The organism is Saccharibacillus sacchari DSM 19268 (assembly GCF_000585395.1).
Classification (GTDB): Bacteria; Bacillota; Bacilli; order Paenibacillales; family Paenibacillaceae; genus Saccharibacillus; species Saccharibacillus sacchari.
Window position 1 is genome coordinate 2,768,374 of record NZ_KK073875.1, and the last position, 57,671, is coordinate 2,826,044.

Annotated in this window: 52 protein-coding genes (2 of these 52 only partly in view); 30 read left to right on the forward strand and 22 right to left on the reverse strand. The window is 54.7% G+C overall.

Features of this window, described 5'->3' with window-relative positions; translation table 11 throughout:
- A protein-coding gene (locus SACSAC_RS27070; protein WP_051507062.1) for a TetR/AcrR family transcriptional regulator crosses the window boundary here: on the reverse strand, positions 1-148 show its 5' end (the start). 452 nt of this gene lie to the left of the window's left edge; the window shows 148 of its 600 coding nt (coding positions 1-148); the start codon lies at positions 146-148; its stop codon lies off the left edge, out of view.
- A 161-nt stretch (positions 149-309) separates the two neighbouring features.
- Here SACSAC_RS27070 and SACSAC_RS11905 point away from each other — a divergent pair, with 161 nt between their 5' ends.
- Complete coding sequence (locus SACSAC_RS11905; protein ID WP_051507063.1) at positions 310-1,191, forward strand: NmrA family NAD(P)-binding protein; 882 nt, start codon at positions 310-312, stop codon at positions 1,189-1,191.
- Positions 1,192-1,298: 107 nt separating this feature from the next.
- Here the strand turns inward: SACSAC_RS11905 and SACSAC_RS11910 are convergent, their stop codons facing one another.
- The 5 genes from SACSAC_RS11910 to SACSAC_RS11930 form a co-directional block, all read right to left on the reverse strand.
- Positions 1,299-2,291, reverse strand: a complete 993-nt coding sequence (locus tag SACSAC_RS11910) for a catalase family peroxidase (RefSeq protein WP_051507064.1) — start codon at positions 2,289-2,291, stop codon at positions 1,299-1,301.
- Positions 2,292-2,580: 289 nt separating this feature from the next.
- Positions 2,581-3,369 (reverse strand): PHP domain-containing protein, encoded by a 789-nt coding sequence (locus SACSAC_RS11915; protein ID WP_037286588.1) that lies wholly within the window; start codon positions 3,367-3,369, stop codon positions 2,581-2,583.
- Positions 3,370-3,408: 39 nt separating this feature from the next.
- Positions 3,409-4,239 carry an energy-coupling factor transporter transmembrane component T family protein gene (locus tag SACSAC_RS11920; protein ID WP_037286591.1) on the reverse strand — a complete coding sequence of 277 codons (831 nt, stop codon included), beginning with the start codon at positions 4,237-4,239 and terminating at the stop codon, positions 3,409-3,411.
- Entirely contained in the window at positions 4,214-6,121 is a 1,908-nt protein-coding gene (locus SACSAC_RS11925; RefSeq protein WP_084778025.1) for an ABC transporter ATP-binding protein, read from the reverse strand. The genes SACSAC_RS11920 and SACSAC_RS11925 overlap by 26 nt, the downstream gene beginning before the upstream one ends.
- Positions 6,114-7,001: a DUF8171 family membrane protein gene (locus SACSAC_RS11930; protein WP_037286594.1), complete on the reverse strand. Its 888-nt coding sequence runs from the start codon at positions 6,999-7,001 to the stop codon at positions 6,114-6,116. Before SACSAC_RS11930 ends, SACSAC_RS11925 begins: the two co-directional genes overlap by 8 nt.
- 190 nt (positions 7,002-7,191) lie before the next feature.
- Between SACSAC_RS11930 and SACSAC_RS11935 the strand changes: the two genes are divergently transcribed.
- Complete coding sequence (locus tag SACSAC_RS11935; protein ID WP_037286597.1) at positions 7,192-8,031, forward strand: MurR/RpiR family transcriptional regulator; 840 nt, start codon at positions 7,192-7,194, stop codon at positions 8,029-8,031.
- A 90-nt stretch (positions 8,032-8,121) separates the two neighbouring features.
- Here the strand turns inward: SACSAC_RS11935 and SACSAC_RS11940 are convergent, their stop codons facing one another.
- Positions 8,122-8,418 (reverse strand): putative quinol monooxygenase, encoded by a 297-nt coding sequence (locus tag SACSAC_RS11940; protein ID WP_037286600.1) that lies wholly within the window; start codon positions 8,416-8,418, stop codon positions 8,122-8,124.
- A 239-nt stretch (positions 8,419-8,657) separates the two neighbouring features.
- Positions 8,658-9,281 (reverse strand): DedA family protein, encoded by a 624-nt coding sequence (locus tag SACSAC_RS11945; protein WP_037286603.1) that lies wholly within the window; start codon positions 9,279-9,281, stop codon positions 8,658-8,660.
- Positions 9,282-9,787: 506 nt separating this feature from the next.
- On the opposite strand from SACSAC_RS11945, the gene SACSAC_RS11950 reads away from it, so the two are divergent.
- Together SACSAC_RS11950 and SACSAC_RS11955 are read left to right on the forward strand one after the other, a co-directional pair.
- The gene (locus SACSAC_RS11950) at positions 9,788-10,801 is read left to right on the forward strand and encodes a helix-turn-helix transcriptional regulator (protein ID WP_084778026.1); all 1,014 of its coding nucleotides are present in this window, start codon (positions 9,788-9,790) and stop codon (positions 10,799-10,801) included.
- Between the two features lie 43 nt (positions 10,802-10,844).
- Positions 10,845-11,387: a GyrI-like domain-containing protein gene (locus tag SACSAC_RS11955; protein ID WP_342666460.1), complete on the forward strand. Its 543-nt coding sequence runs from the start codon at positions 10,845-10,847 to the stop codon at positions 11,385-11,387.
- 466 nt (positions 11,388-11,853) lie between these two features.
- On the opposite strand, the gene SACSAC_RS11960 is transcribed toward SACSAC_RS11955, so the two are convergent.
- Positions 11,854-14,526 (reverse strand): DUF4084 domain-containing protein, encoded by a 2,673-nt coding sequence (locus SACSAC_RS11960; RefSeq protein ID WP_037286604.1) that lies wholly within the window; start codon positions 14,524-14,526, stop codon positions 11,854-11,856.
- Positions 14,527-14,709: 183 nt separating this feature from the next.
- Between SACSAC_RS11960 and SACSAC_RS11965 the strand changes: the two genes are divergently transcribed.
- The 3 genes from SACSAC_RS11965 (at position 14,710) to ypfJ (ending at position 18,358) form a co-directional block, all read left to right on the forward strand.
- Positions 14,710-16,284, forward strand: a complete 1,575-nt coding sequence (locus tag SACSAC_RS11965) for a sigma-70 family RNA polymerase sigma factor (protein ID WP_037286607.1) — start codon at positions 14,710-14,712, stop codon at positions 16,282-16,284.
- Positions 16,285-16,461: 177 nt separating this feature from the next.
- Positions 16,462-17,334 (forward strand): EcsC family protein, encoded by an 873-nt coding sequence (locus tag SACSAC_RS11970; RefSeq protein WP_051507065.1) that lies wholly within the window; start codon positions 16,462-16,464, stop codon positions 17,332-17,334.
- 157 nt (positions 17,335-17,491) lie between these two features.
- Positions 17,492-18,358, forward strand: coding sequence for a KPN_02809 family neutral zinc metallopeptidase (ypfJ, locus tag SACSAC_RS11975; RefSeq protein WP_037286611.1), 867 nt, complete (start codon positions 17,492-17,494; stop codon positions 18,356-18,358).
- A gap of 113 nt (positions 18,359-18,471) precedes the next feature.
- On the opposite strand, the gene SACSAC_RS11980 is transcribed toward ypfJ, so the two are convergent.
- Positions 18,472-19,590 (reverse strand): IS4 family transposase, encoded by a 1,119-nt coding sequence (locus SACSAC_RS11980; RefSeq protein ID WP_051506859.1) that lies wholly within the window; start codon positions 19,588-19,590, stop codon positions 18,472-18,474.
- Positions 19,591-20,066: 476 nt separating this feature from the next.
- A complete protein-coding gene (locus SACSAC_RS11985; protein WP_245608628.1) occupies positions 20,067-21,647 on the reverse strand; it encodes a DUF2252 domain-containing protein in 1,581 nt (526 codons plus the stop codon).
- A gap of 287 nt (positions 21,648-21,934) precedes the next feature.
- Here SACSAC_RS11985 and SACSAC_RS11990 point away from each other — a divergent pair, with 287 nt between their 5' ends.
- The gene (locus SACSAC_RS11990) at positions 21,935-22,291 is read left to right on the forward strand and encodes a nucleotide excision repair endonuclease (protein ID WP_037286612.1); all 357 of its coding nucleotides are present in this window, start codon (positions 21,935-21,937) and stop codon (positions 22,289-22,291) included.
- 82 nt (positions 22,292-22,373) lie between these two features.
- On the opposite strand, the gene udk is transcribed toward SACSAC_RS11990, so the two are convergent.
- Positions 22,374-23,009, reverse strand: a complete 636-nt coding sequence (gene udk / locus SACSAC_RS11995; RefSeq protein ID WP_037286615.1) for a uridine kinase — start codon at positions 23,007-23,009, stop codon at positions 22,374-22,376.
- Between the two features lie 267 nt (positions 23,010-23,276).
- On the opposite strand from udk, the gene SACSAC_RS27075 reads away from it, so the two are divergent.
- From SACSAC_RS27075 to SACSAC_RS12020, 5 genes are all read left to right on the forward strand, one after another.
- The gene (locus SACSAC_RS27075) at positions 23,277-24,671 is read left to right on the forward strand and encodes a GGDEF domain-containing protein (protein WP_051507066.1); all 1,395 of its coding nucleotides are present in this window, start codon (positions 23,277-23,279) and stop codon (positions 24,669-24,671) included.
- Positions 24,672-24,870: 199 nt separating this feature from the next.
- A complete protein-coding gene (locus SACSAC_RS12005; RefSeq protein ID WP_037286618.1) occupies positions 24,871-25,779 on the forward strand; it encodes a methyl-accepting chemotaxis protein in 909 nt (302 codons plus the stop codon).
- Between the two features lie 210 nt (positions 25,780-25,989).
- Positions 25,990-26,910, forward strand: a complete 921-nt coding sequence (locus tag SACSAC_RS12010; protein ID WP_037286621.1) for a methyl-accepting chemotaxis protein — start codon at positions 25,990-25,992, stop codon at positions 26,908-26,910.
- Between the two features lie 196 nt (positions 26,911-27,106).
- Complete coding sequence (locus SACSAC_RS12015) at positions 27,107-28,015, forward strand: methyl-accepting chemotaxis protein (protein WP_037286624.1); 909 nt, start codon at positions 27,107-27,109, stop codon at positions 28,013-28,015.
- Between the two features lie 134 nt (positions 28,016-28,149).
- Positions 28,150-29,139 carry an LLM class flavin-dependent oxidoreductase gene (locus SACSAC_RS12020; protein WP_037286627.1) on the forward strand — a complete coding sequence of 330 codons (990 nt, stop codon included), beginning with the start codon at positions 28,150-28,152 and terminating at the stop codon, positions 29,137-29,139.
- A 49-nt stretch (positions 29,140-29,188) separates the two neighbouring features.
- On the opposite strand, the gene SACSAC_RS12025 is transcribed toward SACSAC_RS12020, so the two are convergent.
- Together SACSAC_RS12025 and SACSAC_RS12030 are read right to left on the reverse strand one after the other, a co-directional pair.
- Positions 29,189-29,965: a sporulation protein gene (locus tag SACSAC_RS12025; protein WP_037286630.1), complete on the reverse strand. Its 777-nt coding sequence runs from the start codon at positions 29,963-29,965 to the stop codon at positions 29,189-29,191.
- A 95-nt stretch (positions 29,966-30,060) separates the two neighbouring features.
- Positions 30,061-30,975 carry a TIGR01777 family oxidoreductase gene (locus SACSAC_RS12030; protein WP_037286633.1) on the reverse strand — a complete coding sequence of 305 codons (915 nt, stop codon included), beginning with the start codon at positions 30,973-30,975 and terminating at the stop codon, positions 30,061-30,063.
- Positions 30,976-31,198: 223 nt separating this feature from the next.
- Between SACSAC_RS12030 and SACSAC_RS28430 the strand changes: the two genes are divergently transcribed.
- The 9 genes from SACSAC_RS28430 (at position 31,199) to SACSAC_RS12075 (ending at position 39,929) form a co-directional block, all read left to right on the forward strand.
- On the forward strand, positions 31,199-32,707 hold the full coding sequence (locus SACSAC_RS28430) for an HD domain-containing phosphohydrolase (RefSeq protein WP_051507067.1): 1,509 nt from the start codon (positions 31,199-31,201) through the stop codon (positions 32,705-32,707).
- 167 nt (positions 32,708-32,874) lie between these two features.
- A complete protein-coding gene (rlmN, locus tag SACSAC_RS12040) occupies positions 32,875-33,948 on the forward strand; it encodes a dual-specificity RNA methyltransferase RlmN (RefSeq protein WP_037286637.1) in 1,074 nt (357 codons plus the stop codon).
- Between the two features lie 309 nt (positions 33,949-34,257).
- Positions 34,258-34,575: an L-rhamnose mutarotase gene (gene rhaM / locus SACSAC_RS12045; protein WP_037286640.1), complete on the forward strand. Its 318-nt coding sequence runs from the start codon at positions 34,258-34,260 to the stop codon at positions 34,573-34,575.
- Between the two features lie 270 nt (positions 34,576-34,845).
- The gene (putP, locus tag SACSAC_RS12050) at positions 34,846-36,297 is read left to right on the forward strand and encodes a sodium/proline symporter PutP (protein ID WP_037286643.1); all 1,452 of its coding nucleotides are present in this window, start codon (positions 34,846-34,848) and stop codon (positions 36,295-36,297) included.
- A gap of 357 nt (positions 36,298-36,654) precedes the next feature.
- A complete protein-coding gene (locus SACSAC_RS12055; protein ID WP_037286645.1) occupies positions 36,655-36,867 on the forward strand; it encodes a hypothetical protein in 213 nt (70 codons plus the stop codon).
- Positions 36,868-36,922: 55 nt separating this feature from the next.
- Positions 36,923-37,660 (forward strand): hypothetical protein, encoded by a 738-nt coding sequence (locus SACSAC_RS12060; protein ID WP_342666461.1) that lies wholly within the window; start codon positions 36,923-36,925, stop codon positions 37,658-37,660.
- On the forward strand, positions 37,657-38,874 hold the full coding sequence (locus SACSAC_RS12065) for a glutathionylspermidine synthase family protein (RefSeq protein WP_037286647.1): 1,218 nt from the start codon (positions 37,657-37,659) through the stop codon (positions 38,872-38,874). The genes SACSAC_RS12060 and SACSAC_RS12065 overlap by 4 nt, the downstream gene beginning before the upstream one ends.
- The gene (locus SACSAC_RS12070; protein ID WP_037286650.1) at positions 38,875-39,516 is read left to right on the forward strand and encodes a hypothetical protein; all 642 of its coding nucleotides are present in this window, start codon (positions 38,875-38,877) and stop codon (positions 39,514-39,516) included.
- Positions 39,516-39,929, forward strand: a complete 414-nt coding sequence (locus SACSAC_RS12075) for a DUF350 domain-containing protein (RefSeq protein ID WP_245608629.1) — start codon at positions 39,516-39,518, stop codon at positions 39,927-39,929. Before SACSAC_RS12070 ends, SACSAC_RS12075 begins: the two co-directional genes overlap by 1 nt.
- A 286-nt stretch (positions 39,930-40,215) precedes the next feature.
- Here the strand turns inward: SACSAC_RS12075 and SACSAC_RS12080 are convergent, their stop codons facing one another.
- Positions 40,216-40,728: a DUF4178 domain-containing protein gene (locus SACSAC_RS12080; RefSeq protein WP_037286653.1), complete on the reverse strand. Its 513-nt coding sequence runs from the start codon at positions 40,726-40,728 to the stop codon at positions 40,216-40,218.
- 246 nt (positions 40,729-40,974) lie between these two features.
- On the opposite strand from SACSAC_RS12080, the gene SACSAC_RS12085 reads away from it, so the two are divergent.
- Positions 40,975-41,997 carry a potassium channel family protein gene (locus SACSAC_RS12085; protein WP_037286655.1) on the forward strand — a complete coding sequence of 341 codons (1,023 nt, stop codon included), beginning with the start codon at positions 40,975-40,977 and terminating at the stop codon, positions 41,995-41,997.
- 376 nt (positions 41,998-42,373) lie between these two features.
- Here SACSAC_RS12085 and SACSAC_RS12095 read toward each other — a convergent pair whose 3' ends face one another.
- The gene (locus SACSAC_RS12095) at positions 42,374-42,769 is read right to left on the reverse strand and encodes a RidA family protein (RefSeq protein WP_037286661.1); all 396 of its coding nucleotides are present in this window, start codon (positions 42,767-42,769) and stop codon (positions 42,374-42,376) included.
- Between the two features lie 233 nt (positions 42,770-43,002).
- Positions 43,003-44,808, reverse strand: coding sequence for an ABC transporter substrate-binding protein (locus SACSAC_RS12100; RefSeq protein WP_037286665.1), 1,806 nt, complete (start codon positions 44,806-44,808; stop codon positions 43,003-43,005).
- Between the two features lie 140 nt (positions 44,809-44,948).
- Here SACSAC_RS12100 and SACSAC_RS12105 point away from each other — a divergent pair, with 140 nt between their 5' ends.
- The 3 genes from SACSAC_RS12105 (at position 44,949) to SACSAC_RS12115 (ending at position 50,585) form a co-directional block, all read left to right on the forward strand.
- Entirely contained in the window at positions 44,949-46,442 is a 1,494-nt protein-coding gene (locus SACSAC_RS12105; RefSeq protein ID WP_037286668.1) for a DUF4153 domain-containing protein, read from the forward strand.
- Positions 46,443-46,682: 240 nt separating this feature from the next.
- On the forward strand, positions 46,683-49,337 hold the full coding sequence (locus tag SACSAC_RS12110) for a cation-translocating P-type ATPase (RefSeq protein ID WP_037286671.1): 2,655 nt from the start codon (positions 46,683-46,685) through the stop codon (positions 49,335-49,337).
- 204 nt (positions 49,338-49,541) lie between these two features.
- A complete protein-coding gene (locus SACSAC_RS12115; protein WP_037286674.1) occupies positions 49,542-50,585 on the forward strand; it encodes an ABC transporter substrate-binding protein in 1,044 nt (347 codons plus the stop codon).
- Between the two features lie 227 nt (positions 50,586-50,812).
- Here the strand turns inward: SACSAC_RS12115 and SACSAC_RS12120 are convergent, their stop codons facing one another.
- Positions 50,813-51,235: an Rrf2 family transcriptional regulator gene (locus tag SACSAC_RS12120; RefSeq protein WP_037286676.1), complete on the reverse strand. Its 423-nt coding sequence runs from the start codon at positions 51,233-51,235 to the stop codon at positions 50,813-50,815.
- 225 nt (positions 51,236-51,460) lie between these two features.
- Between SACSAC_RS12120 and SACSAC_RS12125 the strand changes: the two genes are divergently transcribed.
- From SACSAC_RS12125 to SACSAC_RS12135, 3 genes are all read left to right on the forward strand, one after another.
- Positions 51,461-51,832: an IDEAL domain-containing protein gene (locus tag SACSAC_RS12125; protein ID WP_037286679.1), complete on the forward strand. Its 372-nt coding sequence runs from the start codon at positions 51,461-51,463 to the stop codon at positions 51,830-51,832.
- A 136-nt stretch (positions 51,833-51,968) separates the two neighbouring features.
- Complete coding sequence (locus SACSAC_RS12130; RefSeq protein ID WP_037286682.1) at positions 51,969-53,015, forward strand: glycosyl hydrolase family 18 protein; 1,047 nt, start codon at positions 51,969-51,971, stop codon at positions 53,013-53,015.
- A 184-nt stretch (positions 53,016-53,199) separates the two neighbouring features.
- Complete coding sequence (locus SACSAC_RS12135) at positions 53,200-53,709, forward strand: hypothetical protein (protein WP_037286684.1); 510 nt, start codon at positions 53,200-53,202, stop codon at positions 53,707-53,709.
- A 95-nt stretch (positions 53,710-53,804) separates the two neighbouring features.
- Here the strand turns inward: SACSAC_RS12135 and SACSAC_RS12140 are convergent, their stop codons facing one another.
- The 4 genes from SACSAC_RS12140 to SACSAC_RS12160 form a co-directional block, all read right to left on the reverse strand.
- The gene (locus SACSAC_RS12140; protein WP_037286687.1) at positions 53,805-54,203 is read right to left on the reverse strand and encodes a hypothetical protein; all 399 of its coding nucleotides are present in this window, start codon (positions 54,201-54,203) and stop codon (positions 53,805-53,807) included.
- Positions 54,204-54,428: 225 nt separating this feature from the next.
- The gene (locus SACSAC_RS12145) at positions 54,429-54,968 is read right to left on the reverse strand and encodes a DoxX family protein (protein ID WP_037286690.1); all 540 of its coding nucleotides are present in this window, start codon (positions 54,966-54,968) and stop codon (positions 54,429-54,431) included.
- A gap of 491 nt (positions 54,969-55,459) precedes the next feature.
- Positions 55,460-56,173 carry a TetR/AcrR family transcriptional regulator gene (locus tag SACSAC_RS12155; RefSeq protein ID WP_051507068.1) on the reverse strand — a complete coding sequence of 238 codons (714 nt, stop codon included), beginning with the start codon at positions 56,171-56,173 and terminating at the stop codon, positions 55,460-55,462.
- On the reverse strand, positions 56,130-57,386 hold the full coding sequence (locus tag SACSAC_RS12160) for an MFS transporter (protein ID WP_051507069.1): 1,257 nt from the start codon (positions 57,384-57,386) through the stop codon (positions 56,130-56,132). The genes SACSAC_RS12155 and SACSAC_RS12160 overlap by 44 nt, the downstream gene beginning before the upstream one ends.
- A gap of 219 nt (positions 57,387-57,605) precedes the next feature.
- On the opposite strand from SACSAC_RS12160, the gene SACSAC_RS12165 reads away from it, so the two are divergent.
- On the forward strand, positions 57,606-57,671 hold the beginning of the coding sequence (locus SACSAC_RS12165) for a DUF2339 domain-containing protein (protein WP_037286696.1). 2,553 nt of this gene lie beyond the right edge of the window; the window shows 66 of its 2,619 coding nt (coding positions 1-66); its start codon is at positions 57,606-57,608; its stop codon lies beyond the right edge, outside the window.

Sequence of the window (57,671 nt, forward strand, 5' to 3'; positions counted from 1 at the left end):
CTTGAAGTGCGACCGCATCTATGGTTAACGCATCGTAGCCTTTTTCCGCCAATAAATCCAAAGTCGCTTCAAGAATGACCTTATTGCGCGACAAATCGAGGGGACGTCCTCTTTTTTCTTCGATTTGGTGCTGTTTTTCTTTCGGCATATCGTTCTACCTGCCTTTCTTGTGCAATGACTTTTCGTTCGCTGATCAAAGTATACCATTTTGGTTGTTTTAATACGGAACTATTGAGTTCTGTAAATAGATTTGATAGACTTCAATTACGGAACTTAATCGTTCTATAAATAAGAGTAGGGGGCCAAATGATGACGACAGCAAAAGTATTAGTTATTGGCGCAACCGGAACCGTAGGTTCGCAAGTGGTAAAAGAATTTGATCGCAATAAAGAAGGCATTACGATTCGTCTTGCGACAAGCCGTGCGAAAGCTGCGGAGAAATGGCGGATAGAAGGACGCGAAGCCGTCGTGCTTGATCTCAATCGTCCGGAGACTTTCGCAAAAGCGTTGGAAGACGTCGACCGGGTGTTTTTGTTGACCGGCTACACGTCGGATATGCTATTCCAAAGCAAAAAATTGGTTGATGCGGCAGTCGATGCGGGCGTGGGTCATATCGTTCATCTGGGCGTATTCACCTCGGGACGCGATCTGATGCCCCATTTTGCTTGGCATGATCTGATCGAAACCTATATCAGGGCCAGCGGAGTTGCCTGGACGCATCTGCATCCGAATGTCATTGCGGACACGAGTTTGAAAACGGATCCTCCGATCTCGGAGACCGGTTTTTTTACGGCTTTCACAAAAGATCTGCCGCAAGGATGGGTGTGTGCCGCGGACATTGCCGCCGTTGCCGCAGCCGTATTGCGGGAAGGGCCGGAGAAACACGGCGGCGCCGATTACTGGTTAAGTACGGAAGTGCTGACAGGTACGGAGGTCGCCGACATTTTGACGTCGGCGTCGGGAAAAGAAATCCGTTGCGAGGTGATCGATCCTTCGAATTTCGAAGATCAGGTTGCCGGAATTACGGATGCAGGACAGCGCGCTTACATGGAAAGTGCCCTCATAACGATGAAATTGACCGCGGCCGGCCAAATGACCGCGCAGACGACAGTCGTTCGCGATGACGTTTTGACGGTTCTGGGGCGTCCGGGAACGAAGATGGCGGAGTGGGCCCGGCTGAATTTGATTTGAGGCCCGGTAAGCAAACCGGCGCCAAAAGCAAAAAAGAGACGGGTTTCGGCCCGCCTCTTCCGGCATTCTTTTGTATGGACGCACATAAACAAGCCATTTGCTCTGAATCAATGCCCGCCGCTGCGACGTTTCATCGACTCGGCATAGGTCTCGCGACGGAAATTCAGGATCGGATCGTCGGATAAAGCGATGCCTTCCGGCACGGCGGTCGGGTCCATCAATAGTCCGCGCGGTTCCGCGATCGGTTCGAGCAGTACCAGCCGTCCCGCGTTGATCCGCGCGCGGTCGCTCGGCCAGCGTTTGGTCGGATCGTCCGTCGGATCGCTTTCTTCGCCGAACACGATATTCAGCTTGAACGAAGGCGGCTGGGACAGCATGCGCAGTTCAAGCTCTTTTTCCAAATAGTCGTCAGGCAGGGCAGCCGCATCGTGAATCGATAGCGTATGGACGCCCAGGTCGGGTATCCATTCGAATTTGACCGGACGGCGGCGGCCTTCCGCATCGACGAGCATATAGACATGGATACAGTAGTAAAGGTTGGTGGCATAGCTTACGGGCGGCTTCAAGCGCTTAAGAGCAAGCAGGCTCTGCCGGCTTTCGCCGAAATGGCGGGCGAAATGGCGCAGCGCTTCGGATTTGGGCATTTTTCCGGCTTTGGTCCGGTTGAGCGTCGTCAGCATATCCATGAACGAAGACGGCGTTCTTGCGAAAAAGACCGGAACGGTCACGCCGACCATGTTGGTGACTTCGCCGTCCGGAAGCGCGAACTGGACCGCCATGCCTTTGGCGGGCGAAAGCAGGTCGGCGAGCGCCGGATCGGTTGAACTGCCCGAAAACCGGACGATCGCTTTGATTTCGCGATCTTGAAGATGCGGCGCGGTCGTGAACGGAGCCGCTTTGCCGCTCGGCAGGAACGAAGCGCGGCAGCAGAAGCCGCCGGCATGGGCGCGGCGGTAGCCGGGATGTACGCCGGATACGCGTTCGAGCTCGTCGACCGCTTCCTCGGCTTCGGTGACGTACAGCTGGTCGTGTTTATCGGCAGAATCGGCCGTACTGCCGGATAAAGGATCAGAGCGATGATTCTCGGAATCGCTGAACATAGCGGTCGTTCTCCTTTCGCTTGTCGTGACTGGAACTGTAACTAATCCGCGATAAAGGTAAGAGTACCTCCGATTAAGAGTCGAAAAGTTACGTGATGACGGAAACTGCCGCTCTGTACGCATAGAGTCATTCTCTCTATACCCGGTAACTCGGCACACTTAAACCGCCCTTCGCCGAAATCGGCAAAGGGCGGTTTGAGTTCAAGCTCTTCAAATTTGCAATCCCGAGCGCAAACCGAACGGACGGATAGCGGTCTTCGCACGAATAGTCCGAAGGGCTTCGCACAGTTCAGTCGCCGACGGATGCGCTCAACGAGCCTGATTCTAGGGCCTGCACGCGCTTCATGAGTTTTTTGAGCAGGACCGAAGCTTTGACTCGCAAAGGAAGATCCTCCGAGACCACGACTCGGAACGCGCGAGACACGATCGCTTCTTTCAGTTCTGCAGCAGTGGAGCAAGAGCGATCCAGCACATTGTACACGCTGCCGTACTGGAGGCATTGATGGGTGTCGCTGCCTGCGGTCACGGGCTTGTCCAAAGCTTCGGCGAAGTCCGTTACGCGTGCTTGATTGGCAGGCGAGCCGTATTGATACATATCTTTGGCATTCAGATCGAAGGCGTCAAGACGCAGCAGCTGCTCCTTCGGCAGATGGTGCAGCGGCGTCGATTCGCGGAAAGGATGCGCGCCGATCTTCAACAGCGGATAACGCTCGGCCAGGTTCATGAGATCGGCGAAAGGAATAAAGTTTCCTTTCGCCGTAAAAGGTTCAAGTTCGCGGCGCACCGCGAGAATATGTTCTTTTTGCCCGATCAACAGAATATGGCCGTTCTCGCGAATATCCACTTCCATGCCGGGGAAAATCGATAGTCCCTCGGCATCGTAAGTCTCGCCGTTGTACGGATACATCCGATCGAGCGAATCGTAGACCTCGTGAAAGTTCCGGGTGTTGAAATGTTCCGTGAGCGCAAGGGCGTTCAATCCGCTCTCTTTCGCCTCGGCGATCATCTCGCGGTAATAGCTTTCGGAGAAGTCGGAGGCTTTGGATAATTTGGCGTGGGTATGCAGGTCGATGCGCATTGAGCAGGACTCCTTTTATAGGGAATAGTGGAACGAAATTCAGATCGCGAGCGGATAGGCGGCCCCGATCCAAAACAACAAGGCTGCATAAGCGGCAGTGCCGGACAAGAAGGCGATATCGCGGCGAGTGACTTTGAGATGGGACAGCTTGAGCTGGCGGGACTTCGGGTTTTTCATGCCGAACGAGAAGCCGCGCGTCTCCAGCGCTTCCACGGTAGTGCGCGAGCGTTTGGCCGTTGCCAGCATGAGCGGGAAAAACGCGACTACGAGCATTTTGAGATAATAAGCGCCGAGTCTCGCATACAAAAATCCGGGAGACGCAGGCGCTCGGCCCCGAAGCCGATACGACAGCAGCACGCTGCGGAATTCTTCGAACAATACGGGCAAAATGCGATAGCCGTACGACAGGCTGAACGAGAAAGCGGCCGGCATGCCCAGTGCGAGCAACCCGTCGCTGATGCGTTCCGGGTCCATGCCGGAGAATACGGTAATGCTGGCTAACGAGACGATCGACAGCTTCAGCGTCAGCTTGAGCAGCGGCAGCGCCGAAGCGATGTCCCCGCCGAAAAAGAGCGAAAGGATAAACAGCCATCCGACCTGACCGACCAATCCCAGACACAATACGAAGATAATGAAGGGGGATACCCGCGACAGCACGGTCGTGGCGATCATCAGCAGGAACAATCCGGCGAGCACGATCATATTGGAAAGAAACCAGGGTGCGATCGCAAAAAACAGATACCACAGGATCATGCAGCGCGGATCAAGTGCCGACAAGAAGACGTGACCGCTTCCGTAAGCCGTATTCATCAATTCGAGCTGGATGCGTTCGATGGAGATTTTGTTAAACCAGTTGCGAACGAGCTGCATGTTCTTCCGCCTCCTTATGCGTCAGGTTTCCGGATGGGCGATCCGCACGTTCATTCGGGCTGCCCCACATTCGCTCCGCAATGCGCTTCGCCAGTTCTTCGGGCGTTCGACAGAGCGGTCGAATTCCGAGATCGGCGGATAACTGCGCCGTCTGCGTGGGGGCAATGCCTGCCCGGCGGGTCAGTTCGCGATCGGCGAAGATTTCGTCCGGCGTTCCGTCACCGACGACTTCTCCCTGGTGCATCACGACGACGCGGGTCGCCCAGCGGCTGACCAACTGCATATCATGCGTGGCTATGACGACGGTTCGGACATGTTCGCTCAATTCTTCCAGCGCGCCGAGCAGTTCTTCGCGCGTAGACAGATCGAGGTTGGCCGTCGGTTCGTCAAGCAGCATGATCTCCGGCCGAATCGCCGCGCCGATCGCCAACGAGACGCGGCGCTGCTGGCCTCCGCTCAACAAGCGGGCATCGCGCTGCCGCAATTCCTCCAATCGGAAGGCGCGCAGCATGTTGGCCACGGAGGCTTCGATATTCGGATAGGCCCGGCGTCTCAGACAGTGCGAGACCTCGGCTTCCACGCTGTCTTCGATAAACATATCCTCCGGATTTTGAAAAACCAGCGTGACCCCACTCGATAATTGCTCCAAAGACACCGAGCGGGTATCTTGTCCCAATACCGTTACCGAGCCGGATTGCGGCCGCGCGACTCCGGCAACCAGCTTGAGCAGCGACGACTTGCCCGCGCCGTTATTGCCGACAAGCGCAATCCGCTCCCCTTCGAAAAGGGTCAGGTTCAACGCGTGCAGCACCTGATGCCGGGCGCGCCGCAGAGCCCGATAATGAAGCGAGGCATCCTGTAGGCGAATGACCTCGTTCGAACTTGACCCGCTTAAGCCGGCATGGTCTGGATCGGATGCAGGAATCCGTGCAGGCGAAGGATGAAGATTGCCGTTGCCGGATTGCATGAAAGTTGTAAAATGCGCAACGGCTTCATCCATCGTGATCGGAAGCCGCTGCGCTGCATGCCTGCCGGCAGAGCGCCGGTCCGGTAACGAAGAACGTGGATCGCTTTGCGTTCTTGCGTTATCCATCTCACGCAGCACGGCTGCGGCGCGGGTCACTTCCGGAGGCTGAATCCCGAGCCGGTCCAAGTCGTCCAGACTGTTCAAAGCCTCGGCAGTCGGGCGCTGCCAGAGCACTCGGCCCGATTCCATCAGGCAGACTTCATGACAATATTCCGCTATGAAATCCGCGTGGTGCTCGATCACGATCACCGTCTTGCCGTGATCCCGGTTCAGGCGTCTCAGCACTTCGTACACCTGCCGGGCATGCTGGGGATCAAGCTGCGCGACCGGCTCGTCCACGATCAGCACTTCCGGTTCGAGCGACAAAGCGCCTGCCAATGCCAGCAGATGCTTTTGTCCTCCGCTCAACTCCCAGACATATCTATCCCGCAGATCACTCAACCCGCACAGATCGAGCGCTTTGCTGGCCATCAGCCGGTAGTCCGATAAGCCGTAATTCAGCGGGGCGAAGCAGGCTTCGTCGAAGACGGTCGGCCGCACCAGTTGATTTTCGAAATCCTGATACACGTAGCCGACCATGCGCGACAATTGGGCTACCGTATGCCCTTCCGCGGGAACGCCGCAGACGTGAACGGTTCCTTCGAAATCACCGGAATAATAGTTGGGAATCAGTCCGTTGAAGAGCTTGCACAAGGTTGATTTGCCGCTGCCGTTTCCGCCGGCGATCGCGGCAAACGTTCCTCTTTTCAGCGTCAGGGAAGCTTCTTGCAGCACCGAAATTTCCGAGCCCGGGTAAGCGAAGGAGACTCCGCGAATTTCAATGGCAGGAATGTCCTGCTTGTCCGAATTAGGCATACGGCACTGTTTCCGCGGAGCCGTCATTGCCCGAACGTTTTTTTCTGGCCCGCATGATCAAGATGATGACGACGGCGATCACCGCGGCGATGGCGATGCTCAACCAGATCGCGCCGCTGCCGAGACGGTCGGCCAAGCCGCTGTCCCATTCGCCGAAGTTCCAATCGGTCTCGGACAGGGACTCCGCGCCGAAGGCGAGCAGAGCCAGTATAACGCCGCCGATCATCAGTTTAGGCGTCCAGACCTTCACCGATTCGTAACGCGTTGTCGCTTCGCGCGGACGAATCCCGAGCAGAGGTTCGATTTTCCCGTACAGGCGCGGCACCAAATACAAGGTCGGCAGCAGAGCGAACAGGGTACCGGATACGATCATCGTATTCAGGAAGCTTACGCCTTCGATCAGCACGACGCTTTCGGCCAGTCCCGGAACGGCTTCGAATTCTTCCACGCCGATCCATACTTTGCCGATATCGACAAGGGTGCTGCAAAGCTGATGGATGCCTACGCCGACGATTGCGGCAGCCCCGACCTGCATGCGATTACGAGGGTCGCTGACCATGCGGCCCGCTATGTACATGGCTAAGGAGAAGGTCAGGAACTTCTCCAACTCGCCAAGCCCGCCGAACTGTCCAAGCATTAATTCGCCGAAAATGACTTCGCCAAGCGCTGCGCCGACAGCGGCGTAAAACGGATGGAACAGGATGCACAACGTCAGCGGAATAAAAGCGAAGTATTCCACCGACAACTCCAGCGGTCCCAGTTGAAGCTTGGGAATCAGTTCGGTAAACATGTTGGACAAGCCGTACAAAGACATGGACAAGACGAAAATCATCATCTTCTGCGAGGACGTCAGCGTATACGTCCGGGCCGTGCTTTTCATGAGGGAAAGCCTCCTTGAATGGGATTTGCTTTCAGTCTAGGAGGGAATCGTCAGCGGAGTATCAACGCAATGTAATTTTATTTTCATAAATATTTTACATGAAACAAAAATTACATTTACTTTTCGCGGGTATACTTGGGTTATCCCGGCAGCGGATCAAGCGCAGCTTATCAATCAGGAGGTTTTCCGCATGACTCTTTTTCCCGACAAAAATCATCTATCTCCCGGACAACTTAAAATAGCCGACTTCATCGAACGCCATCCCGAAGACATGCTGTTTATGACGGAACGCGAGATTGCGGACCGGATCGGTACGAGCGTAGCGACCGTATCGAGGTTTTGGCGCGCGATCGGCAGCGATAACGCGAAGTCGTTCAAGATCAAGCTAAGAGAACATGCCGATGCCACTCCTGCATTGAAGCTGGAGAAAACGATGTCCGGACTGAACGCCGCCAGCCTGCCTGCCAAAATGCTGGAGCAGTCGATTCACCATCTGGAACAGACCGCGGCGCATATCCGACCGGAAGCACTGGAGCGCACGGCGGAATTGATCGCTTCGGCACGCCGGTTGTATATTCATGCTCCGGGACCGTCGTTGGCGCTCGGCGAGCTGATGGCTTACCGGCTCAATCGCTTTGGATTATCGGTGCGCTTGACGGCGGGCAGCGGGCATGAATTGCTGGAGTCGTTGGCGCATCTTCAGGCGGAAGACGCCATATTTGCTTTTTCCTTTACCCGAATGCTGCCCGAAACGGAAGTCATTCTGGACTGCTCGCGCCGGATCGGCGCGGCTTCCGTGCTGGTGACGGATCGAGAGGAATTGACGTACGGCGTATCCGCGCGTGAAGCTTTTTGCGTAAGTCGGGGAGAGGTGGGCGAATTTCATTCCATGATGGCGCCGCTATTGCTGGTGGAGCAGTTGATTCTGGGGATCGGCCTGCGCGATCAGGAGCGTATGCTCGGCAAGCTGGATACGTTGGCCGAATTGCGCGATCGCTATGCGGACAAACTGCCGCGCGGAAGGGCTTGAGCCGACGGAGGCGGATTCCATGCATACGCAAAACAAAAAGCCCTGCTTTCCCTATTCAGGGCGGCAGGGCTTTCCGGGTCGGTCGGATACTTACGGCGCGATGATCGGCTGCATCCGGTACACTTCGCGGGCTGCGACCATCTTTTCCGTTGCGCTGCGATATTCCTTGTAATGGTCGCTATCCAGATGCGCTTGCGCGGCCTCCGCGTTTTCCCAACGCTCGTAAAAAATGAACGTATGCGAATCTTCGAGCGACTCGTTCAGCACGTATTCCAGGCAACCTTGCTCGGTGCGGCTGAGGCCGACGACTTTGATCAGCTCGCCGCGCAGGTCGTGTGCCCGGCCGGGCTTGGCTTTGATAATGGCGGTTACGGTGATGGCTTCCATAGGATTCTCCTCCGTTTGTGAAAAAATGGTCGGTGATGCCTTCTTTTAGGGCGTGTACACAAACTCAACGACGTGTATCTTTTGCTGCCTTTTCGCCCTCCGCCGCGTCAGTTTCCCTTGACGTGCCCCGGCACGCCTTCGGAAAACTTCCTTGCTGAGAACGAAAAATCAGCAAAATCTACTTCCGTCGGAGTTTGCGTACACGCCCTAAGCCATTAACTCGATTGGGCAGTGTTGACTCACGAGCCGCTTTTGACGCTTTTGCTTCTTTTCCAGAAAAAGAACGCCGCGCCTCCGACCACCAGCACGCCGATAATCACGTAGACCACGTTGGAGAAGACGTCTATTTGTCCGACGACGCTTTCCCACGATTCGCCTACGGCGCTGCCGATGTAGGTCAGGATCGTATTCCACAGCAGCGAGCCAATGGTGGTCAGCAGCAGGAAGGAGAACAGGTTCATGCGCACGCTGCCTGCCGGAATAGAGATCAAACTGCGGACGAGCGGCACGAGGCGGCACAGGAACACGGCCCATTTGCCGAACCGGTCGAACCAGCCGTAGGCTTTGCCGACGTCTTCTTTTTTCAGGCGGAGCCATTTGCCGTATTTCTCGATCAAGCGCTCCATGCGTTCCTGCTTCATGATCGCGCCGATCGCGTACAACACCGCGGCTCCGAACACCGATCCCAGCGTGGACGCGATGATGACGCCCCAGATGCTCATGTCGGTCTGCGTCGTCATAAAGCCGCCGAACGTCAGAATGACTTCAGACGGAATCGGCGGGAAAATATTTTCCAGGGCGATCAGCAAAAAGATGCCGAAGTAACCCCAGTCGTTCATAAAGTCGGTAATCCAATTTTCCACGTTCTGCTCACCTCGACTTTCGGATTTGACGGGATTCCGGCTCCCGGATTTGCATGCCGTCACGCGATCAGTCGCATGGTCGAACGTCGAATGTTATCCGAACGGTTTCGAGTCGAGACATGCGTCTTGCGCGTCGGGCGATCGTGCAGGCTTTGGTGTCGGTTTCGGCATCTAGTATGAATATGTAAATATCGATATATTTTCAGAAAAAGAACGAAATTTTCAATTCTGGGTACGAGAAGGCGCTTGAGGGCAGGGGGGGCCGGTACCCGCCGCGATGTCCTCCTCATGATCTTAAAGGATGCGCGAAGGCGGTTGCAAGTTTGGCGGCTTACCGACACGCGCGCCCGATTTGAAAGGCTTCATCACCGTTTTACCCATAAAAATATTCCATCACCCTAAAAATCGCGAAAAGACGGGAATTCTCGCTTTTAGCGAACGCTTGTTTGCCGTACAATAGAAGAAACAGGCAGGACTTGCGATTTTGCGAAAGGAGGACGCACGCGGTGAAAATCGATCGATTGCTCGCGATGACCATTCTATTGTTGAACCGGGAACGAATCAGTGCCGGCGCGTTGGCAGAACGATTTGAGGTATCGACCAAAACCATTTATCGGGATATCGAGACCTTATGTCGCGCCGGAATTCCGATCGTATCGCATCAGGGCATGAGCGGCGGATTCGAATTGATGGAGCGGTATACGATCGGTCGGCAGATGCTGAGTCCGGGCGAGATCGAGGCTTTGCGCGCTGCGGTCAAGGGAGCGGCGAGCGTGCTGGATGATCAGACTTTTGCCGATCTGGCGGACAAGGTGCAAGCGCTGCTCGGCGGAGGAACGGAAGCCCGGGGGCCGGGCGTGATCTTCGATCTGAATGCGTGGAGCGGTCATGCGTCCACTCGCGATCGCGTCGAATGCTTGAGACAAGCGGCCCGCGAGTCCCGAAGAGTGGAAGTTCGCTATCTGAATATGAACGGAAAAGAAAGTCGGCGTCTGCTGGAACCCGCCATGCTGCTGATGAAAGGCGGCATCTGGTACTTGCAGGCTTATTGTTTGCTGCGCAAGGAATTTCGGATCTTCCGTCTGTCGCGCATGCTGGAGCTGCGCGAGACGGGCGAACCTTTTATACCGAAAGCCGCGCCTGTAATCGATACGTACGAGTGGAGCGACGATTGGGACAGTATGCCGAGGATTGCGGTATCGCTGCGATTTTGCGCGGAAGTTCGGCTGCGGGTCACGGACGGGTTCGAAGCCTCGCTGATGACCGAACTTGAAAACGGCAGCGTGCGAATCGCAGGGAATTTCACGATGGACGAATGGTTTTACGGCATGCTGCTCAGTTACGGGGATCGCGTTACGGTGGAGTCTCCGTTGGTTGTTGCCGAGGAACTGGTGCGGCGGGCAAGGCGGATCGTGGACTCTTACGCGGGAATCGTGCATGCGGATCAACGCGGGGAACCGCAAAAAAAAGACGGCCTGCAAACTTCGAGCAACGTGGACATGGAGGTGTCCGCGTTCTAAGCGTATGATAGCGGAAAATGACCGATAGAGAGGAAGATTTTCCGTGAGCATCGCCAAATACCTGCCTGACCACGACTCCAAGATTTTTGCTTCCCGATCCGCTTTCGCTTTGACCGGGTTCGCGGCGCGCACGACCAATGCTGCCGAGTTCGGGCCGAACGGCAAGATTCCCGAACTGTGGCGTACGTACTATCAAAGCGGCCTCCCGCTGGATTCCTCGGTGCGCAAACCGCACTTGATCTACGCGCTGTACACCGATTACGAAAGCGACGCTTCCGGCGCCTACACGCTGGTCATCGGCCACGAATCGGCAGTCGCCGACGGCCCGACGCCGATCGAACGAAGACGCTTCGCGGAAGACGAGTCCGAGCGTCTGCGCGCTCTGGTGCCGGAAAGCCGATACCGAATTTTTCGCACGCGGCGCGGGCCTATTGCCGAAGTGGTAGCCGAGAAGTGGGGCGAGATCTGGTCTTATTACGAAAACTCGTCCGAACGCAGATCCTACACCGGCGATTTCGAACTGTACGACACCCGCGGCTTCGATCCGGAAGCAGCCGAAGTCTCAATCTATATCGCGGTGAGGTGAAGCGGGAGGCGCTGCGGGAGAAATTCGTTCAAGGCGCTGTCTCACGCAGAAAGCCTGCGGCTTTCCGCGTTCAAAGGCGCCTTTCACTGAATTTCTCCCTCCGCTGCACGCTTCAAGTTTTTTTGTAAACAGAAAGCCCTGCCGTATTTGGCAGGGCTTGTTTGTTTTTATACACAAAAATAAAAAAGGAGGCTGAAAGGATCGCGAAGCTATTCTTGATCTGTAGCGAAAGTCTTTTCGCTGAGCGAAGCAACAGTGGAGGGGGAAGTTCAGTGTAGAAGCGTTAGCGTTCGCCTTTGAAATCGAGAAAAAACCATAAATAGGTTCAATCCCTTTTCTCGATTTCAACACGCGATCGAAACGAACTTTCCCCGCAACGCCCAGCTTCGCCCCGAACAGGACTTTCCCTACGCAGTCAAGGATCACGAAGCCATCCTTACTCCAAGCATCCGTACTCCAAGCATCCTTACTCCGACGGAGTCAGAGAGAGAAGCCGGTCGATGTCCGAAGCGGGAACGGGACGGCCGAACAGGAAGCCTTGCATCTCCACGCATTCGATCGAACGAAGGATCTCGGCCTGGTTTTCGCTTTCGACGCCTTCGGCGATGACGCTCATTTCCAGGGTGCGGGCCAGATCGATGATATGGGACACGATTTTTCGGTTGACCTGGCGATTTTCGAGCTTGCTGGTGAATTGTCTGGCGATCTTGAGCTTATCGATCGGGAAGCTCTCCAGGTAAGACAACGAAGAATAGCCCGTTCCGAAGTCGTCGATCGAGATCGTCAATCCGAGCTGCTTGAGCTCGCTCAGGCGCGACAATACCAGCTCCGGCTGCTCGAGCGCCGCTGACTCCGTGATTTCGAGGTCGAGCAGCTCGGGGGCAAGGCCCGTTTCGCGCAGGACCCCGGCGATCTGTCCGACGATGTCCGGTTGATGCAGCTGTCTCGGCGACAGATTGACGCCTACTTTGATCGGCGTGCCGGCGTCGCTCCATTGCTTGGCTTGGCGGCAGGCCTGCTTCAGCACCCAGGCTCCGATCGTCAAAATCTGGCCGCTTTCTTCGGCGATCGGAATGAATTCGACCGGCGAGATCGGACCGAATGTCGGATGGTTCCAACGAATGAGTGCTTCGACGCCTTTCAACTGCCTTGAAGCGGAATCGATCTGAGGTTGGTAATGAAGCAGCAGGCGATCTTCTTCGAGCGCCTGTCCCAAATCTTTTTCCAAAATAAATTTCCGCGAAAAAGCGGGATCGGTTTCGCAGTACATCCGATGATGGCCTTTGCCGCCGTACTTGACCTGGTATAGCGCGATGTCGGCTTTTTTCATTAAGCCTACCGGCGTTTCGTCGTCGATCGGGTACACCGACAAGCCGATGCTCGGCAGCGCGACGATCTCTTGTTCCGCAAGAGCGTGCGGCGGGCTCAAAGCGTCCAAAATAACCTGCGCGGCCGCCCGGGCGCCTTCTTTGCCGTCGATGCCGCGCAGGATCAGCGTGAATTCGTCGCCGCCCTGCCGGGCGACCGTATCATTCGCGCCGATGCAGAGCCTGAGACGTTCGCTCACGGAAATCAGCAGGCGGTCGCCGACGTCGTGCCCGAGCGTATCGTTGACGTTTTTGAAGCGGTCCAGATCAATAAACACGACGGCGAACGTCTCGCCCGCCTCGCGAGACCGCTCGATCGTTTCTTTCAACTCGGCGTCGAACGAAGCGCGGTTGGGCAGCCCCGTCAGCGCATCGTGATAAGCCAGGTAGCGAATCCGTTCCTCGTTCCGCTTGTTCTCCGTGATGTCGCGTCCGATCCCGAAAACGCCCACGATCCGGTCTCGCACGCGAATCGGGATATGCGTCACGCTGACGGTGCTGATCCGTCCGCTCAAGCTGCGGATTTCGCCTTCGTAACGTTCCGCTTCGCCCGATCTGACGGCCGACATGTAATCTTCTGTTTGCGCCGGACGGTCGCTCAGCACGAATTCGGTATGGGGCATGCCGATCAGCTGCTCGCGGCCGCAGTCCAGCAGTTCCGACGCGGCCGCGTTCGCGCTGTCGAAATTCCCGTTCGGATCGAGCGAATAGACGGCGTCCGGATGATATTCGAACAGGGATTTGTACCGTTCTTCGCTTAGTTCGAGTTCTTGCGTTTTGCGGTAGACGCTGATCAGAAGATCGTGATTTTCGAAAATGATCAGCAGTTGGCGGACAATGACGAGCAGGATCGAAATGCCGGTGCCGATCGTGAAAGCATCGATGCCGGCCGAGCCCGAAATCATGAACGAAAAAAGAATCAACACGTTCAAATAAGGCAAAACGATCCGGGGAATGTCCAGGCGTTCGACGCCGGTTTCCGAGGTTTCGGCAATCGGCTGCTTTGAAAGTTCGGGTCGCTGGATAAAGCCGGCATAGCCGACCAACAGCAGGCTAAGCATGAAAAACGGATCAACGAAGCTGCCGGAATCGTACGATTCCGCGGACAGCAAATATAAATAAACCGAGTCGACGCCCGCCTGAGTCACGAGACCCAGAAAAATGAACAGAATGATCCGACGGGGAAATATTTTGCGCGCGCCCCAGTACAAGCTCATCGCGCCGAACAGCAGCGCGAGGTCGGTGATCGGATATGACAAGTTGACGATCATCGTCAAACTCGAGAGTTTGCTTTCGTGCAAGACCGGAGCGATCAGGTAGTGCCAACTGAAGGTGGCGGCGACGGTCATGACGATCATGATATCGAACACCAGCTTGAATGCTCCGTAGCTTTTTTTCAGCCGGATAAACGGATAAACGAAAGCCGCCAAATAACAAACAACCTGCAAAATATAGAAAAAATCGGTCCAGCCGGGGGAAGGAGGATCGATTCGCAGCACTTTTTCTTCATACAACCAAAAGGATTCGGCGATGAAATAATTGAAGCACCCCAAGGAAAGCAGCATCCAAAAGGTCTTTTTTTCTCCGCATGTTCGTTTGGCAGCTCCAAACAGCCATAAAGCGGCGATCAGGCTTCCGGCCACGGAAAGGATGTCTCCTCCCCAGGTCGCCATATTGTCGTTGCCGTTCCAAATCAAGATCCACGTATAATAAAAGCCCGTAAAAAGAAGCACAAAAAGAAGAGCGGCGATGTGTTTGACTGAAGTGCGCATGAATGGTTCCCTCTTTTTTATATAGTTCTTTAGTTCTATGCTTATCATAGTCTATCTTTTAATTAATCGGTACGAAAAAAAGAAATATTAGAAAAATAAACTCATAGCAAGCAAGATTAGGTAACCGAATCGGATCAGCGGGACACTATAGAGAAGAAAACTATTGAAGGAGGACGAACACGCGTGGAAGAATGGGTGGAAAAAGCAAAACGCGGCGAGCCTGAAGCCTATGAAAAACTGTTCCGGCAGTACCGCAAAATGGCTTACGCCGCCGCTTACGACAAGCTGGGCGATGCGCAGTCGTCGGAAGACGCCGTGCAGGAAGCCTTCGCGGAAGCGTTCGAAGGACTGCAAGCCTTGCAGCAGCCGAAAGCTTTTCCGGGGTGGCTCCGGACGATCGTCCAAAGGAGGGCGATCCGGCTGATCCGGCGCAAAAAAATCCCCGCACTTCCGATCGGGGAAAGCTTTTCGGATTTCTCGGACAAAGAAGGCAGCGCGGAAGAAATCGCGGAGCGGCGCGAGACGAAACGCATGCTGTACGATTCGGTCGAAGAACTGCCGGAAACCCAACGTCTGGCGGTGCGGCTTTTCTATTTCGAAGGTTGCCGGACGAAGGATATCGCGGTTTTTCTGGATATATCGGAATCGGCGCTCAAAAAAAGATTGTTCGATGCCCGGGCCAAGCTGAGATCGGCGCTGCACGTTTCGGACTTTTCCGCCGCGTTCCGCGACTTGCATGAAGGAGGCAAACATATGCTGCATATCGTAAACGGAGATCATACCGCAGACCTGCTGCGTCAAGCGGGAATCGAAGGCGAGGTGCTGGTGTGGCGGGAGCTTTATCCGTTCGGACCGGTTTTCGCGGACATGGAAGAAGCGTCGGCCCGTTTCGCGCGTGCCGAAGTGTTGGAGCAGGATCTGGGCATTCCGCGTGCGCTTTATTTGGACGGCTGCGCAGAGCAGGAGCGCAAGCTGCGCGAGCTTGAGCGCTTCGAAGAAGCCGTGCTGTGGTTCGAACATGATTTGTTCGATCAGGCCATGTTGGCTTTGCTGCTGAATCGGATCGGACGGATGCAGCGGGGTCGGACCCGCATCAGCCTGCTCTGCATCGGCGAGTTTCCGGGCATCGAAGTTTTCCGCGGGCTTGGGCAGCTGAAGCCCGAACAGCTTCGAACCCTTTCCGGCACCTGGCAGCCGGTCGGCGAAGCGCAGTTCGCGCTCGCGTCGCGCTTCTGGACGGCATACAGCTCGCCGGATCCGGAAGAGCATGTCCGCTTCCTGGCGGCGGACACCGAAGCCCTGCCGTTTGCCCGCGCCGCTTTCGAAGCGCATCTGGCGCGGCTGCCGTCCGCCTTCGATGGAATCGGCAGCATCCAGCGCGCGGCCCTGGAAGCCGCCGCCTCCGGCGCTGCCGCGCCCGGCGAGCTGTTTCGGCTCGCCGCGGACAAGCTGGTCGCCCTCGGCCTGGGCGACCTGGAATTCTGGCGGCATCTGGAACTGATGTCCGCCGGGCCGTCTCCGCTGCTTCGCCTAAGCGGAGACGGCAGCTTTCCGAAGTACGGCCAATCCCCGCCGGACTTCGGAAAACGCGAGTTCGAGCCGTCTGCGCTCGGACGGCAGATCCTGGCCGGAGAAGTCCCCGCGCCGCAAGACGCGGGCGCCTATCCGGAATGGGCGGGCGGACTGCGTCTCGCCGGACCCGACGCCCCGCGTTGGGACGCGCGAGCCAAGCGGATCGTCCGGGCGAACGGCGATTGAAGCCCAAACGGCCGAACCCTGACAGGTTCCGGCTGTTTCGCGCGTGTCAGGGATTCTTTTTCCGGGTAGTACGTTGTCAGCCATGAAATTCGTAACCGAAGCGGGTTCGGCGCGTATAAACGGAAAGAATACATGACGCGCAAAGCGGATCGCTTGGCGCGGATCAGGAGGAAACCCATGACGAACGAACAAGAAGAGACCGGACGCGAAGAATCGGAGCCGAAGCAAGCCGTGCCCGATAGTGAGCAGGAGTTGCAGGCCGCTTTGAAAGAAATCGAGAAGTGGACGAAAAGCCAGCGCAAGCTGCCGATCTGGGACCGGATCGCGAGCATTCCGTTCAAGCTGTTGGACAAAGTAACGCCCAAATTCATTCACGAAAAGATCGGCGGTTTGTTGGACGAACTGGGCAACTACGTGCAAAACGGCGGCAAATATCTGATTGCCCGTCGTCATGTAACCGGCGTATTGGAAGGGGCCGCGCGCAAGAGGCATTTGCCGGAGACCGGACCTTATCCGCTTGCCGTCATGGACGAAGCGGCAAAGCGGCTGTCCGGGGAAAGCCGCAATGTGGCAACTGCCCAAGGAGCGACGACGGGCGTCGGCGGGATTTTCACGCTCGCTGCGGATATTCCGGCCGTGCTCGGCTTGTCGCTGAAAGTGATCCAGGAGATCGGGCTGTGCTACGGCTACGACGCCAACGACAAAGCCGAGCGGGTCTTCGCCGTCAAGGTTCTCCAGTTTACCTCCTCCGATATCGTGGGCAAGCAGGCCGTGCTGGAAGAATTGAACCTCAAAGCAGGCGAGGACGGCAAGCTGCCGCCTTCGGTTACCGCCATGTCGAAGATTCAAGGCTGGCGCGAGGTAGTCACCACGTACCGCGACAGTTGGGGATGGAAAAAGCTGCTGCAAGCCGTTCCGGTCGCCGGCATCGTGTTCGGCGCCGTGGCGAACCGTCAGACGCTTAGCGACGTCTCGGAAGCCGCCCATATGCTGTACCGCAAAAGACGGGTTTTGGAACGGTTGGACGCTTTGGAGAAATCGGATTCGTAGCACGGGAGCGGCAGAAGCGCGAAGGCGCAGGTCTGCCGCTTTTTTTCGCCTTGATTGAGACAAGCTATTAGGCGGTTAATGCTGTGTAAGAGAGCGAGTACGACGGGAAGACGCACGGGATGGTCCGCATTCTCGCCGACATCAAGGAGGAACAGGCATGCAGTGGAAAGGGAGAAGAGCGAGCCGCAACGTCGAAGACCAGCGGGGTCGAAGCGGCGGCGGAGGTTTAATGGTCGGAGGCGGCTTAGGCGTCGGCGGGATCGTGATCGTCATTATCGTCATGCTGCTCGGCGGCAATCCGTCCGACCTGCTGAACGGCGGCGCTTCGACGCAGCAAACGCAGACGCAATCGCAATCGGCCGCCAATTACCAAGGAACGGTGGAGGAAGAAGAATTGGCCGACTTCGTCTCGGTCGTATTGGCCGACACGGAGGACGTGTGGGGCCGGATTTTTCAGGAAAACGGAATGACCTATCGCAATCCGAAGCTCGTCCTGTTTACCGGCAGCGTGCAATCCGCATGCGGAACTGCCAGCTCGGCAGTCGGGCCGTTTTACTGCCCCGGCGACGAAAAGCTGTATATCGACCTGAGCTTTTACGACGAGTTGAAACAGCAGTTCAACGCGCCGGGCGATTTCGCGATGGCTTACGTCGTGGCGCACGAAGTCGGACACCATGTGCAAAATCTGCTCGGTACGAGCGGCAAAGTCGATCGCCTGCGCCAAACGCTCAGCAAAACGGAGTATAACAAGTACTCCGTCAAGCTGGAGCTTCAGGCGGACTATTACGCGGGGGTATGGGCGCATTACGAACAAGGACAGAACCTGCTGGAGCAGGGAGACCTCGATGAAGCGTTGACGGCCGCAAGCGCCGTGGGAGACGACAGCATCCAGCTTCAATCGCAGGGTTACGTCGTGCCGGACAGCTTCACCCACGGAACGTCCGAACAGCGCAAAAGCTGGTTTTACAAAGGATTCGAAAGCGGCACGATCCAAGGCGGCGACACGTTCGGCGGCAGCTTTTGATCGGCAACCGTCAATCGGTAGAGCAAACGATATAAATGTTGACGAAATAGCAGCATTTTTGCGCAAAATCAGGCATTATATAAAAAATGTTGACTCTATGCCAGATCTGTTGATTAACCATTTTCAGGGAATTCTATCCCGTGTAGCAGATAAAGATTCCACTCGACAGGCAATCGATTGAGCTTCAATAATCGATCGAATTGCGCCACCGTCAAAGAAGCCGAAGGATGCACGCGTTGGCTGCCTTGCTTGAACACAAATTGCAGAAGCACATAGCTAAGCAAAGCTGTATACAACTGCCCGTACACCGCGTTCGGCGTGGTGCCGAACAGATTTTTGACGTTCAAATGCTGCTTGACCCAGCGAAACAGCACTTCAATTTGCCAACGTGTGCGATAGATTTCGGCGATGCGTTCCGGCGAATGGGTATGCAGATTGGTCGCCAAAATCACCGGTTTTCCATTCGGATCGAGCAGATGCACAATCCGGAAACGGTGCTGCGTTAATGTCGCAGAGCTCCCGACCCGACACGTGAAGTCCCGTTGAATCGACCCGCCCCACGGTTTTTTCCGTTCGCGAGGCGTGACCTCTTGGAAACAGGTATTGTCTCGAAGTCGGATCACGAAAAACTGACGTTTCTCGGCTTCTTCGTACGCGTCAAATCGCTTGTGTTTGCCGTACGCTCGATCCGCCACCAAAATAAAATCTGGATCAGTTACGCTTGGGGCATGTGTGGAGTCGTGTTCGCGAGAAATCGTTTCGGTCACCCGGTGCAGACGATGTTCTTCCGGCAAAAAGGCCACATGGAGCTTCACGCCAGCCTTTTGGTTATGAAGAGGTGCCCAAGGCAGGCGGGTTTCGCCCACATTGACTTGCGTCGAATCGACCAGAAGCAGTTCTTTCGGTAAACCAATTCGGCGTTTGACGGTACGGCTGCACTTTTCAATCGCCAAGTGAAGCAAGCGTTTAAAGAGGTCGAACGGCACGTCTTTCGCTTTTTTGGATAGCGTCGAATGGTCGACCGGAGTCAGTCCGCTGGCCGCAAGGCGCGGCTCGGCGTCACGATACCCGCTCCACTTTTGGTGGGCAGCTTCCGCTAAGAACAAAAATAAATCATAGACTTTGAACTTGCGAGCCGTGTCGAGGTAACCGATGTCCGTGAGCAACTCTCCGAGTTGCTCACGGGGGAAAACCGATTGCAGGACCGATTGGAATGAAGTAGACTTTGTCATGAGGTCGCCTCGTTTCTCTGGGTGTAGGGGTACAACCAGCGTAACAAACAAGGCGCCTCTTTTCTATTTTTTGGTTAATCAACAGGCCTAACTCTATGCACACATTTTGCTGCCAAAAGCGTTAAAAACGCTCGATTTAGCGTGAAATGTGCACAAAAAGTCAACCTTCGAAGCAAAATAACCGATTTGCTTGCCTATATGTTGACGAATCGTCAACAATTTTGCGTAGCCGTCGGCACAAAAAGAATCGTATTCGGCGAATCCCGTCATGTCCCGCAATGATCATCCGCGCGGCGTTAGGCGATACGCTGAATAGGCCGCCTTTTCATCCGTCATACGAGCAGCCTAAGAACCTTCTTTTCCGCTTTACGGCGGATTCGAAGGTTCTTTTTTGACGTGATCCGCATGCTATTGCGCCGCACGGGCGTCAGGGAAGCAGGCATCAAAGAATCAAGCCGATGCCGATCGCCGACAGCTTACTCCGCCGCATTATACCCGCCGACCCGGGTTTGATCATTGTTCGTGCTTGTTTTGTCCTCGGCGGGCTCGACCGTCACTGCATTTTCCATCGCTGGTTCTTCCTTTGCTCGGCCTGCGGAAGCACTCTTCGCCGCATCGCCCTGCGCTCCGATTCCCGCCGCATCGACTGTCGCCGTACTGCCCACGGCCGCTGTTCCTTCTTCCACTGCCGCCTGCGTTTCCGGAAAACGCTTCGCGATCCATTCCGCGAACAGCGCGTAGTCCCGCTCCACGACGTCAGCGTACGCGTAGGCGAACTGGGAGATATGTTTGGCGAACGCGTCGGGGTCGTCCCCCATGGCGTCAGCAATTTCTTTTTCGCTATGATACGGCAAAATGCCCAAGCTCACGTCGAAGTCGGCACGCGCGTGCATCTTGGCGGTCAGTTGCCCCATGATCGTCAGCACGCGCTCCATATCCCCGGTCGTTTGCAGCGCTTCAAGCTTCAAACGCTTTTTGTACGGGGAGCGTTCGCGGGCATAGAAGTGGCGTCCGTCCATCGTCAGGAAGCCCAGATAAGGATCGGCTTCATGGTGCATCGCTTGTTGGGTAGCCGTTACGCGCTTACCTTGATGGACGAAAGTCTCCCAGAACGATTCGGAATACGGCATGAAGTAGGCGGGAACCGGTACGCGAACTTCTTTGACCTCCAGCACCGTATCATCCGAATCGCGGTCGCCTGTAGCCTCGGCCGTACCGCCTTCGATGAGCACGTAGAAGCGGTCCAATCCGATTGAAGCCGTACCTGAGCCGTGCTTCACCGCGACGTCTTTGATCCGGTAATGCTCTTCGCCCGGACGGCGGCACAGCAGCGTATCCATATAGAATCTCCATGCCTGCTCAAGCCCGCCGCGCTCGTTTTCGGTCGGTTCGACCAGCTCGTTGTTTTCCAGGAACGCGCGTCCGTCGCCGCTTTGCATCCGGGCCGTGACTTTTTCTAAAAAGTGGCCTTGCTGCCGCTTCTCCAGCTTTCGCAGGAGCTTGCGAACCGCCCCTTTGGCGCAGTCCGAATCGACGACGAAGTCGGCCGGATCGTCTTTGCGGGAAGCAAACTTGCCGATCTGCTTGTAGTAAGACCGTATGTAATGCGCCGCCGCATCGACTTGCTGTTCCGGCGTGTAACCGAGTTGGCGCCCGACCAGAACAATGCTCACGGTCATCCGTACGACGTCGTACAGGTAGGAGCCGACATAGCCTTCATCGAAGTCGTTCACGTCGTAGACGATACGCCCGTCTCCGCTCTGGAACGCGCCGAAGTTTTCGAAATGCAGATCGCCTTGTACCCAGGTCGGGCGATCTTTCGGCGTATGGTACGGGAAATATTGGCGCGTAACGTCGAAGTAGAACAGATAGGCGCTGCCGCGATAGAAGGAGAATGGGCTCAGCGCCATTTTGCGGTATTTCTCCGTGCGTTTGGCATCGTCAAGAGCCATACGCTCTCCGTCGAATTCGTCGAAGATCGAAATCAGCGTATCTTGGCGCAATTTTTTGCGCGTGCGCAGAACGCCTTCGGTAATGCTTGCATTGACAGTAGACATGAACCTTCACTCCTTCGAATTTTCTGCATGGAAAAGCATACGCGACGAACTAGTACCTTATCAACTCTTAATCATAGGATTATGTTTGCTGGAAACCCACACGCTTTAGGTGGGTTTCCGGCGGGCATAACCTTACTTTTAGCGTTGATAAGATACTTGTCCGAGGTTGCGGCAATCGTTTATTTTCATGGCGCGAAAGGTGATTCTGTGGTAGGATGGGCAGCGCCGGAAGCCTTTGACGCGACGGCGGGGCCGAGAGGCCATTTTCTATAGAGGACGTGAACCTAATGATTCTAGTTACTGTACCGAAGCCGGATGTCTCGATCGAAAAGCAGGAGAATCCGCAGCTTAGCCATATTTACGGATTTACCGACTTCCACCTGATCACGCGCGAAGAAGCCGGCATTTTCATGTTTTACGGCGAGAACGACGAACTGCTCTTCGTCGGCAAAGCCCGCAAGCTCAGACCCCGGATCAAAAAGCATTTCGAAGACAGCGTATCGCCGATGAAAAATCATCGCGAAGAAGTTCGCCGCATCGACGTCTGCCTGGTGGCCGATCCGACGCATCGCGAGATTTACGAGACGTTTTTGATCAACAACGGCCGTGCCAAATACAACGTCGATAAAGTCTTTTATAAATAAAGTTCGAATCGTCATATGCAAAAAGCCTGTCCTTCGAAAACGCGGTCTGCGCTCCGGGGACAGGCTTTTTCGTGCATCATTTTTAATGGTGGTTCCACTGATGGTCGCCCGACAAATATTTCTCGGTCAGGATCGACAGCAGCTGAATGCCCACTTCATTGTGACCGCCCTCCGGAATGATGAGGTCGGCGTATTTCTTCGAAGGTTCGATAAACGCTTCGTGCATCGGCTTGACCGTGCGCAGATATTGATCGTGCACGGAGCGGATGCTGCGTCCGCGATCTTCGATATCGCGCACGACGCGGCGAAGAATCCGCACGTCCGGGTCGGTATCGACGAAGACTTTGATGTCGAGCAGCGCACGAAGGTTCTCGTCCGACAAGACATGCAATCCTTCGATGATGACGATATTGTTGGGCTTCAGTTCCACGGTCTGATCGGCGGAACGGGCGTGCATGGTGAAGTCATAGACTGGCGCGTGAGCCACCTTGCCTTCTTTCAAATCGTTCAGGTGTTGGACCATCAGATCGTTGTCGAAAGCAAACGGGTGATCATAATTGATCGCTCCGCGCTCTTCGAAGCTAAGCTCCGGATGATCTTTATAATAGTTGTCCTGAGATATGAACGTAACTTTCCCGGCGCCGAGCCGGTCGATGACGGATCGTGCGACCGTCGTTTTGCCGGAACCGGTGCCGCCGGCGATACCAATAATGAGCATGGCGATCGATAAACCTCCCTAGGTTGATGGCCGATTGCAATTGTTTGCAATTTCAGTATTGTAGCACAGTATGCCCTTTTTTTCACCCGATTTTATTGCTTTTATTCAGACTCTTGCAAGAATGGATTGCGTGCTACCGAACCCGCCGCTACAATTGAGAAACGCGGATACGGCGGACGCATGTTTTCGGATCGATTTCATTTCGGAATTCTTCGATCATGTTTTCACGGAAGGCGATACACAGCATAAGAACGGGAGGCAGTTCCCTTGAAGCATAAAACCGGCAGCCCAAGCTTGAGCCGGCTGATCCGTCACTCCATGAATTCGTCCACGTTGTTCACTATTCTTGTATTTGCGGTCATTGTCACCATTTTGCTCTCCGTAGTCATTCGTCCCCTCGCACAGCTCGGCGCGCAATTGGTCGCACACTCCACCATGCGGGAGATGACGTCGCCGGCTTTCCCTGAAAATCACGGTATAGATCGATTGGAGGATCTTTCTCCGGCAGCCTCCGGTTTTGAACGTTGGTGGAAGACGGTTGAACGGCAAGAAGTCGTCAATTACCGAATTCCGGTAATCGACGGGGATGAGCCTTTGGCCTACGACGAAGGTCGCGAGATGCCCCGGGCGCTTCATACCGTCGACATTGTCGTTCAATTGGGAGACCGCGAATTGTACCGAAGTGCTTATCTGTCTCCCGAAGGCACGGCCGAGGAAGCTTTGCGCGAACGCAATTGGCTATATGATTATTTCAATAAGCCTTATCTGGCATCGATCCTGAATGACGACGGTCAGGAGATCGGATTGATTACCGCTCGAATTTACCCGCCCTTGCTTGTCGAAATCGTAGGGGTTACGGCCGTATTGATGCTGCTGCTTGGATTGGTATGTTTCTATGTCAATTATTTGCTTGGCAAATGGTTGATCGGCCCGCTGCTTCTCTCGCTGGGACAGCTCCGCAACGTGTTTCGCCGGCTGGCTGACGGAGACGTGGACGAGCTGTTTAATAAAGGAGTACGCATGGATCGTTCTTATTCGGAGATCGAGGAGATTGCCGTCGAAGCGGGACGAATTATCGATAATACGAAAATGTATATGGAACAACTGAAGGAAAAGAACGAAGAGCTGGAAGCGCAGAAAAAAGTGCTTACGCATCAAGCCACGATCGACGGGTTGACTGAACTGAACAACCGCCGCCATTTCCTCGAACTGATCGGGGGAAGGCTCGGCGAGCCCGGACTGATGCTCATGCTGCTCGATATCGACGATTTCAAGCGGATCAACGATACTTACGGCCATGCGGGAGGCGACGTGATCCTCGAAGGTTTCGCTTCCGTGTTGAAAGAAAGCTTCGGCGGAAAAGCGGTCGTCGGGCGTTTCGGAGGGGAAGAGTTCGCGGTCTTTTCGACGCTTTTGTCCGAAGAAGAAATGCGCTCGGGGGCGGAACGGCTGCGGGCGGCTATCCAATCTGCCGTATTCGATCTGCCGGGGAGCCGCTCGATCGGCGTGACGGCGAGCATCGGGGTCGCTTATGCGCCGCAAAACGTTCTGACGTTCGAAGAGCTATACCAACAGGCCGATGCCGCGTTGTACGCGTCCAAGCGTACGGGCAAAAACCGCGTGACGGTATTCGGCGAGAGTCCGTTCCGTCTGCCGGGTTGAAAAAGGTCGGCCCGGATGCGTAGACCGCCGCGCTCTTTTGATCCGTTCAAACCGGTTGCCCGTTTCGACGGATAGTTTGTGGGGAAACAGGAAGGAATGCGGGAGATCTCCGCCGAATCATTCAATACTTGGAGAAAAATTCAAGCTATTCCTTTTCCATCAATCTTGCCACTTCGCGAACAGGAGGTTCCTTCGAATTATGGACCAATCACAACATGAACAGGTGAGCGATAGTTTCGTCGTGCGGGCACTGGAAGAGAATCTAGCGATCATTCGTTTCGACAGGAGCCGCCGGGTCGTGTACGCCAACGACAATTTTGCGTCCGTCCTCGGTTATCGCAAAGAAAACATGATCGGCATGGACCATCGTCGTTTTTGCCTGCCCGAATTCGCCAACAGCCCCGAGTACGACCGTTTTTGGAAAGACCTGCTCAGCGGCAGCACGTTCGAGGACAAGGTGGAACGGGTCGCGGCGGACGGAAGAAGGCTGTGGCTTCAGGTCACGTACATGCCCGTGTTCGGCAGCAACCGGCAGGTGCTCGGCGTATGCAAAGTCGCGTCGAACATTACCGAACGGATCGACACCATTACTGCGGTAACGGGCGAGTTGGAACGGATGTCCGACGCGCTGCACGCCAAAGCGAACGCGGGCATACAGCGAAGCCATTCGCTGCTCGAAAGCATCGAGCAGATCGCGGAAGTGTCGGGCGAGAACATAACGACGCTGGAAAGCCTGCAGGAGCAGGCGGAATCGATCCGGGGCATCGTGCACACGATCCAGCAAATCGCTTCGCAGACAGGCCTGCTCGCCTTGAACGCGGCGATCGAGGCGGCCCATGCCGGCGAGCACGGCAAAGGCTTCAATATCGTCGCGAAAGAAGTGGGCAAGCTGTCCGGGAGGGTCGGCGAATCGATCGTGGAGGTGCGGCATACGATCGAGGGCATCGCGCGCGAAGTCGGCAATATCAGCCGCGGCACGAATCGCGCGCAAGGGACCGTGAACAAAAGCCAAAAAGAAATCCGGCTCGCGATCGAAGAACTTACGGAAATTTCGGCCGCTTCCGGCGAATTGGACGCGCAGGCCAAAAGATTTTCGGAATTGATCTAAACGCGAAAAAAATACGTATACCTTTGAGATGGACAAGACGAACCTTCGGTACGTCGTCAAACATTTCGAAGGTATTTTTTTATGTCGTCAAACAAAATTGCCCTAAGCAATCCGGCAAATTGTGCCGATATAGTTTTCAATAATTATTTCGGGAAATCTAGTTGTGTGAAACTTTTATTAATCCATCCAAAACGGAGGCTCGGTGATATCATGACACAGTTGAACGCGCAGCAAGCCGATGAACAGGTAAGCGATAGCTTGGTCGTTAAGGCGCTTGAACAAAATTTGGCTATCGTGCGGTTCGATCTGAATCGCCGGGTCGTCTACGTGAACGATAATTTTGCCAAAGTGCTCGGTTATTCCAAACAACAGATGCTGGGTATGGATCACCGGCAATTCTGCCTGCCCGAGTTCGCGAACAGTACGGCCTACGAAAAATTCTGGCGCGACTTGTTCGGCGGCCGCAGTTATGAAGACAAAATTCAGCGCGTCACCGCATCCGGCCGTCCGATCTGGCTGCAAGCGACCTATATGCCGGTTTTGGGCGAGAACGGCAAAGTGCTCGGCGTCTCGAAAGTCGCTTCGAACATCACCGAGCGGATTGAAACGATATCGACCGTCATGAGCGAGCTTCAGCAGATGTCCGACGGGCTTAATATTCGCGCCGAAGGCGGAATCGAACGCAGCCACGCGCTGCTGCAAAGCGTCGAACATATCGCGAAAGTATCGCAGGACAACATGAATACGCTGGCCAGCCTTCAGCGGCAGGCCGATTCCATTCGCGGCATCGTGCAGACGATTCAGGATATCGCGTCGCAAACGAGCCTGCTCGCGCTGAACGCGGCAATCGAAGCGGCGCATGCCGGCGAGCACGGCAGAGGTTTCGACATCGTCGCGAAAGAAGTACGCAAACTGGCGAACCGGGCCGGCGAATCGATCGTCGAAGTGCGGCGCAATATCGAAGGCATCACGAAAGAAGTCGATAACATGGCAAACGGAACGAACCTTGCGCAAAACACCGTTGCGGAAAGCCAGGAACAAATCCGGTTGGCGTTGGACGAGTTCGCCGAAATTTCGGCCGCTTCCGGCGAATTGGACGCGCAGGCCAAAGAATTCTCCAAACTGCTGTGACCGGGAGAAATCTTGAAAAAGGTCGGGCTTAATGCCTGACCTTTTTCCTCATACGACAAACGATGTCCGACCGAAATCTTTAATTCATCAGGCGAACAAGAATTTTGTCGAAAAATATAAAAAAATGTTAAAGGATGACGATATATAAGTTATAAAAAATTGCGCAAAATTAATTTGTGGAACAGGAGAGAGAAACATGAACATAAAACCATCAACGGGGGCCGACAACGATCTTGTCATGTCAGCCTTGGAAAAAAGCCTGGCCACGATCCGTTTCGACCTGAATCGCCGGGTCGTTCACGTCAACTCGAATTTTGCCGAAGCCATGGGTTATGCGCAGCGGGACATGATCGGCATGGACCATCGGCAGTTTTGTTTTCCGGAGTTCGCGAACGGGCCGAGTTACGAGAAGTTCTGGCGCGATCTTTTGGCAGGACGAAGTTATCAGGACAAAATCGAGCGAATGGACGCGAGAGGCGAGCGGATCTGGCTGGAAGCGACGTATATGCCTGTGCTCGACGATCAGGGCCGGGTAATCGAGGTCTTCAAAGTGGCGACCGACATCACCCGCCGCCAAAAAAATATCGAAGAAGTCGTCTCCGAACTTCAGCAGATGTCCGAAGGGCTGAATGTCCGTGCGGAATCCGGCATCGTTCGCAGTACGGAACTGCTGCAAAGCATCGAACGCATTTCGGAAGTATCGGAGAAAAACATTTCCACGTTATCGAGCCTGCAAAGCCAGGCGGAATCGATTCGCGGCATCGTGCAGACGATCCAGGAGATCGCTTCGCAAACCAGCCTGCTCGCTTTGAACGCGGCGATAGAAGCGGCGCATGCCGGCGAACATGGAAAAGGGTTCGATATCGTGGCGAAAGAAGTCCGTAAATTGGCAGGGAAAGTCAGCGAGTCGATCGTGGAAGTCCGCCGCAATATCGAAGGCATTACGAAGGAAGTCACGAACATCACGCAAGGCACGAATCAGGCGCAGGAAAATATCACGCGCAGCCATTCGCAAATCCGTACGGCCATGGAAGAATTCGAAGACATTTCGGCAGCGTCGGAACAGCTGGATGCGCGAGCGCGCGACTTCAACAACATCATCTAAACAGACGTTCATAAGGCGAAAAAGCCGAACATCGGATCGCGAAGCACGCGCTAATCCGAAAATACGGCTTTTTTTTCATGAGCTTGAATCGCCTATAATGGGAAGAAAAGAAACTTCTCAAGGAGGGCAACGGGATGAAATTGTCGATTCTGGACTATTCGGAGATTCGCTCGGAGGCTTCGTCGGAGATCGCTTTGCGCGAGACGGTCCGGCTTGCCCGGGCAGCGGAACAATGGGGCTATCACCGATACTGGGTATCCGAGCATCACGGGAACCGAGTGCTGGCAGGCTCGGCTCCGGAAGTTCTTGTCGCCTCATTGGCAGCATTGACGGAGGGTAAAATGCGCATCGGCTCCGGCGGCATCATGCTTCCGATGCACAGTCCGTTTAAAGTGGCGGAGAGCTTCTCGGTGCTGACGGCTCTTTACCCGGGGCGAATCGATCTGGGGATCGGTCGTTCCACCGGAGGAAGGGCGGAGACGTCCGCTGCGCTATTGGATGGTCGAAGCGGTTCGTTTAGCCGTTATCCGGAGCAGGTAAGCCGGTTGTCCGGACATATTCGGGGAGCGCTCACTCCCGCGGTGACGCCTGTGTCCGCTTCGCCACCCGACTTATGGCTATTGGGATCCAGCGAAAGCGGTGCGGACATTGCAGCCGCGAATGGACTAGGCTTGGCATTCGGACATTTTGTTCGGGGTCGGGCGGGGCGAGAAGCGGTACGAAGGTATCGAGAACGATTTGTTCCTTTTAACGCAGGCGACCGTCCGAAGGTGTTGGTGTCGCTGTTTGCCGTTTGCGGCCGAGATGAGCGTGAAGCGGAGAGGCTGGCACGGGTATTTGATCATTACCTGCTTGATATCGGAGAGGGCGGGCATCTGAATGCCGTACCGTCTCTGGCAGACGTCGAATCGATTGCATACACGGAGGCCCAAAAAGAGCAGATTCGAAAAGGGCGGGAGCGCATGGTCGTGGGCGATCCGTCCGGCGTTCGCAGACAATTGATTGCGCTGGCGGATCTATATGAGGCGGATGAAGTCATGCTGGCTACGGTATCTCCGGATTTCGAATTGAAGTTGCGCATGTATGAAATGCTGGCCGAAGCTTTTCGGTTGCGGCATGCGTGAAAATAAAATCCCCGGCTCGGAAGGAGCCGGGGATAGACATGCGGAAAAATTAGTGAGCGTAACGCGAAATCGTGTTTTCCAAAATTTCTGCGACGTACTGCGGACCGCGGCTAAGATCGCTGCGCGAAAGGCTCAGGCGTACGAGGCTTTCGTCGGTGCCCATCGCTTCGGAGAAGAATCCGCCAAGACCGCGAGCGCGGCGGTCGACCTCGAGCATCAGTTCCAGATCGCCGTTTTGCTGACGGAACAGCACCTCCAGTTCGTCGAGCTGACCGCGGAATTTGGTGGTCGGTACATATTCGAATTCTTGAACGAAGGACAGCGGCCCGCCCAAGCGAGGGGCGTAGTCGTTGGTTACTTCGCGCAAGCGGAAGCCCAACAATTCGATGGCGTCCAGCGCGACTTGAATTTCGTCGCTCGGCGTGACATTCAGCGCGTCGCGGTCGGTCGCATCGGCGGCACTCGGGATGTCCAAGCCGGTCTCTACCCATACGCCCGAGCTGCGCAGCGTGATCGGCGTGTATTCAGGCAGCGTGAACCGGAACGGAACTTCTTTGCGCTCTCCGGCACGAAGGGTAAAGCGGTCCGTTAACAGGAACTTGGTGATGGTCGCCGTTTCGCGCACTTTACGGTCATCATGCTCGCGGATATATTCCGATTTGATGAACAGATAGATGCGGTCCACCTGTTGATCCACTTGACCGCCCTCTATGTACACGATGCCCGAAATGTCTCCTCCTACCGGTACCTGAGCCGTATCGAGCACTGTATCTACTTTGGCGTTACCGATTCCGACGCTAGCCAGCATTTTTTTGAAAAAAGACATAAATATTCACCCTCCGTTTGATTGATGCCACATATACGCGCTATTCTGTAGAGCGGTTTCATTCGGGAACGGAAAATTTTAAAACCTATGATTCGTCATCTGGCGATTTCCTTCATGGCTTCCCGCAGCGTTGGATAATGAAACTCGAATCCTTCGCGAATCAGCCGTTCGGGCGCGACCCAGCGGCTTTTGAGAATCAATTCCGTCTCCGTGCGAATGACCGCGGCTCCTGCTTTTAGCATCCATGCGGGTGCGGGCAGACCGAAACGGCGCCCGTAAGCTTCTCGCATCGTGCGCATTTGCTCGGCATTCGTCACCTGCTCGGGAGCCGAAGCGTTGAACGCGCCGGATAAGTCGGTCCTTTTTTCCAAAAACTCGACCATGCGGCACAGATCATCGATATGGACCCAACTGAAGCGTTGGCTGCCCGGCCCCTGCTTACCTCCGAGACCGAAGCGAATCAGATTGATATAAGGCGTCATGACGCCGCCGCCGCGGCCGAGTGCAATCGCAATGCGCAGCACCGCTTTACGCGTCGAAGGGGTGTTGGCAGCGAAAAAGGTCTCTTCCCAGGCTTTGGCGACTTCGACGGAAAATCCGCTGCCAAGCTCGCCTTGTTCCTCGGTCATCGGACGATCGCGCGCATCCCGATAGATCGTAGCGGTGCCCGAATTGATCCAGAGTTTCGGAGGATGCGAGCAATCGGCTATCGCTTCGCCCAATGTTTGCGTGGTCGTTGTCCGGGATTCCATGATTTCGCGTCGGTTCTGCTCGTTGTACCGGCAGTTGACCGAGCGACCCGCCAGATTGACGAGTAGATCGGCTCTGTTCAGAGCTTCGGTAATCGCTGCGGGGTCGTCCCAGGAGATATGGCCGGGGCGGCGGGAGATCATTTTGATTTCATACCCTTTTTGCCGATACCGTTCGCTTAAAGCTTCGCCGATAAATCCGGTTGCTCCGGCGAGGGCGATCTTGCGGGGTGGCGGTGAAAAGCGATTAGGTCCGCCCATTATTATCCTCCTCTGTCATGGTTTTCAGTTCCTTGTTCCTGCAAATTTTATGCCAACAAGTTTTTCTGCGAATTCTACAATTTTGTACCCGTTTTCCCTTCAAATTGCTCACTGAATTGACGATAAAGCGAAAAGGATGAGAATCTGACATTTATAATAAGAATGAACGTATATAATCGATTGCGCGTTACGCGGATCAAGAACAGGCTGGAGGAGAATCGGAATGAACAGACACCCCGGGAACGGAGAAGACAGCGCGACCACCGAGACCGAATGGAATATTCTGATAATCGGAGGCGGTCAAGACGAAGCGATGCTGCTGTCCCGCCTACTGGCCGATTTTCGCTTCGAAGGTCGCGGCATTCGCGTGCTGCATGCTGACGAAACTAACGAAGCCCGCCTGGTTCTGGAAGAAGAGCAGGATATTGCGGTCGTGATGATGGAGCTGGATGCTTCGGGCAAACGCCAATCACTGGATCTGATCGATTATATTCGTCAAGCCCTCATGAATGCGGCGGTGCGGATCGTTGTGGTGGCCGACAAGAAGTGGGCGGACGAAGAAGAAGAGATTATGTTCAATTACGATATCAATAACTTCCGGGTCAAAGGCGAACTGGATAGCACGAGCAAGCTGAAGTCCGCCTTGGTCGGTTCATTGCGGGCTTACCGGGATTTCAAAAAGACGGAAGACGAAAAAAAGAGCCTTGAATACGTGGCGCTATCTTCTTCGCTCGTGTTGAATGCCGGCTCGCTGGAAATGTTGGCGCAGGACGTATTGCGCCATCTGGCTTCGATCTTGAACACCCACAGCTCCTACGGCGGATTGATCCTGCAAAGAAGCCATCGGCGTTGGCACAAACTGGCCGCGACCGGCAAATATGCGGAATTGGACGTCAGTACGCTTCCTTGGGAAATCGAATGCGTTCTGCCGAAGCTGCGCGAATTCGGCGGAAGATCGCCGATCTTTGAGGGATTCGACTTCCATTCGCCGAGCGTCGCGGGTACGGAACGGCTGATCTTCGTCGACCCTTGCCGGACGCCGAGCGATTGGGAATATTACCTGGCGGAATCTTATTGCGTCAATACGGACGCGGTGTTCGAGAACCTGGAATTGCGTCACGAGATCGAGAGCACGCAGAAGGAAATCATCTACACCCTCGGCGAAATCGCGGAGACGCGTTCGCAGGAAACGGGTTTTCACGTCAAACGGGTAGCGGAGTACACGAAGCTTTTGGCGCTCAAGTACGGGTTGCCCGAAGAAGAGGCGAATCTGCTTGCGCTGGCGAGTCCTATGCACGACATCGGCAAAGTAGGGATCAGCGATTCGATCTTGAATAAACCGGGCAAGCTCACGTTCGAAGAATACGAAACCATGAAGAGCCATGCGATATCCGGGTACGAGATGCTGAAGCATTCGAGCCGTCCGATCCTCAAGACGGCGGCGATCATCGCGCTTCAGCATCATGAAAAATACGGCGGCGGCGGATATCCGCAAGGATTAAGCGGCGAAGAGATCCATCTGTACGGCCGCATCACCGCGATCGCCGACGTATTCGACGCGCTAGCCAGCGACCGGGTCTACAAAAAAGCTTGGCCGCTCAGCGAAATCGTCGATCTGTTCCACCAAGAAAAAGGCAAGCATTTTGATCCGAGCCTGACCGATCTGTTCCTTGAGCATCTGGAAGAATTTCTGGAGATTCGCTCCCAGTACGCGGATGAAAAAGTATTCTGACGCGCAGCAGGGCGAATCTGCCGCGCCTCTTGTGTTCATCCCTAAAATTTGGGACAATGAAGAACGAATACTCGGCTGTGCGGCATTGTCCCGCAGAGCCGAATTTTACGTACCGGAAAAGACGAACGTAACGTCGAGGTTCCGGGTTGAAAAGAGGGTAACGCAACATGACTAGCAAACCATCCATTTATGGATTAACTTTGGAAGCAATGTCCGGCTGGCTGACGGAGAACGGGGAGAAAAAATCCCGTGCCGCGCATATCTGGAAAGCTCTGTATACGCAGCGCGTCAGCGACTTTTCGCAAATGACCGAAGTGAACGCAGCTTGCCTGGAACTGCTGCAAGAGCGTTTTTCGCTCAACACGATGAACGAATTCGTCAAGCAGGAAGCGTCCGACGGCACGGTCAAATTTCTGCTGCAATTGCATGACGGAAGCCTGATCGAAACCGTACTGATGCGCAAAAAGTACGGCCTGTCCGTCTGCGTGACGACGCAGGTCGGCTGCAATATCGGATGCAGCTTCTGCGCGAGCGGACTGATCAAGAAGAGCCGCGACCTGACCGCAGGGGAGATCGTCGAGCAGATCATGACCGTGCAGCATTATTTGGATGCGGCAGGCAAGGGCGAGAAAGTGACCAATATCGTCGTCATGGGCATCGGCGAGCCGTTCGACAACTTCGAGCATCTGATCAACTTCCTCGACGTCGTCAAAGACCGCAAAGGCCTCGCGATCGCGGCAAAACGCATTACCGTGTCCACCAGCGGCATTCCGGCCAAGATTCGCGAGTTTGCCGATCTCGGCACGCAAACGCATCTGGCCATTTCGCTGCATGCGCCCAACAATGATCTGCGCACGCAGATCATGATGATCAACCGTGCTTTCCCGCTGGAGAAGCTGATGGACGCCGTCCGTTATTATCTCCAAACAACGGGACGCCGGATCATGTTCGAATACATCTTGTTAAGCGAAGTCAACGACGGCTTGGAGACGGCAGCGCAGCTGGCGGATCTGCTCGACGAGTTCAAGGAACTGGCGAGCATCAACCTGATCCCGTACAATCCGGTGGATGAGCATAGCCAGTATCAACGCAGCACGCCGGAGGCAATCAACGGTTTCTACGATGTATTGAAAAAGCGCGGCATCAACGCAACGGTTCGCATGGAACATGGAACGGACATCGATGCAGCCTGCGGGCAGCTGAGAAGCAAACAGATGAAGAAGGATAAAACGGCGGTTTAGCAGCCGGAGCAACCTTGATCAGGAGATTGCGTTCGTCTGAAACGTACACATCCTAGGTGGGATTCGATTGTTGATTTTTTGTGCGAATTTTGAGATCTACCCTATGCGCGACACTATACGTTTAAGATCCGGTTTTGCTTTGGAGCGAAGCCGGATCTTTTTTATTAGCTAAGACTACCTAATTCTTTTATTCTTCAATTTCCACATTTCACCCGAAAAACGAAGAAGAATATTGCATCATACAAAATGAAAACGGTATACTTTCTAGGTGGACGACTTCTGCATACGAAAACGGAAGGGGAGACAAAAATGATTCGCAAAGCTTCGGTAATGAAGGTGTACAAGCAGCATCACGAAGAATACCGCAAACGGCATGACGAGCTATGGCCTGAGATGAAAGATATGCTTAAAGAGCACGGCGTATTGGAGTATTCCATTTTCTTGGATGCGGAGACGGACAGTCTGTTCGCTTATCTCGCGATCAAGGACGAGGAATTATGGGCGCGCTCTGCCGATACGGATATTTGCCGGAAATGGTGGGCGTACATGAAGGACATCATGGAGACCAACCCGGACGACAGCCCGATATCGAGAGAACTTCCGGAAGTGTTTCGCCTGGCTGATTAACGTCAACAACTTCCCCGTTTCGGTTCCGAAGTTCAGCGTTCGTCCAAACAACAAAGCCCGATTCCCGTTTATTAAGGGACCGGGCTTTTTTACGGTTAAGCTCATTTACTCCCTGTGTTTTTTGTTGGTTTTTCTCGAATACCTTTTCGTTAGCGTATTCATTTTTTGACATAAAAAATTTATTGCGATAACGCGGTAAATCAATTACGATCTTGGAATGACATTCGTGCAACGAAGGTCTGATCAATAGAGAAAAATCGGGGGAAACACATGGCGAATACACAAATTTGGATCTCGCTCGGCATTTATCTAGCGGGAATGCTGGTGATCGGTTGGTTTGCCTATCGGCGAACATCCGGATTATCGGATTACGTGCTTGGAGGCCGCAGCCTCGGGCCGGCCGTGACGGCCTTGAGCGCCGGAGCGGCAGATATGAGCGGCTGGCTGCTGATGGGGCTGCCCGGCGCAATGTACGCGCAGGGGCTGAGCGCAGGCTGGATCGCAGTCGGCCTGACTATCGGCGCGTATGCGAACTGGCTGTACGTGGCACCGCGCTTACGTACCTACACGGAGGAAGCGGGCGACTCCATGACAATCCCGTCCTATTTGGAAAATCGCTTCGGCGACGGTACGCGGATCGTTCGTTTGGTGTCCGCGTTGGTCATTATCATCTTCTTCACCTTCTATATCTCGTCCGGTATGGTTTCCGGCGGGGTGTTGTTCCAATCGAGCTTCGGATTGGACTATCACACCGGGCTTTGGATCGTGTCGATCGTGACGATTGCCTATACCTTGTTCGGCGGCTTCCTCGCGGTTAGCTGGACGGACTTTGTACAAGGAGTGATCATGTTTCTGGCTTTGGTCATGGTACCTATCGTGACGTTAATTCATAGCGGCGGAATCGGCGGTTCGCTTAGTGAAATCCGCGCGATCGACCCGACGCTGCTCGATCCGCTCAAAGGAGCCAGCTTCTTGGGGATCGTTTCGCTGCTCGCATGGGGCCTGGGTTACTTCGGTCAGCCGCATATCATCGTTCGCTTCATGGCGATTTCTTCCGTCAAAGAAATCAAGAAAGCCCGCCGGATCGGCATGGGCTGGATGATCTTCTCCGTGGGCGGCGCCATGCTGACCGGGCTGATCGGCGCCGCGTATTTTTCGCGCCAAGGCTTGAACCTGGCTGACCCGGAGACCGTATTCATCGAGCTGTCCCATATTCTGTTCCATCCGTTTATCACCGGATTCCTGCTCGCCGCGCTGCTCGCTGCCGTCATGAGCACCATCTCTTCGCAGTTACTCGTCACATCCAGCTCACTGACTGAAGACTTGTACCGCATCCTGCTTCGCCGAGGCGCATCCGATCGAGAATTGAACATCGTGAGCCGCCTTGCCGTACTGATCGTCTCGGTTCTGGCACTTGCCCTGTCCTATACCAAAAGCGACACGATCCTGACCCTGGTCGCTTACGCCTGGGCCGGCTTCGGCGCTTCCTTCGGCCCGGTCATCCTGCTGAGCCTGTACTGGAAAAAAATGAACCGCTGGGGCGCGCTCGCCGGCATGGCCGCAGGCGCGATCACCGTCATCGTATGGGCCAACGTGCCGGTGCTCAAAGAAACCCTATACGAAATCGTCCCCGGCTTCGCCGCCAACCTGATCGCGATCTTCGTCGTCACCTTGCTGACAAAAGGCGATCGCGCCGAGCGAAACAAAGCAACCTTGGCCTAATCTCGTCAAAAAGCATAAAAAAACCTTTTAAAATCGGCATCTTATTGTATAAATAAGATACCGATTTTTTTATGCTTTTTCTTTTTTCCTGTCTTCCCTTAACAAGACGAGCGGCCCCAGCGGAGGGAGAAATTCAGTGAAATACAGGATTTCGAAGAAAACCTGCGGTAACATTCAGCAACATGTTGACGCCTTTGAACGCGGAAAACCAACGGTTTTCTGCGTGAGACAGCGTCTTTCACGAATTTCTCCCGCAGCGCCTCCCCCGCTCGTCCCAACCATTCCGCAACGATTCGCCACGAAGCACGTATACAGAAAACGTAAGCCGAAACTTATTCAAGAAAGAGGGAAAACCGAATGGATAAAGATATCGCAGTCGTACTGTTCGAGAAAATGGTCGGGGGCGAGCTTCGTCAGATCGAAGAGCGTCCGTGGAGCATGAATATGGTAGCCGCGCTCGAACATGCCAACTACCTCGTTGTTCAGGGTAAAGAATATGAAGCGGTCGAAGGCCGCCTGAACGTCGACACGGGCAAGCTGGAACTGCTGCTCGTTCCGATGCACGGGTAAAGGTAACGCCATAGTCAAATAAGGTGCGAGTAAGTTTTGAAGGAGGGACAAAACGTTGGATCACACGGGAAAAGAACGATATACGTTAAAAGAGGACTCGGCGAGCGCATCCGTTTCGCCGGGCGGACCCGTCAACCACAAACCAAACGTCGAAGCAAGCCGCGACAATCGCGAGCCGGGCTTTAGTCGCCCGATCAAGGTGCTTTCGACATCGCTGGGGCTTGCCCTGATCGCCAATACGGCATTTATTCCGGGCGGCGCGCTGGCTTCGAACAATTCCGGCAGCGCTTCCGAGCCGACGTTGGTCGAAGCTTCGACGGAAGAAGTCAAACAGTATTACGATCCCCAGGTCGATTGGAGCCTGCCGATCACGGAAGAAGATCTTCAGGAGCAAGAGCAAACGACCGCGCCAAGCGATGGGTCGGGCGGCACGGTCGTCAATAACTATTACGGCGGATACGGTTCGGGCTTCGGCTGGGGCGATCTGATGCTGTACCATTTCTTGTTCAATAACGCGGGCGTGTACTCGTCGCGCACTTGGAATCAGAATCGCGGCGGTTATTATGCCGGTTCGACCCGTCCTTATACGCCGCGGACGTATAATACGGGCAGTTTCCAGAACCGCGAGGTAAGCGGGTCCACAGTGCGTCCGAAGACATCGAATTCCACGGGTAAAATCACCCGGCGTTCGACCTCGTCGGGTTCCGGCGGAGTAGGCGGCAAATCCAGCGGACTCAGTTCGTCGGGTTCCAAGTCTTCGGGCTCGAAGTCGGGAGGCTTCTTCGGCGGATGAGCGGGATTTTTCGTATCGTAGGCACACCGTCGGAGGATCGAGAAACGCGGGTGGAAGAGCTGCGCGAGTTGGGTTTTACCTGGGCGGATTACGAAGACGAACGCTACTGGATCGACCAGGTCGCCGTGATGGACGAATCCGTACACGCCGAGTTGGAAGACGCGTCGCGCAGATTGTGGAACGTGTTCGATAAAGCCGTTCGTTACGTTCACCGCCGCCGCGACCTGTACGAGCTGATCGGCATTCCGCCGGTATTATGGAATATGCTCGATCAGGCTCCGGTTGCGGAAGAGCCGAAGATCAGCCGATACGCGCGGTTTGATTTTGCGATTTCGCAGGATGCCGATGCCCCAGCGCCGGAAGCAGTCAGCATCAAGCTGCTGGAGCTGAACGCCGATACGCCGACGGGCTACGTCGAATCGTCGATCGCGACGCCGTGGATGTGCGAACGTCTCGGCGTGCGCAGCATGAACGGCGGAATGGCAGAGCAGGTTCGGGCCGCTTGGGCGTATGAGCAGCCGGAGACGGCGGCCTGCATTGCTTACGGCGAGCATGCTGAGGATTCCGGCACGATTGAAGCCTTGGTCAAGCACAGCGGCCGGGACATGCGCTTGGTGGACTGCCTGGAGCTTACGATCGACGACGGTCTGGTCAAAGACGCCGAAGGTCAGCCGATTCACCGCATGTTCGCTTTGTATCCGAAAGAATGGATGTCGGTCGACGACGGCGGCGAAGCGCTGGCTTACGCGGTCGAAAGCGGCCAACTCAGACTTTTCAATCATCCGCACGCCATTTTGCTGCAATCCAAAGGCATGATGGCCGTCGTCTGGGGATTGCACGAGTTGGGCATGCTGTATAACGACGAGGAGCGCGACGCCATCTCCCGTTACATGCTGCCTACATACAACAAGCCGTTGTTTTCCGGCGATTACGTCTCCAAATCCATGTTCGGACGAGAAGGCGGCTCCGTGCGGATGTACGGGCAGGCTGGGGAGCTGGAACTGCAAGACGAAGAAGGCTACGATACGAGCGGCCTTTTTCCGGTCGTGTACCAAAAAAGAGCGGATTTGCCGCGCGTGAACACGGCCGAAGGCGAGCTGCACCTGCTGGCCGGGATGTTCGTGATCGACGGCGTTCCGTGCGGCATGCTGGGCCGTGCCGGAGGACTCATTACCGGCAATGCCAGCCATTTTATCGCGTTGGGAGTGGAATAAATGCTGCGAATTATGCAAGACGCAAATGCACGTCGTCTTCGGATGTGGATCGTGCTGCCGGTACTTCTGCTCGCGCTTGCGCTGGGCGCTTGTTCGAACGGCTCCGTGCTTAGCACGAACAGCGACGACGGGCCGGGCGTGAACACGGTACCGTGGGATTACCGGATTCAAGAAGGTTCGGTAGGCGATCTGATCGGAAGCGACATGACCGTGCTGCCGGATAACGAGCTGCTGGCGAACGACAACAATTACGCGACGGGGCAACAGATTTGGACGCTGCAAGCGATGAGTGCCACCTTGACGACCGACGATCAGGGTCGCAACGACGTGCAGTTGTCCGGCTGGACGACGCTCAAATCGTACCCGGACGAAGCGTCGGCCAATACCGATTTGGAGAATCTGAAGGTGTCCCTCACGACGGATGTCGATGTGGTCGGCGTCTACAAAACGGCTTTGAACGGCGAGACGCGCAACTTTGCCGTATTGGAGCTGCCTTCGGGCAACAGGATGAAACAGCCGATCGACGAAGCGCGTTACGGCAAGTTGAAAGACGCTAAAGAAGTGGCTGTCGTGCTGGAGGAAGTACATGACTTTGCCGATTACGATCTGGCATATGCGAAATTTCGGGGGTGGGCCAATTGATGGCGGAATTTGGATTTGATTGGATGGCGTTTTACAATATCGGGGTTAGTTTGGTCGCGATCATCGTGCTCCAAATCGTGGGCATGCTGATTTTCTTCCTCAAGACACCGTTTAACGACATGGACGAATTGAAAAAAGGCAACGTCGCCGTAGGTCTCGCGCTCGGCGGCAAATTTATCGCCACGGGCATTCTGCTGGGCATTTCCGCTTACACGAACACGTCGATCTGGTTCATGGCGATTTGGTTCCTGATCGGGCAGGTCTGCCTCGTGATCGTGTATTGGGTATTCGGGTTGGTGACGCCGAAGTTCAAAGTGGGCGAAGAGTTGGAAAAAGGGAATGTTGCGGTCGGACTGCTGCTGTGCGCGGTGTTTATCGGGACGGCGATTTCGATCAGTAGTTTAATTATTTGAATTCGGCTCAAGATAAATCCTGTTCGCTGGGGAAGCGGGGGGCGGCGGGGGGAATTCGTTCAAAACGCTGTCTCACTCGGAAAAGTCGATTTGAAATTTTAGTGGAATCTTTCCGAGTTCAAAGGCGTTTTTCACTGAATTTCTCCCTCCGCCTGGCTTCGCCGACGTAAACAGTTCTCTTTCGCCTATAGGGGCGGGGAGGAAGGGAATTGGACATGTAAAGGCCGCGCCCGCTGGAATTGCGGGCGCGGCCTTGTCTGAACAGAGCGGTTTAAAATCGAAAGACTTAAGCTCCGCCGCCGCGGATGACGCGGACGTCGGCGGGGGGGATGTCTTCGCCCTCGTAGAGCATGAAGCGGCCGTCCATCCATTCGATGCGGAGAAGCTTCATGTTGTCGGATTGGTACTGCCAGACGGATTGGTCGCCGCCTTGCATGAACGGGGTACGGCCGGTGGTGGAGACGTGGCCGTTGTATTGTTCTTCGAGATGGTACACGGTTCCGTCCAGGTCCATGGTGGCCGGGACTTCCTGGATGGAATCGAGGCGGCCGTCGATCGGTCGGTACAGCGCGTATGTGTTTTCTTCGCGCTCTTCGATGACCAGATAGGACAGGTTCGAGCCGTCGCGTAACGTAAGCACGACTGCTTTGCGGCGGGCGTTTTGAGTGCGTCCGGTGACTTCGTACGTCACCATGGAGACTTCGCAGATGTCGCCGGGACCGATTTCCAGGATGCCGCGTTCTTTGATCGGAGCTTCCGGCTTGGCAAAGATGTTGCGGATACGTTTGAACATGGACATGATTTTGACCTCCAGCCTGGGTTACAGCCGATACTCCGGCTGATTTCGCATAGGATGCTTTACGGTGCGCGATGCGGACGCGTTTCGGAAAACTTTACGGTTTTATCGTAGACGATCCGCGGGCGGAATCCAAGCAAGGGGCCGATTCGCAAGGAATCACATCATGATGCGTTGTCGGGTTTGAGTTGCTGGGCGGTTTCCGCAGCGCGGCATTTGAGCGAAACGACGTTATAGGAGGAGCGGGACGTGCACTTTTTTATCCGGCTGTCGACAAGATTGATGCATTTGCGCAAAACGACGATCGGCGGAATCATTTTGGCTTTCGTCCTTTTCAGTGCCACGGTCGCTTACGCGTTGGAGCCGGAGACGTTCGTCAACTGGTTCAACGCTTTTTACTGGGTGTTGACCACGATGGCGACGGTCGGTTACGGCGATTACTTCGCGACGTCTCCGGCAGGCAAAGCGTTTACGATTTTTCTGTACATATTCGGAATCGGGCTGCTCAGTCTGGTGATCGGGAAAGTGATCGACTCGATTGCGGACGTGCAGCGGCAAAGGGGTGCGGGAACGTTGACGTTCGAAGGAGAGCAGCATATCGTGATCGTGAACTGGGGCAAAAAGGCCCGTTCGGCGATCGAAGAAATTTTGGAAAATGCGCCGAAAACACAAATCGTGCTGATCGACGAATCGAATCGGCATCCGCTGGAGCATTTGGAGCAGGTGCATTTCGTCAGCGGCGACCCGGCAGCGGATTCCATTTTGGCGAAAGCGAGCATTTCTACTTGCCGCGCCGCCATCATTTTCGCTGACGAACGCATTGAAGAAGCGTCGCTGATCGACGGCAAGTCGCTGCTCGTCGTGTCCAGCATCGAGCGGATCGCGCCGCATGTGCATACGACGGTCGAGATCACGATGGAGAACCATGTGCAGAACTTCCGCCACGCGCAGGTGAACGAATTCATTTTGTCGCACGACGCCATCTCGCGCTTGGCGGTACGCGCGGCGCTGCATGAAGGCAGTTCCGACGTGATCACGCAGCTGCTCAATCGCACGAACGGAAGCGATGTCTACGAAGTGGCGGTCGACCGCTCGTGGAAAACGTACGGCGACGCGTTCCAAGCTTTGTTGGCACAAGGCGCAACGTTGATTGCCGATCGCGAAGACTTGGGCATCAACCGCAAGCTGGATACGCCGATTCCGGAGAATGCCAAACTATATGTAGTTGCAGATGCAGAGACGCATCAGCGGATTGCAGGTATGGGAAAATAAACCGGGTGTAGCTCGGTATGTTGACGTTTCGTCAACATACCAGCTCGTTATTCGGTCATTTTGAAAAAATGTTGACCAAATGCACATATTTCGGCAATAAAACCGTCAAACTTGCTTTTCGGAGTGGAAGATGTATGCAAAAGGTCAAGATTTGGAGCGCCAGCAGCTTTTTTTGTATGAAATTGCTGACGAAACGTCAACATTGATCTGCAAAGGTGCAAAGTAGATGTCCGCTCGAAAATACAAACAGTCCCATACGTGCAAACTCGATTTGAAAAGAACCCGCGGACGGCGCAAAACAATCGGCGCCGTTCACGGGTTCTTGCGTTTTCATTGCGATATTTCGCAAAGCTTCCTCGGTTGCCAGTTTGCCGAATTAAGGCCGTGCCGCCCATAATTCGATTTCAAGCTTGATTTCCGGGAGCCCTAATTCCGACAGGTAGCCGACGGTCATCGCCGGATAGTCGGTTCCGAACAGCTTGTCCCACTCGGCGTAGAGGAAGTCCCAATCAATCTTTTCCGTGGCCCAGACGTTGACCTTAATAATATGGCTGCTGTTCAGGTCTTCAGATTGAAGCACGCTGCGTATATTCGCGAAGGTATTTTGCGCTTGTTGGTTGAAATCGGACGGAATATTTCCTTCAAGGTCGGTTCCGATTTGTCCCGAGGTGACGAACAGTTCGGCGCCTCTTGGGATTTTGGTGATATGCGTGTAATTGCCGACCGGTGCGGGCATCGACGAAGGGTTGCTGCGGATAATGGATTCGGTCATTGTAATCCCTCTCATTCTTGGGCATGGCGACATGCCTCGATTTTATTCTGCTGTATTCCGTGTAAGATCGAAATCGGGCGGACTCCGCCAATTCGCGATCTTTTAAAAGAAAACGGCAGTGGAGTATCCGTAACCTGTTGCCAGAGAAGCTAAATTCTTTTTTTCACGGTTCGGACCTCCGATCGACAGAATGATGGATGATTCTTGCTGACAGTGTACCATACAACGGCGCATCAATGCCCGGGCGGAAACCAGATCGTGCGCAGGTCGATCCAGCCCTGTGAGCCGAAGCTGACCCCACGTATGCTGGGCAGATAGGCGGTTTGCAGCGGCGTCTCGTACAATACGTGCAATTGATGCCCCGCGATGAGCAGCGTCTCGATATCGTCCAACTCTCGCCCGCGGCCGCGCGGCGTCGATTCGAAGGCCGCTTGGCGCAGCGCGCTGCGGATCAACAGACGGGTCTTCGAGTCGGCGTGTTCCGACAAGGTGATATACAGATCGAATAGACGGAGCTGTTCGTCGCGGTCGCGGATTAGCGAGAACAGGATCAGGTCCGCGGCCAGACGGGTTCGTCCTTTGAAGTCGTCTACCGTTACGATGATGATCCGGCAGGTATATCCCCGTCGCTCCAGTCGATCTCGGATCAGAATGGCATCTTGGCGATATTGCGGAATGGTTAACAGGCGCAGCGGGGACGGATTTTCGGTTTCGCTGTTTTCTCCTTTTGCCGCAACAGCCTTGTTCGGCGCTTCGCGTTCGGCGATAGCGGCAATGACCGCAGCTCGCCTCGCGGGATCGCGCAGCGGGCCGCTTTTGGTATTGCAGGTCACGAATTTACGCGAAAATACTTCGGCATGCGCCTGGGTCCATGCAGCGGGTTTGGACGCAGGACCGGAATAGGCAGGCAGCTCGTTTCCGTGGCTCGGCAGGATTTTTCGCTGGAGTGCGCGCGTTTCTTTGGCTTCGGAAGAACCGTTCGTTGCAGCACCCGGCAAGACATGGAACGGCAAATCCGATTCTCCGCCCGACTCTTCCTCTCCTTGCATCTGCCACGGAATATTGACGATTTCTACCCGATCCAGATGCGCTCTTCCCGCGTAATGCGCAGTGAACGCTTCCAGTACGCATAAATCGCGATCGAATTCGGCTACGCGAAACGGGCCTGTTCCGATCGGCTGCCGATTGAATGTTTCTTCGCCGCGCGCCAGCGCATTTTTCGGCACGATCGATGTCCGGCTGGTGCATAGAAAAGGCAGGAACAGAGAATGGGCACGCTTCAGCTTGATCTGCACGGTCAACGGACCGATCCCGGATACCTCTTCGATATTCCGGAACATAAAGCCGTACAGCATACGTTCCGACAGCTTAAGCATGCGCTCGAACGTGTACACGACATCCTCCGAACTCAAGATTCGCCCATCGTGGAACGGTACGTCTTTTCGCAAATAAAAGGTCCAACACTTCTGTTCCTCGGACGATTCCCAATGATGGGCAAGCGCAGGCAGAATCTCGTCCGACCCCGCCTGCTGCCGCAAAAGTCCGTCGAAGACATGGCTCACGACGAACGATTCGGCGAGCAGGTTGGTCCGGATCGGATCAAGCGCATGCAATTGCTGGCGAATCGGCAGTCTCAGCGTATCGACCTGACGGCCCGTCCGCATCTCCGAATGGTGGCCGAAGTACGAGCGCAGCGATTCTTGCAGCCGTCCTTGCATGGCGGGTGAAGGCGCATTGTCCCCCAACTCGCCCGCGATTCCCCGAAAATCCCCTCGCCGGATCGCATCCGCTACCGATTGCGCAGCGATATCCTCCGGCGTCACCAGAAAAGACAATCCGGAGCGCTTGCCGCGCCCCCGCTGCGACGACCAGTGTATCCAGCCGGCATCCGCCATTTTCCCGATAACGGTCAATGCGCTTCGGTGCGTGCAGTCCAGCGTTTCCGCCACTTCCGCCAACGTCACCTGAACCCCGTTGCTTTCCGCTACTTCCGCCCCGTACCGTTCATGCAGCAGTAGAAATTGCCTGTGCAGCTTCATGATTTGCTCCCCCTTACAAAATAAGAAAAAACACTGCCAAACCTTTCTATTTATCTTCTTATTTTAACATCTACAATGGAAAAAGAATACAATGCGGACGGGCAAGCAAGCCTGTGCGAACGACGGAGGGGTTTGGGAAAATGAATGGGACGACGATAGAAAGCAAAAGGAGTCTGCTGCTACCGATCGCGGCAGCGTTGGCGCTCGGAGGTCTGCATCAGCTATTGTTTTTCGGGAGGGTACCGGGGGTGTCCGTGCCGTTATTTCTGCTGTTGTTCTATGCTTACTTTTGGACGTTCGGGCGAGAGGCGCTTCGTCCGCCCGAACGGGCCGGGTGGCTGCTGACGGCCGCTGTGCTGCTATTGGCTTTGACGTACGGGCTGTTCGACAATCCGGTATTTTTTGTGCTTAACCTGATGGCTTTGCCTGGCCTGGTCGCTTGGCAGTTGACTTATCTGTTAAGCGATCGAAAAAGAAGCTGGCACGATCCGATGCTGATCGCCGATGCGATCGGACACGTAATCAAGCAGACTCTGCTGCATGTTCCGGACTTGCTGGCCGTTTTCCGCCGTAAGTCCGAACCTGAAGACAAGCCGACGGAAGAAGGAGATTCCGCGTTCAAGCAGGTGATGTACGGTCTGCTGATCGCCGTTCCCGTGTTGGTTATCGTTTTGATCTTATTGTTTTCGGCGGACGGGGTGCTGCGCACGATGGCGGGGGAGATCCCGACTTGGTTCGCGAATCTTACCCTCGGGGACGGGGCTGCAAGGCTGATCTGGTCTGTCGTGATCGGCGCGTTCTTTTTCGCTTATCTGGCGGGATTTCGCTCTCCCCGTCGGAAGCCGCCCGTGCAGGGACCCGCGATGGCCAATTTGATCGAAGCTCCGGCCAAATTCCAGACGCTGGTTACGGTTACGCTGATGATTACATTGAATATCGTCTACGTGCTGTTCGTCGCTTTTCAATTCTCGTATCTGTTCGGAGCGTGGCAAGGCGTGCTGCCGGAATCGGCTTCTTATGCGGAGTATGCGCGAAGCGGCTTCGGAGAGCTGATCGGGGTCACGTTCATCAACTTTGCCCTGCTGCTGATCGGCATGTACGCGACTCATCCCGGCGAAGGCAAGATGCGTAAAGTGCTGAACGGGTTGTTGGTACTGCTCGTATTTTGTTCGGCGGCGATGCTGGGATCGGCTTTTTCCCGCCTGTTGATGTATGAAGAAGCCTACGGATATACGCGGCTGCGGTTCCTGGTCCATGCGTTCATGATCTTTCTGTTTCTGCTGCTCATTCTGTTCGCGTTGTGCATTCGATTCCGGCGGTTGCCGCTGGGACGATGGATGGTGGCGCTGGCGGTCTGTGCGTATCTGGCCGTGAATTACTCTTTGATGGATCGGATGATTGCTTTGCTGAATCTGCAGAGGGAAGAGGCCTCGGCGGATCTGGATTATCTGATGGGTTTGTCCTCAGACGCTGTACCCGTCTTGGTTGAATACAGCTCCCGAGAAGGCGGAGAGGCGTTCGATTCGCTGCTTCGGGAAAAGGCCGTGCAGGAGCTGACGGAACGTCCTGCATGGCAGTCCTGGAATGTGTCGGACTGGCGAGCGCGCGACTTATTCCAGCGATATGTCGAGTAAAACATAGTGAATTTGCGGAAAAGGGCAGAAGTTCGAAGATTTTTCGAACTTCTGCCTTTTTCTTTTGAAATTTGCTGAAAAAACGGCTGAAGATATGGAACGGTGTCAACCTCTTCTGGGTAAAAAGGAGAGAGCGACCGGTTTGTTAAATAGTCTTGATCGCAAAAAAGGCTATAGACGCGCATCTTGCTTTGGATTATCCGAGAAGCCGGATCTTGTGAATCATTTAGGAGGGATTTCGTGGAGTTTTATCGTAAAAGTGGCGAAGAGGCGCTGAAAGAACTGAAGTCCCGCCCGGAAGGATTGGATTCTGGGGAAGCGAGCAGGCGACTGGAAGAGCACGGTTATAACGAGTTGAAGGAACGGGAGAAGGACCCGGTCTGGAAGCTGATTTTGGAATCGTTCAAAGATCCGATGGTCATCGTGCTGCTGGCGGCGGCGATCGTGCAGCTGGCGCTGGGCGAGATTATCGAATCGATTATCATCTTCGCCGTATTGGTCATGAATTCGATCATCGGCGTCGTGCAGACCAAGAAAGCGGAGAACTCCCTGGACGCATTGAAGCAGATGTCCGCCCCGTCGGCGAAGGTCAAGCGCGGAGGACGCGTGGAGACCGTCGAAGCCAGGGAAGTCGTGCCCGGCGATATCGTGCTGTTGGAGGCCGGAGATTATGTGCCTGCCGACGGGCGTCTGTTGGAAAGCAGCTCGCTCAAGACGGATGAAGGCATGCTCACGGGCGAATCGGAGCCTGCCGAGAAGCATATCGAGACCATCGACGAAGAGTCCGGCGTCGGCGATCGGCGCAATATGGCGTTCAGCGGCGCATTGGTGGTCTACGGACGCGCCACGATGGTGATTACCGGAACCGGAGCCAACTCGGAGATCGGCAAAATCGCCGGATTGCTGGAAAGCGCGGAAGCCAAGCAGACGCCGCTACAACGCAAGTTGGAAAGTTTCAGCAAAAAGCTGGGCGTGTTCATTCTGATTCTGTGTATCGTCATCTTCGGCGTTGAAGCGGGACGCGAATGGTTCTCCGGCGATACGAACGATATGACGGGCGCGATCCTCAATTCGTTCATGTTCGCGGTTGCCGTTGCGGTCGCCGCGATTCCCGAGGCACTGTCCTCGATCGTGACCATCGTATTGGCTGTCGGAACGAACAAGATGGCCAAGCGTCATGCGATCATACGGAGGCTGCCCGCGGTCGAGACCTTGGGATCGACTAGCGTCATCTGTACCGATAAGACGGGTACGCTGACGCAAAACAAGATGACCGTCGTCGACGATTACGTGCCGGAAGGACGGGACGAACAAATCCCTGACGATCCGGGTCAATGGACGGATTCCGAACAGTGGCTGATGCGCATCGCGGTGCTGTGCAACGATTCGCGCATCAACGAAGACGGACAGGAGATCGGCGATCCGACCGAAACGGCGCTGCTTGCCTACAGTTCCAAAAAGAACCGCAACCATGAAGAAGTGCGCAGCGAGTTCGGCCGCGAAGGCGAGATTCCGTTTGACTCCGACCGCAAGCTGATGTCGACGGTACATACGATCGACGGACGCCGTTTGCTGCTCGTAAAAGGCGGACCGGACGTATTGCTTGACCGCTGCGCGCAGATTCGGATCGGCGAGCGGGAAGAGAAGTTCACCGACGAATGGCTGCGCAAGATTCAAGCCAAAAACGAAGACTTCTCCGACCGCGCGCTGCGGGTGCTGGCGTTCGGTTACAAAGAAATCGCGGACGGCGTGACCGTGGACGAGAGCGACGAGAACGATCTGGTCTTCGTCGGCCTGACCGCCATGATCGATCCGCCGCGCGACGCGGTATACGGCGCGATCAAAGAAGCGATCAGCGCGGGGATCCGTCCGGTCATGATCACGGGCGACCATAAGACGACGGCGCAAGCGATCGGACGCGACATCGGCTTGATGACGGAAGGCGACGAAGCGTTGACGGGCCGTGAGCTGGATGCTTTGTCGGACAGCGAGCTGGACAACCGTTTGGAACATATCGCAGTCTATGCACGGGTATCGCCGGAGAACAAAATCCGGATCGTGCGCGCCTGGCAGAAAAAAGGCCGCATCACCGCGATGACCGGCGACGGCGTCAACGATGCTCCGGCGCTCAAGCAGGCGGATATCGGCGTCGCGATGGGCAGCGGTACCGACGTGGCCAAAAACTCCGCGGCGATGGTGCTGACGGACGATAACTTTGTTTCGATCGTCAGCGCGGTCGAAGTCGGCCGGACCGTCTTCGATAACATCAAAAAGTCGATCGCCTATTTGTTTTCGGGCAACCTGGGCGCGATCATCGCGATCCTGTTCGCCCTCGTGTTCGACTGGATCAATCCGTTCACGGCACTGCAATTGCTGTTCATCAACCTGCTCAACGATTCGCTGCCGGCGATCGCCTTGGGGATGGAAAAAGCCGAACCGGACGTCATGCAGCGCAAGCCGCGGGATATCAAGGAAGGCATCTTCGCGGGCGGTACGCTGCAAACGGTCATTATCCGCGGCGTGCTGATCGGTATCGCGGTTATCGTGTCGCAGTATATCGGACTTCAGCAGTCGCCGGAATTGAGCGTGGCGATGGCGTTCACGACGCTGATTCTGGCTCGTACGCTTCAGACCTTCGCCGCCCGTTCGCAGACGCAGACGGCATTCGGCGCAGGATTCTTTTCCAATAAATACGTGTTGGGCGCGGTACTGTTCTGCTTCGTCCTTTACGCGGTAACGCTGCTTCCGGGCGTGCGCGATATCTTCTCGATCCCGGCCGAATTCGGCGTGAACGACTGGCTGATCGCTTCGGCATTGGCTCTGGGCGCCGTTATTCTGATGGAGATCATCAAAGTGATTCGGGTGCGTATCGAGCGCAGTCGCAGCCGGGCATAATCATTGCGGCATATTGAATAGGATTGAAAAGAAACGTTTCGCTGTTCTCGGCGCTTTTTTATACAGTTGCCGCAGCTGCGAGACGTTTCTTTTTTTGACGCATTATTTCTCTGCAAAGGTTGCGAAACGTAGCGATTACGGTTATATTTGTGGATGTGAGAATCATTATCAATATAAAAGATCACAAACGGGGGCTACATATTCATGAAAAAGAAAACATTCAAAAGCTTGGCTTTTACTATAGTCGGCGGTTTGGCCTTGGTGGTTAGCGCATGTTCGAACAATGCAACGACCGATACGGCAGCGACGACGGAAACACCGACCGAGCAGGCGGCAACCGACACGACGACCGATACGACAACCGCCGACACGACGACGGAAGAAGCAGCCGCTCCGACCGAAGACCGCGTGCTGACCGATTCCATGGGCAACGAAGTGACGATTCCGGCCGAGCCGAAAGCGATCATCGCTTCGTACCTGGAAGACAATCTGGTCGCGCTCGGCGTGAAGCCTGTGGCGCAATGGATGATCAAAGGGAATTCCTATCAAGATTATCTGCAAGATTCGTTGTCCGGCGTTCCCGGCATTCCGTCGGATCTTCCGCTGGAAGTGGTCGCGAGCTATTCGCCGGACCTGATCCTGATGGATAGCGCGGAGATGGTAGCAGGAGACAAATACAAACAGTATTCCGCGATCGCGCCGACTTATGTCGTAGGTAACGCGCAAAACAATTCCTGGAGAGACGAATTGTTGACGGTAGGCGAAGTTTTGGGCAAAAAAGACGAAGCCCAAAAAGTGCTGGACGACTACGAAGCCAAAGCCGCAGACGCGAAAACGAAGCTGGACGAAGCAACGGGCGGCGCGAAAAAAGCGGCTGCGTTATGGGTGCTGGACAGCGACGTGTACGTGGTTAACCAAAACCTGTCGAGCGGAGACGTGATCTACAACGATCTGGGCATGACGGTACCGGATGTTGTCAAGCAATCTTCCGAAGCAAGCGAAGCGAACTGGAGCAGCCTGTCGTTGGAACTGCTGGCCGATATGGATGCGGATTACATCTTCCTCGTGAACGGCAGTGGCAAGACCAAGGACCAGATCCTGACCGATCCGGTATGGCAGAACATTCCGGCTGTCAAAGAAGGCCAAGTGTACGAGTTTACGGGTGAAAAAAGCTGGCTCTACACAGGCGCCGTGGCCAACGGTGAAATGATCGACGACGTACTGAGCAGCGTGGTAGGCGCCCAGTAAGCCGAAGATCAGCGCGGAAAAGCGTCATTTCGTGCATAACGCCAGGACCTTGTCAACGTTAAAGGCAAGGTTACCTCTGATTAAGAGTTGATAAGGTACCAGGACCGAGTGATCGTCCGATAGCCAAAAGGCCGCGTCCTGAGACACGGCCTTTTGGCGTTTTTGCAAAAGTTAACGGCGACCCGAAACGAAGCGAATTCATACTGAATTTCAGATTGTCGGGTACCTTATTCGTTTTCGCTCACGATTCGGTTCAATACATCCTGAACGGTCACGCCGTCGAAGTAATCCAGGTAGCGACGCTCAGCTTCGTCAAAGTAGTGGTCCATAGCGTCAGAGATGCCCGATGCAATCTTGCAGTCGCTGTCCGAGCTTCCGGTGCCTTTCTTGGGGCGGAGCCCGCCGCAGCATGCCGCCCGATAGACATCGGCCAGACGGATCACGGCAGGCTCGACCTTAAGAAAGTAGCCGCCGCCTACGCCTTCGCGCGTGCCGACCCAACCTTTTTCGCGCAGGCATCCCATCGCTTTGCGGACGCGTGCGGGGTTGGTCCCGACATTTTCGGCAAGTTCTTCGCTGTTAGCCGTTTTCGAGAGGGAGTTGGCTAAGTAGACAAGCAGGTGCACGGCTGTAGGAAATTCGCTATTCATTGTTTATCCCTCCGCAACTTGACTTAATATAAGGATAAGTTCTAAAAGGCCTTACGCGGGGAGTAACCTTGCACACCATAGAGTAAGTAAAGCGACATCGGTTTCACCTTTGTTGACCTTTCGAACTGTATGATTTATAATTACAGTTATAGTCCAAGTATAATTCTTTTAGGCGAATCAGGCAAACAACAAACTTCTAAACGGGGAAGAGAGAGGTGTATCAAAATGAGTAAATGGACGACGGGAGATTGGGTTCAAGCATACACCGACGACGGCGCTCTGGTACACGGCTATCTGATTGCCGCGAGCGCGCCGATCCAGACGGCTTTGCTGCAAGTGACCCATAGCGACAACCGGGAGCTGATGGGCAAAGAAATTGCCGTATCGGATCGCGGAATGAAGAAGTTGTCGGAAAGTCCGCGCAAAAGCGAGCAGGAGATTCGCAGCCTGATCGACTTGGCTCTGCAAATTCGGGACGAGGCTTGGTTTATGGAGCTGACGAACGAACTGCGCAGCGGTCCGAAGCGGGCCAGACGACGGAGCGACGGACAAGGCTATCAGCCGGTCAATCGTTTGGGATCTCCGGACGTTCGTTAAGGCGGGGTACCTCATTTTAGAGTTGCGAATTCAGCTTGAACATTATAGATTAGGGTCAGACGCATAAAGCGGGATCGTCTTCGGACGGTGGCCGCTTTTTTTGCGATTTCAGGATAGCGGAAACGGAGGCGCCACCATGATCATTCGAAAAATAGCCGCCGGCCTGCTTGCTGCAGCTTTAATCCTAACTTCCGGGAAAACGCCCGGTCTCGCCGATTCGAACAACGCAGACGAGGGTCCGATTGTCCTCGGTTACTATACGGATCAATCGGACGCTTCGCTGGAGCGGTATCATAACCGCTTCAATCTGCTGGCGACCGATACGCTGAATACGGATGCGCAAGGGAATCTGGTCGGTTTCATTCCGGAAAAAGCACTGGATGCCGCAGACCGATACGGAATCGATGCCTACGCACTCGTGTCCAACTATGGGGAAAACGGCTGGGACGGAGATATCGCGCATGACGTGCTCCATAAGCCTGCCGCGAAAATTCGTTTGATTCGCAATATGCTGGATACGTTACGCGACAACGATTACGTCGGCATCAACATCGACTTCGAAGAAGTTCGGCCGGAGGATCGGGAAGCGTTAAGCCGGTTTGTGCGCGATACGGCGAGAGAGATGCGCAAGTTCGGAAAAAAGACGATGGTGTCCGTGCCCGCGAAAACCGAGGATGACCCCGAAAACGGTTGGTCCGGCGCGTTTGACTACAAGGCGATCGGCAGTCACGCGGACTTGGTGCAGGTCATGACGTATGACGAACACGGCATTTGGGGCGAACCCGGCTCCGCGGCAGGCTTGAGCTGGATCGACGCTTCGCTGAAATTTGCCGTAACCGAGGTCGATCCTTCCAAGCTGCTCGCAGGCCTCCCGGCTTACGGCAATGATTGGAACCTGTCCGACCCGACGGATCAAAGCGGAGGAATGACGGCATGGACAGAGGTTCGCACGCTGATTCGAGAATTGAACAAGGCCGGAACGCGAGACGCCGAGTCTAAGTCCATGATGCTCCGCTACACGGCCGACGACGGTGATCAGCATGCGCTGTGGTACGAAGACGAATATAGTATCAAGCTCAAAGCGCGATTAGTCGAAAAATACGGTTTGGCCGGAATTTCGGTCTATGCGCTCGGCATGGAGGATCAGAGTTTTTGGACGGCGTTGCAGGCAGGTTTGAAATAGGCTGAGACGTACGCTGCCGCGTTCGATCGCATAGGTCATGCCGTCCATGCGCGGGTCGAATGTTCATCGGATTTAAAATACGAAAAAATCGCTTGTTTATCTTCTCTTTATCTTCTTATTTTATCTTTTAAAATGAAATCAAGAAGAGCGATCGGCTCAAGTCGGTCCAAAAGGAGGAGTTAACATGCAAAAGGAAAATAGCGGGGATATGATCCGCATTCGGGTATTGCCGGAAGAAGCGACGGAGATTGCGGAATGGGCGGGGCTGATGCTGAGCGAATTGGTCGCAGATGAAGTGTCCGGGAACGGCGCTCCGGTTACGCTGAGGGACCCGGAACGGGCTGCGGAATTACTGGAGCTGTTGATGTTATGCGCAGAAGAAGGAGCAGATGCTTCGCTAGCCTTGGAGCCGGCCGTATCGGTTCTCGGAGCGATCCCGACGGAGACATTCGAAGCCGAGCCGACGAATCAGCATGCTTTTGCCGCTGCTCCTCCTTATGCAGACTGGCATCCGTATTACAGCAGCGGCGCGCCGAACTTCATGGACGAGGAAAAAGACGACTTGCCTGCTTATCGCACGGCTGAAGAACGCGACGAGGTGCTGATGGCTGTTCGTTTCGGAGCTTCCGCTTTAATCGATTTGGCGCGGAGTCACGGAGTGGATGTGCCTGCATCCAAGTCGTTGTTGAAATAAAAACAGGCTCTCTCCGCAAATGCGGGAACGAAGAGGCCTGCTTGTTTGTTGCCGATATGTATGCGTTTGACGGACGAACGTCCCTGAAGCCCGAGTTAGGCGATATGACGGTCGATCAGATCGTCGATCTTGTTGATTTTGACTTCGGTTTGACGAAGCGAGCGCAAGCCCAGAAGACCCATGATCAAGAACTGCGTCAAATTGATTACGGTGTTGAATAGCGTAGAAAGCCCTAGCGGCCAAGTACTGTACGAAGAACTAAGCGTGATCAACGAGCTGATTACCCCGGTAAGCAGCGGCGAGATCAGTCCCAACAAAGCGAAAACGATAGCGATGGCTGAAGCCTTGACGGCACTTCTTTTCAACCAAGCGTTATCTTCCTTAAGGAGTACGTAACCTGCGACAACGATCAAAGCCAGAAGGCTGACCATCCCCAAAAAATACATCCCCGCAGCCAGCAAACCTACCGAAATTCCTAATTTTGATTTTTCCATATGTATGTCATCCCCTCCGATGAAAATAGCACCTGACTCTAATGACCGCTCCCGAACGGACTTTAAGCTTGGTTGCTTGTATTCATTATAAGGTAAATTGGTTCTAAAGACTTTTATTTACCTGTTTTTACCTCAAAATGAATCGTATTGCCTGGTTTTTTATCGGAACAAAAATACCGCCTTCCGCATTCGTTGTGAATGTCGGAGGCGGTATGGGTTTGGATGTTACGCTGCACCGGCTTTGTTTTTGCCGTAGGTGCTGCCGATGACATCGCCGGTTTTGTTTTTGCGGCCCCAGACGTTGGCTCTGAGGTAAGGGATGACCCAACGGTCCAGACCGATCTTGCCGGCGTTGAGAGCCGCGACCACGATCAGGATTTCGGCGATAATCAGGTAAGGGTTCGTGCTAACCGTTCCCGAGAAGAGGAAGGCGAAATTCATGACCATGCCCATCAGAGCGGCGAAGGTAGTGAAGGTACCGAGGATCAGCCCCAGGCCGACGGCGAATTCGCCGATCGGAACCAGTACGTTGAACAGTCCGACGTTCGGGATGGCGAAGTGTTCGAGGAAGCTTGCCCACATCGGCTGCACCGCCGGGTGGTCGCCAGCTGCTTGAGCCAGCGCGCCGTTGAGGAAGCCCGAAGCGTCGAAGCCGCCGCCGGTCAACTTGCCCCATCCGCCTTCGATCCATTTAAGTCCGATAAAGATGCGAAGCGCGGTCAGTAACCACATTGCCACTTTGTTATTTCTCAGCCAGTTGTTCATTTTTGCCACTCTCCTAGAGTTTTATTTGGTCGCTTTTAGCAGCGGCTCTTTTGTTTTTGGTAAGTGATCTCTTCCATGGCTTTATCATAAATTAAATCTAAAATTTTAAATGTGATTTATATCACAAAGTATAGATTAAATTTAAAATAATTTTGTTTGGAGACAAAAAGGCCCTTTCCGTAAGGAAAGGGGTTAGGTTTTCGAGAAAGTTGCTTGTGCGCGGGGAAGCGAAAAGACTCCGAGAAAAATTGCCAGCATAGGCTTCCGAAGTGCATTTCTTCGAAATGCTTCAGGTCGCGTGTTGAAATCGGGAAAAAGGATTGAAGTTTTATTTGTATTTTCCCGATTTCAAAGGCGAACATTTCATTCCTACACTGAATTTTTCTCTCCGTCTTTTCGCTTCCAGGCACGGTGAACGTTCTCGGCACCTAACCTGTTTTCCATAAGGAAAAGGGCTTTTTGTTTTTCTTGTAGTAGGGAAGAGCTTCGGCTTACGCCTGATTGCGCAGGGAGCTGAGGATCATATCGATGAAGCGCTTCGAGATGCTCTGGCGAGGGGCATCGATGAAGGTCGTCGTAGGCGCTTGTTCATGAGTATGGAGAGGTTCGGATTCGGCGGAGGTGCTCGGGACGCCAGACTCCTGATTGATTCCGCGCGAGAGACTGAGCTTTTGCAGCAATCCCATCATGGCGGTGAAGACGAATTCTCCGGTTTCGTACAGGTGCAGATCCGTTCGCAGAGAACCGTCGCGGATACCGGCTTCAAGCGCGGCGTTCAGGAAGTGATGTTCTTTTTTGGATCGGATAAAAGTCTCGTATCGGTCCAGCAGCTTCTGCTCGGGCGGGTAAGCGTCGTAATGGAGGTCGAATAGCAGAATGAACTTCATCGAGGCTTTGTTTTCGGCTGCGTACACGCTCCAGGCTTCAAGCATTTGGCGTAGCCGCGAAGCGCCGTTTGCCTGTGGGTTGTCCATGGTCTGAACGAATTCGGACATATGTTCCAGTACGCGCATTTGAACGGCGAATACGAGATCTTCAATCGATTCGAAATGCTTATAGTACGTCACGCGGCTTACGCCTGCGCGTTCGCAGACGTCTTTGACCGATATGCCCGGAAAGCCGTGCTGCAAAAACAGCTCCCGTCCGGCGTCGATCAGATCTTCACGATTTTGGTGTTTGCGATGCTGGTGCCAAGTCTCGCTCATGGGCAATCTCCCGTTCTTGTGCCGACCGCATGCTGCGCCCCATCGTCAGGGCAAGCGCGGCCAGCAGAATAAAAGCTCCCAAAATATAAGGCAAATTCAGTTGGACGTCAAACAGCCATCCGGCGAACAACGGACCGATCATGCTGCCCAGGCTCATATAGGTGGTATTCAGTCCGGCCGCATAGCCTTGGCGGTCTCCGGCAGCATTGGCGATCAATGTACCTGTCGTCGGGCGCAGGAACGAATTGAACGCGAAGAATAATGCCGAGACGGCCAGCAGATAGATCAGGTTGAACTTGACGAGCATGAGCAGCAGGGCAATGGCGGTCATGACCAGCGAGATTCGGATCAGTTTCATTTCGCCGAAGCGACGGACCATGCGATCCAGCAGCCAGACCTGGCAGACGATCCCGATGACCGCTCCCAGCGTAATGACGACCGAGATGCTGCGGGCGTCGAAGCCGTACTTTTGCTCGACGAACAGCGCGTAAACCGTCTCATAGTTGACCAGTCCGAACGTCATGACCAGCACGAGCAGCAGATACCGGAAGTAAGGCGTGCGGAACGAGTCGGTCATTTGACGGATAAAAGGTTCGCGTTTGCGGCGCCCGGCTGCTTGTCGATGTTCCGGGGTCAGCGTCTCGCGCAGCAGCAGCGACAGCAACGTCGCCAACAGCCCGAGTCCGGCGGCGCAATAGTAAGGCATGCGGATGCCGAACTCGGCAATCAGCCCGCCCAGGCCGGGGCCGAGTACCATCCCGAGATTCATCGACGCGCCGAGATATCCCATGCCTTTGGCCCGGGTCTCGGTCGTGGTGCTGTCGGCAACGTATGCCATGACCGAAGGCACCATCAGGCCCAGCCCCATGCCTCCGATGAAGCGGGCGATATAAAGGAGGGTCAGCGTATGTCCGATGGCGAATAAATAATCCGAGATGACCGTCAGGAACAATCCGGCGATGATCAGCTTTTTCCGGCCGAAGCGATCCGATAATTGCCCGCCGATGGGCGAGAACAGAAATTGCGCAGCGCCGAAAGCCGCCACGAGATAACCGGCAGCCGTTCCGGCGGCGCCGAACTGCTTCAGGTAATCGGGCAGAATAGGGATAACCATCCCTTGCCCCAGCAGCGCGATGAACAAGTTGAGCATCAACACGAACATGGGAAGTCCGATTTTGTTTGACGGTTGAGGCGAAAGGGTGGAAGAAGACATGGGACAAGCTCCTTTTATATGGTTTACAGTGTGTAACTCTTATGAACTTGATTAGCATACTCCTTTTTACCGGAGAAGTAAATGTCATCAATTTCCCGATTTTTAGTGAAAAATATGACAAAAAGGGTAACAGGAAGTATACCTATTTACGGAGCAATCTCGATATAGTAGATGCATCACCCAGCTTTTTGAAAAAAAGAGACGCGGGAGGCTGCCAGGATGAACGAATTCAAAACACGGCTCCTTACTATTGAACAGAACCAGCGGAATTTGCTTCGCGAAACG

Bases quoted from the DNA above. Each gene is read 5' to 3' on its own strand.
- SACSAC_RS11905 (WP_051507063.1), top strand. From the start codon at position 310: ATGACGACAGCAAAAGTATTAGTTATTGGCGCAACCGGAACCGTAGGT.
- SACSAC_RS11910 (WP_051507064.1), bottom strand. From the start codon at position 2,291: ATGTTCAGCGATTCCGAGAATCATCGCTCTGATCCTTTATCCGGCAGT.
- SACSAC_RS11915 (WP_037286588.1), bottom strand. From the start codon at position 3,369: ATGCGCATCGACCTGCATACCCACGCCAAATTATCCAAAGCCTCCGAC.
- SACSAC_RS11920 (WP_037286591.1), bottom strand. From the start codon at position 4,239: ATGCAGCTCGTTCGCAACTGGTTTAACAAAATCTCCATCGAACGCATC.
- SACSAC_RS11925 (WP_084778025.1), bottom strand. From the start codon at position 6,121: ATGCCTAATTCGGACAAGCAGGACATTCCTGCCATTGAAATTCGCGGA.
- SACSAC_RS11930 (WP_037286594.1), bottom strand. From the start codon at position 7,001: ATGAAAAGCACGGCCCGGACGTATACGCTGACGTCCTCGCAGAAGATG.
- SACSAC_RS11935 (WP_037286597.1), top strand. From the start codon at position 7,192: ATGACTCTTTTTCCCGACAAAAATCATCTATCTCCCGGACAACTTAAA.
- SACSAC_RS11940 (WP_037286600.1), bottom strand. From the start codon at position 8,418: ATGGAAGCCATCACCGTAACCGCCATTATCAAAGCCAAGCCCGGCCGG.
- SACSAC_RS11960 (WP_037286604.1), bottom strand. From the start codon at position 14,526: ATGCGCACTTCAGTCAAACACATCGCCGCTCTTCTTTTTGTGCTTCTT.
- SACSAC_RS11970 (WP_051507065.1), top strand. From the start codon at position 16,462: ATGACGAACGAACAAGAAGAGACCGGACGCGAAGAATCGGAGCCGAAG.
- ypfJ (WP_037286611.1), top strand. From the start codon at position 17,492: ATGCAGTGGAAAGGGAGAAGAGCGAGCCGCAACGTCGAAGACCAGCGG.
- SACSAC_RS11980 (WP_051506859.1), bottom strand. From the start codon at position 19,590: ATGACAAAGTCTACTTCATTCCAATCGGTCCTGCAATCGGTTTTCCCC.
- SACSAC_RS11985 (WP_245608628.1), bottom strand. From the start codon at position 21,647: ATGTCTACTGTCAATGCAAGCATTACCGAAGGCGTTCTGCGCACGCGC.
- SACSAC_RS11990 (WP_037286612.1), top strand. From the start codon at position 21,935: ATGATTCTAGTTACTGTACCGAAGCCGGATGTCTCGATCGAAAAGCAG.
- udk (WP_037286615.1), bottom strand. From the start codon at position 23,009: ATGCTCATTATTGGTATCGCCGGCGGCACCGGTTCCGGCAAAACGACG.
- SACSAC_RS12005 (WP_037286618.1), top strand. From the start codon at position 24,871: ATGGACCAATCACAACATGAACAGGTGAGCGATAGTTTCGTCGTGCGG.
- SACSAC_RS12010 (WP_037286621.1), top strand. From the start codon at position 25,990: ATGACACAGTTGAACGCGCAGCAAGCCGATGAACAGGTAAGCGATAGC.
- SACSAC_RS12015 (WP_037286624.1), top strand. From the start codon at position 27,107: ATGAACATAAAACCATCAACGGGGGCCGACAACGATCTTGTCATGTCA.
- SACSAC_RS12020 (WP_037286627.1), top strand. From the start codon at position 28,150: ATGAAATTGTCGATTCTGGACTATTCGGAGATTCGCTCGGAGGCTTCG.
- SACSAC_RS12025 (WP_037286630.1), bottom strand. From the start codon at position 29,965: ATGTCTTTTTTCAAAAAAATGCTGGCTAGCGTCGGAATCGGTAACGCC.
- SACSAC_RS12030 (WP_037286633.1), bottom strand. From the start codon at position 30,975: ATGGGCGGACCTAATCGCTTTTCACCGCCACCCCGCAAGATCGCCCTC.
- SACSAC_RS28430 (WP_051507067.1), top strand. From the start codon at position 31,199: ATGAACAGACACCCCGGGAACGGAGAAGACAGCGCGACCACCGAGACC.
- rlmN (WP_037286637.1), top strand. From the start codon at position 32,875: ATGACTAGCAAACCATCCATTTATGGATTAACTTTGGAAGCAATGTCC.
- rhaM (WP_037286640.1), top strand. From the start codon at position 34,258: ATGATTCGCAAAGCTTCGGTAATGAAGGTGTACAAGCAGCATCACGAA.
- putP (WP_037286643.1), top strand. From the start codon at position 34,846: ATGGCGAATACACAAATTTGGATCTCGCTCGGCATTTATCTAGCGGGA.
- SACSAC_RS12055 (WP_037286645.1), top strand. From the start codon at position 36,655: ATGGATAAAGATATCGCAGTCGTACTGTTCGAGAAAATGGTCGGGGGC.
- SACSAC_RS12065 (WP_037286647.1), top strand. From the start codon at position 37,657: ATGAGCGGGATTTTTCGTATCGTAGGCACACCGTCGGAGGATCGAGAA.
- SACSAC_RS12070 (WP_037286650.1), top strand. From the start codon at position 38,875: ATGCTGCGAATTATGCAAGACGCAAATGCACGTCGTCTTCGGATGTGG.
- SACSAC_RS12075 (WP_245608629.1), top strand. From the start codon at position 39,516: ATGGCGGAATTTGGATTTGATTGGATGGCGTTTTACAATATCGGGGTT.
- SACSAC_RS12080 (WP_037286653.1), bottom strand. From the start codon at position 40,728: ATGTCCATGTTCAAACGTATCCGCAACATCTTTGCCAAGCCGGAAGCT.
- SACSAC_RS12095 (WP_037286661.1), bottom strand. From the start codon at position 42,769: ATGACCGAATCCATTATCCGCAGCAACCCTTCGTCGATGCCCGCACCG.
- SACSAC_RS12100 (WP_037286665.1), bottom strand. From the start codon at position 44,808: ATGAAGCTGCACAGGCAATTTCTACTGCTGCATGAACGGTACGGGGCG.
- SACSAC_RS12105 (WP_037286668.1), top strand. From the start codon at position 44,949: ATGAATGGGACGACGATAGAAAGCAAAAGGAGTCTGCTGCTACCGATC.
- SACSAC_RS12115 (WP_037286674.1), top strand. From the start codon at position 49,542: ATGAAAAAGAAAACATTCAAAAGCTTGGCTTTTACTATAGTCGGCGGT.
- SACSAC_RS12120 (WP_037286676.1), bottom strand. From the start codon at position 51,235: ATGAATAGCGAATTTCCTACAGCCGTGCACCTGCTTGTCTACTTAGCC.
- SACSAC_RS12125 (WP_037286679.1), top strand. From the start codon at position 51,461: ATGAGTAAATGGACGACGGGAGATTGGGTTCAAGCATACACCGACGAC.
- SACSAC_RS12130 (WP_037286682.1), top strand. From the start codon at position 51,969: ATGATCATTCGAAAAATAGCCGCCGGCCTGCTTGCTGCAGCTTTAATC.
- SACSAC_RS12135 (WP_037286684.1), top strand. From the start codon at position 53,200: ATGCAAAAGGAAAATAGCGGGGATATGATCCGCATTCGGGTATTGCCG.
- SACSAC_RS12140 (WP_037286687.1), bottom strand. From the start codon at position 54,203: ATGGAAAAATCAAAATTAGGAATTTCGGTAGGTTTGCTGGCTGCGGGG.
- SACSAC_RS12145 (WP_037286690.1), bottom strand. From the start codon at position 54,968: ATGAACAACTGGCTGAGAAATAACAAAGTGGCAATGTGGTTACTGACC.
- SACSAC_RS12155 (WP_051507068.1), bottom strand. From the start codon at position 56,173: ATGAGCGAGACTTGGCACCAGCATCGCAAACACCAAAATCGTGAAGAT.
- SACSAC_RS12160 (WP_051507069.1), bottom strand. From the start codon at position 57,386: ATGTCTTCTTCCACCCTTTCGCCTCAACCGTCAAACAAAATCGGACTT.